Below are 57,671 nucleotides of genomic sequence, written 5' to 3' on the forward strand. Positions count from 1 at the left end.
ACTGGGAATAATATAGGGGTTGGTAATGTATACATAATTTTTTGCCGTATTAATAATGGAAAAGTAAGTTTGCTCTAAAGCTGGAAAATCATCATCAGGTCCACCGGAAACAATTTGGACCAGTGCTTTGGACTTATCATTCGAGGTCAATTCCTTGTTTTTAAGAGGTTTTATCAAATCTTCGCTTACTAAGTACCAGTCCATCAAAAAAACTTGATCTAGATGATGGGCAGCAGGGCCTTCAATTTTCAAATGCATATCATGCCAATTTCCCAATCCAGGTTCACCCTTTAAATATTTATCCGATATGTTTATACCTCCGGTAAAAGCTATCTCTCCATCTACAACTATGATTTTTCTGTGATTTCGGTAGTTTAGGGAAGAAAAAAAACGGCCAAATTTAAAAGGTAGGAAGGAATATACTTCTACCCCAATACTTTTTAAACTGTTTAAATAATCACTGCTTAAGGTAAAACTTCCTATACCATCGTATATCATCCGTATCTTAACACCTTCCTGCAATTTGAGTTTAAACAGTCGAAAAAGTTTATCGGCCAGTTCGCCATCCTCAAAAATATAATATTGTATATGTATTACCTTTTTGGCTTTTTCCAAGGCTCCAAAAATGGTATCAAAGGTAGTTTTACCGTCCTTTAATAATTTCAGGTCATTATTGCCTACTGGCGGAAAGAAAGAGTTGTTGTAAAACAAGGTCATTAATTTCCTGTATTTACCCTCAAAGGAACTCACCGCTTGTATTCCCGGTTTAGGGAACTTTTTGAACACGTCCTTTTTTAATTGAACCAGTTTATTTTTTCTCCTGTTCCTACCCAATAAAAAATATAGAACTATACCTCCAACGGGTATTGCAAAAATGGCCAACAACCACGCCAAGCTTTTGGAGGGTCTGGCGCCGTGTAATATAATAGCCAATACAATGGACAAAGTAATCAGGATATAAATTCCTACAATGATTGAGGTCCACATATGTATTATTAGAAATTCTATATAGTTAATCAGAAAGATAAATACTAAAAAGGAGTAGTCGTATGATAAAAATCATCCATTTACGAATTATTAAAAATAGCATAAAAAGTATAACCCATTGCAGATGATCCCCGAATATCTAACAGAAAAAAGCCCCTGATTAAAAATCAGAGGCTATTACATTTTTGGAAAAAAGACTACCAGGTTTCAATTTCCTGCCTGAGTTCCTCTTTTCTTTTTCCTGTTTTTTCCTGAAGTCTACCCAACATTTCGTCAAATTTACCTTCAGCAAATGTGGTATCATCATCGGTGACGTTCCCGTATTTTTGTTTGAACTCACCCTTTACTTGATTCCATTTTCCTTTTAACTGTTCATTATTCATCATTTAAATATTTTATAAGTTTAACTACTTGAAGTTATCCTAAATCAATGAACATTTGTGACGTAAATGGTTTGTTTATTGATTCATTCCCTGAACTCTTTTTATTTTATCCATTAATCCTTTCTATTTAAATAAAATATAACCCTGGTATTCTTATTTTCGATAATATTTATTCAGGAAAAGTGCTAAATAAATACTAATATTTGGAATTGAATTAACACTATAACCTATTGTAATATAAATATTTAGCTATTGCATCAAGAATCCAAGTGATAGCGGCAGGACCGTCTTCTCTTTCCCATTAACTTAAAAAAGAAGTTAGAGTCAAGGACTCAGGATTTACAGTCCATAACTTAAAAAGTTAAGTATAATTATAAAAAGCACATTATGAAAATTAAAACAATATTAGCTACCCTATTATTGGTAGTATCGGCGAACGTATTTGCCCAAAATGAAAAGGACAAAGAAGTAATGGCCGACGCAGAAAAAGCAAAAATGGAACTAAAGGAAATGGATGGTATGAATCGATTTTTCGATAATTCTACGGGTTACGTTATTTTTCCAAATGTTGGAAAAGGTGGTTTAATCGTAGGCGGTGCATCCGGTAATGGTGTTCTATATGAAAATGGAATGGCAAAAGGAATGGCCAGCCTAAAAAAAGTAGATGTCGGACTTCAAGCAGGAGGACAGGCATTGACTGAAATCATATTTTTCGAGACAGAAGAATCTTTGAAGGATTTTAAGGACGGGAACTATGAACTATCGGCTAATGCTACCGCAATAGCACTGGATAAAGGAATAGCAGCAAATGCCAATTATAAAGATGGCGTTGCGGTATTTACCAAGCCTAAAAAAGGCTTGATGGCGGACCTTTCCATAGGTGGCCAAAAGTTCGAGTATGACGAAATGCAAAAAAAGTAATTCTATACTACTTATAAATAATTTAAAGAGTCGAGGTAAACCTCGGCTCTTTTATTGTTTAAATCATTACATATATTTCTTAAGTGAACAGATAATAAAACTTCTTCGGGAAGTATTGGTTGAGGACTAGTAACCAAATTCCTATTTAAAAGTAATTGAGTACATACCCGAAAATCCAATACAAAATCAAGAAAACAAATATGGTCCCAATGCATCCACATTTTCCACCACCTATTTTCCTCGCGCCATACCAGGCTCCAATAATCTGAATAAGTTTTTTCATCGTGTAAAAATAAGGGGTAAGATAATTAAAATGGAACTACTAAAGTTAGTATGGTTAGCAAATAATATCACATGTTGCTGTAAGCGTGTTTATCCTCTATGTTCAATAAACTATTTACCTGTGCCCAAAGTGTTAACTTAGACGACCCCGGAGACCTGACTATATCCGCAGCGTGAAATATCTCGTGAAATAGCATTCTTTTGTGCCTTACCTGATCGGTAAGGTCCTTGAAATTATTGTGTATCATTGAAAATTTCGAAAATAACGGGAAATTGTTCTCTTCTAAATTCAACAACACAATGTCTTTATGCCGGCTATCCTTGCTTATCTTACCGAAAAGGTTTCTTACCTTTTTTTCATTCCCTTCCAATAATTGGATGAAATTTTTATCATGATAGACCAAACAACCTGTAATTTTATTTTGGGCATTAAATCGACTGGACTTTTGCATTAAAGCTTGAATGGCATCGTGGTCCAAACTTTCCCTAACCTTAGAGCGATAGATAAGTGAAAACATAGGAAATACATATTTCCTATTAAAATTATGGGTTTGTAGTTTTTAGTTTTAACCCAAAAAAGAAAAATTTTAATAGCAATAGACGAGCACCCCATACATCATCGATTACTAATAGAAAAATAAACAAGCCTAAGCGTTTAAAACAAAAATTTTGTTAAAAGAGTTAATTTTTTTAACTAATCTAAAATACCTTTGCGATAATAACCATAAACTGTAATGCAAAAAGAAAGTTTAGATACTCACAACTCTTCCAATGGGAAAACTAACAATACGTTGGTAACCACCATTAAATTTTCCATAGTTGTGGCTGCAATTGGTATCGTTTTCTGTATTATTCTTTTGGCAAAGAATGGACTTTAACGTAAACTAATCTTTAATTAACTTCCTTTCCTCTCTTTGTAAACTTTACATCTTTTTCTCCCCAGATATTTTGAATTCCACATCTATAAAGGTTCCTGAACCCTTTTAGGAGAATGAACTGACCTTGGGTTGGTTTGTAGCCAGAAACATAGAAATCTTATAGTGCAAGGATAGTTTCATGTTGAACCTTTCCCATTAATCTCACTCTTGGGGTATTTCCGGTAAATCTATTACCTGCTCCGGCCCGTAAAATTTTAAAGCAACGCCAAATACGATAACGGACAAAATCATACCAATCATGAATACGGTATAGGTCCATCTCAACAACCTATATTTTCTTTCCAGAACAACTCCCAAATAATATAGATCTTTGGTCAATGAAGAATAAATATAATCTTGGTCCTTAATTACTTCCTTTATGGCCCATTGATACTTTTCCAACTTCATTTTATGGAAGTTTCCAAAAAACAATAAATTCACTTTTTTTGTTTTTACATCCTCATCTGTAAACTCTCCACTCGTAACATTAGGCTTGGTTGCCAAAATGGACATGATCATGGAAACAATACTGAACAATATAAAAATGAACGTAGGGTAAATAAGGTAGTCGTTTGATGGATTATCCAGTTTAGGTACCAAATTGGCCAAAGAGAGTGAAATTATAATCGCATTCACGGATAAAAGTATATTTGCCTTGGTATCTGCTATATCGCTGAGTTTTATATGGTTTCTCAATGTTACCCTATATAATGTTTGTACTCCCCTATCCGGTATTTGACCCTTATATTTTGCCTTGAGACTTTCTTTTTTTATAAGCTTTTTGTTTTTTTTCTTGGCCTTTACCAATCTTCTTATATTCTTGTCCTTTGCCTTTTGCCACTCTTCCTTGGCATGGTCTGTATAAAACCTATGTTTTACTCTTAAGAGATAAATATTTTCTTCCCGCCAATCATCAACGGTACAATCCTTTAATCCTAAAAGTTTGAGTTCCTCACGTAAAAGCTCAGAAGTTTGTATGAAGCTTTTTTTGGCAAAATGAGATGAATCGGCATCTCTCATTATTTCCTCAAGTGGATTCTTGGGATCATAATTCATAGTCGTGGCCAATATTAGGTTGCAAACGTCTTCGATGAAATCTTCGCTACAGTTTTCCTTCGCCAAAAACTCCTGTGCCATTTTACAACTATGCTCTTCATGGTTGTCATGGGATCTTAGGTACCCTACATCATGAAACCAAGCGGCAACCATCAATTTTTCTTGGTCCTTTTCCGCTACTTCCTCTCCTTCTATAAGTTCCGCCGCACTATTGACTACGCGTTGAGTGTGTCTTAAATTATGATATAAATATTTTTTATCGATTTCCTTACCCAACTTTTGGGTCACGAAAACTTCCGCTTTTGATAAAATAGAATCCATATGAAGTATTAGTTATATTATTTTAAAAAGGTGCCAAAAATCCTACTTGGACCATATTTCCTTCTTTGGAATTGAAATATCCAATGTTAAAAGTTAGCGCTTTTAAACTACTTATCCATAAACCGCCCCCTTGGGAGGTATGCCAAACATTGGAGCTTTCATTGGAACTCCAAACCCTACCATAATCGAAACCTCCATACATACCAATAATGACCGGTGATACGGCGGTTACGTAGCGTTTAATTCTCCATTTCAAATCCGTGCTTTGATAGAACGATGATCTGCCCGTAAAACGTTCGTCCCTAAAACCCCTAAGTCCGTTATCCCCCCCTATAGAAGGCGTATGATAAAAGAATATGTCGTTGGATTTAGAAACCGTGTTATACGCTGCCGTACTACCCAAAACCAGGGCGCCAGATGATATTAACTTGTGATTGAAACCGAGCTTTAAAGAGGCATAGGCAAAATTGTTTTCCTGAAGATTTAGGTTGGCCTTATACCCTAATCGCAAACCGATATATATTGACTTCGAAGGAAAATCATCAGCATCGTCATTATCGTAGTACCCTGAAATCTCTGCTCCACCATAATTCTGGTTTTCAAATAGTTCCGGTCTCAAATTACTTTGATTAAATAAACGTTGGTCACTTTCGTTTAACTTGAAAGATTCGAACAACCCTCTAATTTTTAAGGTATAATAGGAAATCCCCGCACTTGCCTTTAACTGTTTTAATCGGGCACGATAGTAATCCCTTCCTAGGGCATTCTCATTGTTCACCGTTTCATTGCCCGTTCCAAAATAGTTTCTAGCGTATCTGTCGCTCGTGTAATAACCATCTAGAATAAAATTCCATTTAGGGAAAATATTTCCGAATGCTCCGGAATACTGTACTTCAGTCGCTGCGAAATTAAAATAATAATTGGCCTTAAGCGTGTGTCTTTGCCTGAAGTCGTTGCCATTTAAACCATTTTTGGTATAGGTGTTTGAAGCTCCAAGGAAGAATCCATCATCGGTTCTAAAACCTGTCGTTGGGACCAAAATATTGGTATTGGGTTTAAAGTAACGCCAATGATAGTTATTGGTCGTGTAGATATCACTCAATTGGGTTTTGGGTTCTTTATCCTTAAAATGAATCTCCTCGTGCTCCCAATCATATATTAGTACCCGCTTTTTATTTTCTATGTCGTAAATATCCTCACCATAACCACCAATAATCTTCAGTTTTATTCCAGGATTCTCAGTACCAGCAACCTGAAAAATATCATCATCACCCAATCCATACAACCACACTTGCTCGGTTTCACTTTCTTTAAAGATTCTTTGGAAGAAGATTTCGTTTTTTTCATCGGTCAATAATCTTTTGACCCTCACCGATAGTTCTCCATTTGGTAGTTTCTGTACTTCAAAAAGGTCGTCTTTCTCCGTTCCCGTAATGGCTACCACTTTATTCAAATATTCACCGTATTCCCCAGCCTTTTCTGGCAAAGTCTTCAAACGTTCTTCCAAACTGGACTTAAGAAATTCTGCGGTTTCATCCCTTACCTCGACAGGTAATCGCATAAAAGCATTTTCTATTACTTCGGGCGTCATATGCTCTTGGATATATTTTGCCTCTTCAACCCAAACTTCCGTACCATATTTGGTAAGTAATGCCCTGTCCAGTTTATTACCTCCCATATTTTGCCATTTGGCGTTGTCTATATCTCCATCAAAGGTTTGCCATCTTTTTGTCGTTGGCACAAAGAGTTTTACCAATTTCATCGCGTTTCCGTCAAACCGGGGAAAAACATTATCGCGATCCCTTGGCACGGGCATAAATTCCTTTTCACCATCCGGGGTTTCATATTCTATCCACCGCCATTGATCTTGATGCCTATCCCAGTCGCCAATGAGCATATCAAAAATTCGGGCTCGGATGAAATTCTTCTGGTCGATTGCAAAGGATTCGTCCCGCTTTATTCTTTCGAGCATATCCGTTGTGCTCTCAAAATCCTTGACCGTACCCGATACCTTGTCAATTGTTCTCCTATATCCCTTATAATTAAATTGCTCATCGGATGGGCGTCTTTGTATAAAATAAAGTTCATCGCCAAAATTTTCATTGTATTGTTCTAGCTGAGGCTGCCTGGGAACATAAAACAACTCGGTATCCGAATGGTTGATACCTACCGATTCCGCAAGTGGGTTTACTACCAATTGCATATAAGGGTGGGCGGTCGTAAAAAAATCAGATATAACCTCTTCTGCCCAAGTGTCCCTATAATCATCGGAACTATACGAAATTCCAGGTAGTTTAAACTTCAAAAATTTCAAGGCACTCTTTCTCAGGGAACGCATGGCGTATTGTTTACCATCCTTATCTGCCAATCGCAAGGAGAAAGATTGATGACCTCCACCCTCCTTCACTACATGTAGTCCCCCATATAGGGTATCTAAATTCACTACCGGAGCATTAACTGGCTTACCAAAATAAGATCGATACCTTTCCCCCCATAAAAACTTATAAAATCCACTTTTTTCATAATCTTCCGGATTGTCCAGAATTGGCGTGGTAACGGTTTTTCCAATATTCTTATCAATATCTGTAAACTGTTTTTCCTCTTCCATGGGTTTAAGCAAATCAAAGGTTTTGGAATTATCCAAATCATCCTCCGAAATGAAGGTTACCTGAGAGCTTCCATCATCATAAAAGTCCAATCTAGCAAAACCCCGTTCCCCATAAGCGTAGTCACCTTCATATGCCATGGAGCCCCCGATGGCCGTAATTTGGTTCTTCTCAATCTTTGTTGGACTTTTACTACCGAGGGAGCCACTAATAATTTGATGAATACCCCCTCCGGACAATAACTGTAGATTTTCCTCATGTCCTGAAACCAAAGTAATGCGGTCATTCGCCTGGGCCAAGGCACTTACCGCTATTCTTAAATAATTGTATCTTCTGGAATTAAGATGATCAGGATCGAAGGCCCCAAGATCCATTACCGCGTTACGCAATGTTCCCAAAACCGGTAAAGGAGTCATGTGCGATTTGAAAGATTCCGTTCCGGCGTATATGCCATTGCTCATTACCGGATGATGCATGGCTATAACAATGTTCTTTCCTTGGCCATCATTAATGTAGCCCTCCAATTCCTCCATGAAGCGCCTTCTGGTTACTATATTATCGCACTTTTTGTTGATATCCACCAATCTGGACCAATTTGATATAAACCATTTGGAATCTATCAATATTAAGTCTAAGTCGTCGTTAATTACCTTATATTCTATAGGGCAACCATTTTCCGGAAAGACTTCAATCCCCTCCAGATCTATTTCCTTAAGGTAATCTTCCACTTTTTCCATTTTGTCCAGCTCATAACTTTTCCACTCGCTATTGCCCGGAAGAAATATCGTGTTACCCTTAAAATCTTCAACCAATCCAATTTGCTCGGAAATTAACAGACTATCCTTCTCCCACGCATTGGAAGTGGCGGACACATTGTCTCCTGTAAAAATTACCGTGCTATTTTCTCCGCTTGTACCAATCTCAGACTTAAATTTCTCTAAAAGCTTTTTGTTTGAAGCTTCGGAAACATTACCATATCCTCCAGCGAGGTAAAAGGTGTGCATAATTTCCTTATTGTCATCGACACTGGATGCAGGAATCCTTTGATGTTCCTTAAATGTGGCACAGGAATGACTGAATAAAAAAACAACAATAACCATAAAAGGTATTGTCAATTTATTTAGAATTCTTTTTATAGAATGGGGATTTGTCATGTATATGATTTGGTTGAAAAGAAATTGCCGATTATTATTACTCAAAAGCTACTCCGCTGACAATAACCCCAATAATCATGAGGATTAGAAAACCTATTATGATAGCTGCCCCTATTTTGGTTTTTTTGTCTTTTTGAAAAATGTATTTCTGTTTATCCTTTTCAGGGTTTTTTACAAATTCTGTATTTTCTTCTCCTTGTTTCATGGTTTTAATTTTTTAAATAAACTGTTTTTTTGTTGACAAATTCCAATATACCTTCCCTGGACAGTTCCCTCCCATAACCAGAGGCCTTGGTTCCCCCAAAAGGAAGTCTTGGGTCAGATTTTACCATATCATTGACAAAAAATGCTCCATCGGAAATTTGAGGTATCAGTTCCAAGGCAGCCTCCATATCCTCAGTGAATAACATGGCACCGAGCCCATAACTGGATTGGTTGGCCAGACTAATAGCATGCGTTCTATCGTGCGCTTTAATAATCGCTGCCACAGGGCCAAAGGTCTCTTCATCAAATGCCGGCATTCCAGGTACAACATCGGTAAGTATTGTGGGTTCAAAATATGCCCCGTCCTTAGAATTACCTAATACTAATTTTGCACCTTTTTCCAAGGATTTATCTACTTGCGATTTTAGGGTTTCCGCTAAATCTTCGCGAGCAAGAACACCAATATAGGTGTCGGAATCCTTTGGGTTTCCAACTTTAAGATTTTTGGTAGCGGCAATAAATTTACTTATGAAGTCCTCATAAATTTCAGAACACACAATAAACCTTTTTGCTGCGATACAACTTTGTCCCGTGTTTTGCATACGTGCCTGCAACATAGTTTCTAGGTACTCATCCAAATCCGCATCCTCGAATACGATGCATGGGTTGTTCCCCCCAAGTTCCAAAACCGTTTTTTTAAGATTTTTACCGGCCGTTTCGGCAATACCCCTACCGGCTTTTTCACTGCCGGTCAATGTAACAGCCTTAATGGTTTTATGGGCAATTAAATTTTCGATTTCCTCATGGCCGGCCAATATGGATTGGAAACAACCTTTGGGATAACCAGCATCTAAAAAAAGCTGTTCCAAGGCTTTAGCGCATCCAGGAACGTTTTGTGCATGTTTAAGAATCCCCGTGTTTCCAGCCGTCAAGGTTGGTGCTGCAAAACGTATCACTTGCCAGAAAGGGTAATTCCATGGCATAACCGCCAAAATACAACCCAAGGGGTCATAACTTATAAAACTTTCCTCGGCATCCGTTTCTATTATTTCATCGGCAAGCAAATCTTCGGCATTGTAGCCATAAAAATCACAGGCCCAAGCACATTTTTCAATTTCGGCAATACTCTGAGAAATAGGTTTTCCCATTTCGGACGTTATCAGGTTTGCGTATTCCTCTTTTCTCTCCAACAATAACTCGGAAACACAATCCAATAAATTGCACCGCTCAGTAATGGGCAAATTGGCCCAATCCTTTTGAACCGATTGTGTTATTTTGAGTTTTTCCGTGATAGTAGAATCGGTATCTTTGGTATATTCCTTTAACTTTTCACCCGTGTATGGATTTTTTGACCAAATACTTGACATATTCTTTTATTTTCTAACAAGTAAAGATAATTTCAAGTACCAAATTTCATTAGTGCTTTCCCCCAAATTGTTAACCCTTTTGCGTTTTATGCATTGCCGTTAATAATTAATGTATTTGAGCTAAGCCAACCCGTTATTTAAGTGCAATTTTGTAAGGTAGAATGATGAAAGACATCATATTTTAACTAAAAATCAATCATTATGAGTAATAATACTGGAAATACACTCCTAGCAATCATCGCAGGTTCTGCTATCGGTGCTGCTTTGGGCATACTTTATGCACCGGAAAAGGGAGAAGTCACAAGAAAAAGAATTGCCGATAAAGCTAACGAAACTAAAGATCATTTAGCTGAAAATGCAATGATCTTAAAGGATAGGGTAGCGAATAGCATTGCCACGGAGAAACAATCACTAGACCATAGGGTAGAATCCTTAGTGTCTGACGTTAGCTATAAAACGGAAGACGTTATTACAACTTTGGAATCTAAACTGGCAGAATTAAAAGCCAAAAACAAGAAACTTCAAAAAACTTCGTAAATGGGGGTTTTCGAATCGCTTAATAATACATCGAATAAAGCTGTAGATATAAGCGAGCAGTTTTATAGAAAAACTCAAGAGTATTATAGACTCAAGGTTTTCCACCAATTGGCATCTACTACCGGAATGTTCAGTAAATTGTTCATTCTTGGTAGCCTAGCCTTTCTAGGTTTACTCTTCTTAACTATTGGCGGCACACTTTATCTTGCCGAAGTATTGAATAGTTTGATTTACGCCTTTTTATTGGTAGGAGGTATTTTTTTTCTTATTGTCCTTATTTTATGGAGATTAAGAAAAAACATAGATAATGCTATTGTAAAAAAAATGTCGCAGAAATTCTTTAATTAATAATGTTCTTGTTAGATGTATAATAATTTTGAAGAAATAGAATATGACCTACAACGATTGGATCTTGAGCGAAAAATTGCACTGGAAGAATTAAAAGGTCTAAAGCAAGAGGTTAAAGAAGATTTAAGCCCTTACAATTGGCTTTCTACTACAATCTCAATTGTTAAGAAATACGGGATACTATATCTAATAAAGAAAATACTCCGATAAAATAGGATTAAGAACCGACCTCTAGAGATAAAGGTCTTTTTACATTATTTTGGAATTCACTCGGACTTATTCCAAATTTATTTTTGAAAATTTTTGAAAAATAACTACGGCTACTAAAGCCGATAGAATAAACAACTTGTGAAATATTCATGTCCGATTTGCTTAAATAGTCCCGGGCAGCTTCAAGCCTTACATGCCTAATATATTCCGTGACTGTTCTTGCGTATAACAGTTTAAATCCCTCTTGAAGTTTTGCTTGAGAAAGGCCGGAAGCCCTGGATAGTTGTTCCAAAGTATAATCTTTAGAGACATTCTGTGCAATCTTGTTTGCCATATCCCTGATTATTTTCAATTCCCGACGTAATAAGGAAGTAGTTGGCAAAGAACTTTTGCTTTCCTTCTCGTGCTGTGCAATGTGCATGGCCAGAATCTCATAAACCAATCCTTCGATTTGCATAATTCTAATCATTCCATTGTTATGCCGGACTTTTCTTAAAGCTGATATTTTATTGGCCAACTTAAGATTATAGGAACCAAAATAGGAGAAGCGCTTTTCATGATCTGTATCCATGAAAACCTTATATAATTTTTTATTGAGTTCCTCAACACCGTTCAATCGCTTTTTTAAGAATTTCCTTCTTGTAATTTGAATTACATTGATAGCCAGTTTTACCCCTTTGGAAAAATATCCCAAACTTGCTGTTTCATCGGTATTGGCAATAATTACCGATTGAAACTGTTCAATGGTTTTTATATCACTTTCAGGTTGATTTTTAAAACGATGAGCGCATTGACCTTCCAAACAGTAATAAAAACGGATAGGATTAAATTCAGAATAATTACTCTCAAAAACTACGTCCTTATGGAAGGTAATATTGTACTCCAACAAGGTTACGCCCCAATCGTAAGAAATAAATTGAATTTTTCCCGTAGCATTTTCGTTATTCACTATTAAGGTGTATTCCCCCCACCTTTCAGTTAAGTCCCCGCCTATTTGAGTTTGTATTTGTCTTACGTTATCTCTTGTTGAGCTTCCTGTAGTTTTAATCTCAATCATATCATGAATTCTTTATTATAAAAGCCCAACCAAAAAAATTGATTTTGAATAACATGCAAGTTATGATTTTTATTAAAAATTTTATTCTTTTCTTATGGAGATACCTTCTATAAACGGTGTAACGACTAGCTGAGCATAAAAAAAGCTCCCCAATGGGAGCTTATACCCTTTAATTATAGTTTAACGATAATCATAACTGGTCTCTGGTATCCTTTGACCATGCATCCAACATCCAACTAACTTTTTCAAGACTAGCAATATATCCGCCCATCATATCAATGGTACCCTCATCATCGGCCTCCTCTGCTTTTTTGACTACCTTACTCATTTGTTTTAGAATAAGTTCATGGTTTGTTAGTATATGCTCGACCATTTTCCTGTCACTGGTCAAAGATGATGTTTCTTCAACTTTCGATAACTTAAAATATTCGGTAAACATACTCTCCGGATGATGCCTTAAGGTTAGGATTCTTTCCGCGATTTCATCGATTTTAATTCGTGCATCGGTGTAGAGTTCCTCGAATTTCTCGTGTAGATCAAAGAAATTTTTACCCAAGACGTTCCAATGAAATCCCCTTAGATTTTGGTAATAAATATTGTAGTTCGCCAAAAGAACGTTCAGCTCTTTCACTACCGGTTCAACTTTTTCTGTTTCGATGTCTAAATAGCTCATATTTGTATTTTTTTGATTAATAGTTTAGTATTCAAAACAAAATTAACCACAACATGCTGTTGCATTTGGCTCATTAGAATCAACCCTTGACGCAATTCAACTTTTTGGAATTTATGAACTCAAAGAAAATGGTTATTTCTTTACTAAGGGCTTTAAATTAATGTAGTGGTAATGGATTTTACCTACGTGGTCATATTCATTATGATTCTTTTTTAGCACCCCCCAATCAAATTCAGTATCCAAATCGTGTTCTTCGTAATACTTGGTAAGACCTTCGCTTAAAAGGATGTATTCATCCATTCTTATTTTGTTCTTTAGAAGGCGGTGAGCAATAATCAAATCCTCTCCAAAGAGTTTTATGCGATTTCCTACCTTGGTCGCAGCCACCTCCTCACCAAAATGAAGTATAATTTTCAGACCCAACACTTCTGGAATTACCGGTGCGTCCTTGTCTTCCTTAAATTGTTCTCTTAATACTACGAGCTGCTCGTAAAATTCCAAGTAGAAACTTTCACACTGTTCTATTAATTTTTTTAAGGGGGGCATTTTACCTGTTTTGAAGAACAAAACGGCGTCTCCTTCGATTTCAGAAACCTTGAGACCAATTTTGTTGGAATAGATTATTTTGTTGAGAAGGGTAGGGATCACCTTAGAGCTTAGGTCAAAATCTGTTCCGCTCATAAATTCCGTAAAACCACTTATATCAGGAATACATAATAAAGTAGGGGTTGCTTTCATTTATTGTGTTGAATTTGGGATTTTGTTCTACAAAAACCCATGTTAACTCGGATTTTCGTAATCAGTTTAATTATGCTAACATAATTCTTTGATTGGAGATTTAGTAGCTCAAAAACAAAAATAATTATTCCTTACCCATTCCACATAAACAATGTAACACTCAGATTTTGTTACCGTTAAGAATCCTTGGGATACAGCAAAAGGAAACAAGTCTTCTCCGTTATTTTTGTAATGAATCGAATTTAAGAACCTAAAAAAAGAGTAATAATGAAGAAATTAATATTGATTATAGGAGTGGGAGCTCTTATTACAAGTTGTAATATAAAGAAAGAGGAAAAAGGTGAAATGCCAGAGGTAGATGTAGATGTCATGGCAGATGCAGGAGAATTACCCGAATATGATGTGAATTGGGCGGATGTAGACGTGGGTACCACCACTAAAACCGTCAACGTACCCAAAGTAGTCGTAGTAATGGAAGAGGAAGAAGTTGAAGTTCCTTTTATAGATTTTGACATGCCAGAAGGTGATAGCACCGAGATAGAAGAACGAACCATTATGGCAGAAGCCGAAGTTACAGGTACCGAGCATAATTTGGATATTAGAAAAATTTATGCATCTGGAAACAAATTGTTTGTCGTTTCGGAATTAACCAGTACGGACACTTCAATTGATGATAAAACTATGAGAGTTTCTGACCAAGTAGTTTTGAATGCACCAGAATTGGATGTAAAATATTATATCGTTGGAGAAAGACCTGATAACATGTTCAATAGTAAATATGAATATGTAAGTGACATGAGTGAGATTGACAATGAAATGAAGGATTACAAGGTCATTTACGAGAAATAAGATTTTTGGTTGATTGGTTGAAAGATGATTCTCGTATGGTAAAACATACGTGAGTCATTTTTTTTCATCTATAATGAACTATTCTACTATAACCCTTTTAACATAAGAATTATGAACGAAAAATTTTCAGAAGCCTGGTCAAAAATGATAGAAAAGCTAGAAGATTGGTTTGATGCCCTCATTCTCAATTTGCCAAATATTATCATAGCCATAGTCGTTTTTGGTTTCACCGTAATTATTTCTAGATACATAAGTAAAGGCGTAGCCAGATTATTGGAAAAAACAAAATTACAGGCTTCCATGCGGAGTCTTTTATCCAAAATAGCGTCTATTGCTATCGTATTATTGGGATTGTTTTTAGTATTGGGAATCCTAAACCTCAGCAAAGCCCTAAATACAGTTCTAGCTGGGGCTGGTGTTGTAGGGTTGGCCGTAGGTTTGGCGTTACAGGGAGCTTTGGCAAACACGTATTCCGGTATCGTATTGTCTTACATTAAACATATAAAGTTTGGAGATTGGATTGAAAGTAATGGTTTTGAGGGAGAGGTTATAGATCTTGATTTAAGATCGGTAACCTTAAAACAACCGGACAACAATCTTGTATTTCTTCCCAATAAATTGGTCGTGGAGAACCCGATTAAAAACTATTCTACCACCGCACAATCTAGGGTTATACTGGGGTGTGGTGTAGGTTACGAATCCGATTTAACTTTTGTAAGGGATTTGGTCAAGAAAACAATTTTAAAAAATTTTGAATCCATTGAACAAAAGGACGATATCATCTTTCTCTATGAAGAGTTTGGTGATAGTTCCATTAATTTTGAAACCAGGTTCTGGATAAAATCAACATCTGCCCTCGAAGTGGCAAAAGCCAAGACAGAGGCTATGATTTCCGTGAAAAAAGCATTTGATGAAAATGGTATCAATATTCCGTTCCCCATACGTACATTGGATTTTCCACAGCAGCTAAAAATAGTTTCAGAAGAGGAAACGAAAAAGAACGATTAGCGAACGAGGTTAAAACAGTACGTTACTACTACTCCTGTTTTTCAACTTCGCTCTCGCTTTTTAGAACATGGTCTCCATCTTCTTGTTCAATATATAGGGCCTTGTTGCCCTCCTCCCCATTTCTGGTTACCTCAGTACCCTTTATTTTCTTGGTAATCTTATGATCATAAGTATCCATGACCTTTCCTTTAGCGGTACCACTACCCCATTGCCAACTTACAACTGTTCCCTTTGTAATCATGTTCTAAAATATAATCTGTTTCGAATTCGAACTTGTGCTTCCCATTGCCATTTATTTTGGAGAACAAGACAATGGGAAGAAGGCCTTTGAGTAAACCCACAAATTCAAACCAATTTGGAATATTAACTATGGTTGTGAAATTGCAAATTTTTTGGACTTAATACCATTTTTAGACTTCAATTTTTTAACCCGGAAAGTTGAAAAAATGACCGTATCGGAATGAGCAAAAACTAGGATTAAAAAAGCCAATAGAAAGATGAACCAACGACTAGCTTTGTGAAAAATATTGAACATGCTTTCCATAGTTGAATTTATCGGCGGAGTTTCAATCCTAATGGCTTCTGGTTTCATTCTCATATTTATAAAAGAAACTGTATTACACCAAACCAATGATTCCAGTTCAAAGCTTGAACTGAAAAGTTCACAGAACAAGGAATCCTTTATCCAGATTGATATGGATTTAATTACGGACGGAAGCGTTCAGAAAGATTCTGAACGAATAAAGGAAAAGAGAAAAAAACTTGAGGCGTTTAGACTTAGGAATAAGTTTTATCAAATTAAGTAAAGGATGTCAAAGGACCTACATCCAAGAAAAAGGTCCATCACTTAATACAATTAATTATGAGTACATACACAGAAACCGTCGGAGATAAACTAAATGACATTTTAGAAAAAACCTACGACGCGGAAAAAGGGTTTAAAAAAGCCGCCAACAATACGGAAAACGTTGGCCTAAAGACATATTTTGAGAATAAGGCCAAGCAACGCTATGATTTTGGCCATGAGCTAAAGAGCGAAATAACGGCCTTTGGACAAAAAGTGGAAAAGGGAGATAGTTTAACGGGAAAAGCGCATAGGGCCTGGATGGATGTTAAAGCTATGTTTACCTCAGACGATGCAGAATCCATGTTAGAGGAGGCTATACGAGGTGAGAAAGCAGCCGTAGAGGAATATGACGAAGTTCTTAAAGAAACTTCGCTTCCCTCGAGCACCTCATCTATTTTGAAAAGTCAAAAAGTGGCTATAGAAAATGGTCTTACCAATATAAAAACATTGGAAGACCTGTCCTAAAACAACCAAAGATTGTTTTGAAAAAGAAAAAAAAGAAGGCTAAGCGGCCTTCTTTTCTTTTTCCAATTGAATGCGATTTGCATTTTTCTTATACGTCTTTGGACTACAATTATATTTCTTTTTGAATATTTTACAAAAATAGCTTCGACTTGTAAATCCAATCGAATAAACGACTTGTGAAATATTTAAATCGGTAGTCCTAATCAATTCTTCAGCTTTCCTAAGCCTGACCAACCTAATATATTCCCCCAAAGTGGCGTCGTGCATAAACTTGAAACCAAGTTGTAATTTTGAGGGAGACAATCCAGATTTTTCGGAAATATTGTTTATACTGTGCTCGGCCTCCGGATAATTGTTAATATAGTCCGTTACCTCGCTGATCATTTCCAATTCTTTCTTCAAGAGCGTTGTGGCAGGTTTTAAACCTTTTTCCAAGTCTTTTTTAAACTGCTCTATCTGTTTTGCCAATATCATATGACAAACCCCATTAAAATAACTCAAGGAGGCTATAGAGTTGGCATACTTTGCCTCGTCCAATTTTTTAATCAGTTCTCCAATCTCCAAATTAAACTTGCCCACATGCAGGTGACCCATTATTTCCTTATCATAGGATTTTAATAAAGAAACCAGTGTTTCACTATCCGAGGCCTCAATATCCTTTTGGTATTCCTTGATATCTACTCTAAGACAATTAAATACCACGTGCTCCTCCCTATTAAAAATGAGTTTGGTTGTATGCTCGTTATCATTAAAGACAACTGCAGTTTGCAATTCCTCTAACTTTGTAACAATTTCGTGTCCGCTGAATTTATGGAAACAATTGCCCTTAAGGCAATAAAACAAATATACTGTTTCGTCATTTTTTTTGTCCATAAGTAGCTCAAAGTCCTTTTTAAGGGACAGATCAAATTCCATTGCAGTGAGCCCCTTTTCCAGGTTTACTACATTTATTTGTCCTGAGCCAATAGATGGATCTACAACCAACACCGGAACTCCCTTGTCATTTGTGACTTCACCTTTGAACTTCTCATTTAAGAGATATAGCTCTTGTAAAGCATTTCTTCTTCTTTTTTTCATATCGGTATTATTTAACGGTTTTGTAGGATTTTACCCTAAAGTAAAGATAAAGCGACTTATAATGAAGCCTTGCCGAAATAAGATAAATATTTAACGAAATACGGCAAAAACCCCCATATTTGGCCGAATTAAACAACTTACTGCTAATGGGTTACATTTTTTGGTGTTTCCATCAAAACCAGTACTGTAATTTAACTTACTTGCAAGTGTAAAATAGTGAAGGAAGATGTATTTTAAATTATCGAATACGGCGGCGAAGGAGACATTGGAGAAGATGACGAAGACCTATTTTAAATATCCAAATCTTTATAGACCCCAAAATATTATCCACGGATTAACCGAGGCAACATTGCCAATTGTTACTATGGAAGAACCAGATCAACTTTCGTTGGCCATCTGGGGGCTACTTCCGGAGAGCCATACTGATGACTGGAGTGTGTTTCAAAATAATTTCAATACCCTTAATTTTCACGAAGAATCCATGGACTCCAAACTTTGGTATGCGGAAACCATGAAAGAGCGGAGGTGTTTAATTCCGATTACCGGTTACTTTACTACTCTTGTTGAAAATGGGGAATTTTATTTTTTTAAAATTGAACTAAAGAGTGGGGAGCCTTTTTACCTTGCGGGCGTTTATAATATTTTAGAGGATGGGTTCATCACCTGCTCTATTTTAATAGGGCGAACCGATGATTTTATAAAACAAGTTCAGAATACTGTAGATACGATGCCAATTACAATATCCAACGAAGAACGGGATGAATGGCTCAGTCAGGAGACGAGCCCGATGAGAATCAAACAACTTTTAAAAAGACCCGTTAAACAAGATTTCAAAGCCACTTCGATTTCGAACGAGCTCTATAATTTTGACGATATAAATAATAACCTATTTGCCTCTTTTGAAGTACCTAGTAAAGAACTAGGTTAAAGGTTCTCATGACTTTAAATGCTTTCTATACTCGGTAGGCAAGACCCCGTAGGCCTCATTGAAAATTTTTGAAAAATAACTTCTACTCTTTATCCCGACCAGGTATACAATCTCGGAAATAGTTAAGTCCGTAGTTTTAATATAGTCCCTGGAAACTTCCAGTTTTAATTGCCTTACATACTCATTCACGGTTTTAGAATATAAAACCTTAAAACCCAACTGCAATTTTTTAGGACTCAGTCCTGATTTTCTAGATAATACTTGCACTGATATAGGTCCAGAAATATTATCGATAATGTAATCGGCAAGGTGATGTATCTTTTTAATATCCTCTTTAGAGATGGATTCTTGAACTTTCCCTTCACTTTCAGAGTTGTGATGTTCCAAAAGTTGAAGGGAAAGAATTAGATAGATTCTGCCCTCAATGGAAAGCGTCCTCATAATACCACTATCATGAACATTATTCAACTCTTTGACCTCGTCCGCTATTTTCAAGCTATAGCTACCCCCGTGGGAATAGGGCATATTATTTTTATCATCGTTGAATACCGAAAGCAACAATTCATTTAAGTGGGATACATTGTTATTCTTCTTCTTTAAATACTCTTTTTTGAATATTCTTATACTGTTTACCTTTAATTCCTCTTTTGCAGGGAAGATGAAATTTTTTTCTTGAAAGCGTTCTGGTGAAATTATTATATTTTGATATTGCTCCAATTGAAACTTATTGCCCAAGTGGCCCTCCTTATAAGTAATAGCGCCCTTGGATATAAAAATGAACTCTACCGGGGAAATACCTTTTGACTTAATGGTAATTTTTGTATCATCATAGAATGTTATTTGACTGTCCATTAAAGATACCCCCCAGTCAAAGCCTATATTCCTAATAACCCCTTTACCTAAGTCATTATCGAAAGAAAGTGTTCGTTCACCCCAACGTTCTTCCAGAGTGCCTTCTAAGCGCTCCTTGAGTTGATTGAGGATGTCCTCATCCTTTACACTTTTAATAACGATTTCTTTCATAGCTATTCTTTATAAAACAACTATCGCAAAGAAATTATAATTTGATCGTATCCATTAACATTTATGAAACGATCGTTAACACAAATGCGCCGTTTTGCAAATAAAAAATTTGTTAAAGAGATGGGTAATATACTTCTATACAACCCATACAATCAACTATTTAAGCGGATTTAGTAGGAGTACTATCCTTAGAAGCGTTTAGCCTTTTTAGGTATTGAGAGGGAGTCATGGAATAGCGTTCCTTAAAGAGTTTTGAAAAATAACTTCTTGAGTTAATTCCAATCTTATACGTAATCTCGGTAATGTTTAAATCGGTTTTCTCCAAAAGTCCCTTGGCCAGTTGCATGCGCTCATTTTGAATGTAATTGTTTACGGACATACCGTATAAATGCTGAAAACCATTTTGAAGTGTATTTTGATTAAGACCCACCCTTTTGGCCAAAGCGATGATATTATCTACTTGATCAAGTTCAGCTCCTATAATCTCAGCGGCTTCCTCCAGCTTCTTTACCGTAGCCTGCCTTAATATTTTTCTATTGTCGGGATCAGAGGAATCATCTACGTATTGTCTCAAGTGATGCGCTAATATTTCATAACATTTCCCTTCTATAAATACACTTTTGGGGAAGCCAGTATGCTCGCACTCCTTAATGGCCTCCATACATTGTGCAATATCCAGACTATAATTCGCTTTGTAAAAGAATAGGTTCACACCATTAACATCTCTGAATAACGCTTCTAGTTCAGAGTCCATATCAGGTAAAAAATCACCTATCTTTTCCTCGAATAGTTTACGGTTTATTTCAAGATTAAAGAAGCAAATAGGTTCATTGGCGGGTAAGACAACCATGTTACGGTGTTTGCTATTGCTGGACAACATAGCACTTTCTAGATGTCTAATATCATGAGAATCCTCTTTCCCATTAAATCTGTGAACGAAGGCAGATTCTCTGTTATAAAGAATTTCCAAGGGCTGTACCAAGGACTGGTTCAATTCAAAATGTACCTCTTTTTTTAAACGCACGTCCAAGTCCATGATTCCCACACCATGTGAGAATGAAATGGCCCTTATTGTTCCCGTTCCGGCATCTTCTGGAATGTCAATACATATCTCATTATTTTCCTCTTCATAGTCCACACCCAACCTCTTGGCAATATCTTTGACCACATCGACCACATTCAGGTCCTTAAGTTCTACTTTCTCGCTCTTCTCACCCATGTTTTAAAGCCATAAGCCTACAAGATAATACAATTTCATATAGGGTTAAACAGTATGACCCAATTGGGTTAAAGAATATCACAAAACCCTTTATTTGCCAATTTTACCATTCAAAAAAACGTGATATTCGAATGAGTCAATGATTCCCCTTATACAACAAAGAGGTTTCAGTGTTTTATCTCATCTTTACCAAAGTAGAAAGAGGGATAGCCCCTTGAGTATAATTAATCTTAAACACACAATTATGTTACGTTGGACGATAACTTTTATCATATTAGCCATTATAGCCGGAGTTTTAGGTTTTGGTGGTATTGCAGCTGGAGCTGCAGGAATAGCTAAGGTGCTATTTTTCATTTTTATTGTACTTTTCCTAATCTCATTAATTAGAGGAAAAAAAGTAATATAAAAACAACAGCCTACTAATAAATTATTAATCTTAAATTGAAAATAATGAGAAAGTCGATACTAATGTTCCTTTTTTGTCTAATGACAGTAGGAGTTGCATTGAGCTGTAGAGAAGAAAAATCTACAGGGGAAAAAATTGAAGATGGTGTAGAGGAAGTTGGAGATGAAGTTGAAGAGGGCGCTGAAGAAGTTGAAGATGCTGTTGAAGATGCTGCCGATGATCATTAAAATAGTGTAAACACTAACTTTGAAGAGGGCTTTATAGCCCTCTTTTTTATGTCATTCACCTATTTCTTTTTACCGCTACCTGTAATTAAATCAATTAGCCCATCTTCCAAACCAACCCATAAGTAGTTAAAAAATGATTTGTTCTGGTTTCTCTCAACCTCGATATTTCCATAACGAAAGCCGTCCTTATCTGCCTTGGAACCATCGTTAATGAACAAATTTCCTAGGAACGAGATTATCTTTTTCACATGGTCGCGTTCTTTATTCAGTAGTTGTATTTTAAAATCCTCATAGTTCATTTTAATATCTCCTTGGGCTACAAAATCCCCTCCGCTCATCGTAAAGTACATTTGGTCAATAGTTCCCTGTGCCCTTAGCCTTGCGTTGGGTACCAAAAAATCATTTAAACTGGAAGTTTTTAAGTTGCTAAGCTCTCCGGATACTATAAACTCCTCTTTAGGATCAAATACATTGAACTTCCAATCCAACTTAAACATTCCGCTTCCCATGAATTTAGAGTCAATTTTAATAGCTACCACTTCCTCACTATTTTGCATATTTGAAAAGTTTAAGACATGAACTCCCAAATCCTCAAAGGTTAGTATGCCCGGTCTGGCATTGTTGGGAGCATTTTCCTCATAAGCTAAATAGCCTTCTTCAATTGCAATGGTCTTAATCTGAAGTTTAACGGGTAATTCTCGGATAAGTTCCGCGTATAATGGTCTTTTTATTTGATTATCCAAAAGGGTTTTATCCCGATATAAATCAAACATGGGCTTTTGTACGGTGATGGAATCAAAATTTAGATAAAGTACTTCATTAACCACATCTAAATCGTGCCTTTGTATTAGAATAGAGGGCACTTCCAATTTTAGGTGATCCCGCTCATACCGAATCTTTTCACTTAATTCCTTTCTTGAATATTTTGTGTTGAACCTAAAATCTAAAATTTCTATAGTCTGGTTATCCATACTATATTCGCCAATAAAGAACTCTTCAAATTCACCCGCAGGTCCACTTATATTGGAAAAAGTCAAATCATAATCTTGAAATTTGAAGGGTATATATTCTTTAATTTGAATTGAATCCGTGCCTACATCCTTCATAGAAAAATCGATGGTCTCAATTTTTAAAAGATTCTGTTCCCCTGATGAATCCAATATTTCCACTTTGCCCTTCTTAAATACTATTTCGTTTACTGAAATTGGTTTTAAGAGATTAATGGGTTTGTTTGCTTTCGAAATATTGGTGGTATCCTTTGAGCAGGTTCTAAAGTTTAATGAAGGTTCATCCAATTCAATTTTGCGGGCATGGATTTCATCTTTTGAAAAGAATCGCCAATAACTAAATCCTTTGACAAGGATTTCATCGGAATGTATTCTTATTTCACAAGATGATGTTTGGCGTCCGGTACTATTTACATCTGCGTTCCTAAACTCCAAATCGCCTTTAATAAGACTAATGTTTACTTGATCATAGGAATATTGAATATGGTTGGGCACCTTACGTTCCAAGAAATCGACAATGGCTTTTTTCATTTGCCATTCCGCTAAAAAATACAATCCTGAAAAGAGAATGATAATACCTAGTGCCCATTTAATAATACGTTTAAAGTTCATAAGCTACTAAGCAGAAGAAGTCAAATTAAATATCAACCCATTTAAATATACGTATTATTACGATTTCTTCAAGCCTGCACTATCGGGTTCCATGAATTTTTTAAAACTAGCTGCGCTTTCAAGCTCTATATAGTCTTCTCCGTCAAGGGCAATTGGATATTTTAACAGGTGTGGTTCTTTCTCTAAAATTTTAAGCCAATCGTTTTCCTCTAGCTCCTGCTTATTTTCCCCATAAGTTTCTAAAAAATCAGGGTGATCTTGTGCCACTAAATCTCTTATTTCTTTATCTAGCCCATCTGCCAATTCTGCCCACTGGGTTCCGGTTACATTGGTTTTGGAAACATCGACAGCTAAGTTTTTTTTCTTGGAAGATTGTATGTAGGCATGTATTTGTTTGCCTATAGAATTTTCCGAACTGTAGTATAAAGTAATCTGTCTTTTATCCATTGCAATGACTCCCATTTTGTTTGATTTTTTAAAATTAGTACTCCTCCTGCCCCTAACTTAGCTCATATCCAATTAAAAGTATTCGTAACGCTACTAAAGTAGGTATTCACCATTAAAATACATTATATTGTTCTTCACTTAAAGATACTAAATGAAGACCATATTATGGATAGCCTATTTGACCGTTACTCTTTGGAGTATTGTCAACATTATCTTTTATGGAAAGCGATCCACCAAGATGATAAGCTGGTCTTTAGCCATAATAATCCTACCCTTTTTAGGTCCTATTCTCTATTACCTCTTTGGTATCAACCGTCGAAAATTCAAACTTTTTAGGTTAAAACAAACCGAAAAAAGAAAACTATATTCAGAAACCTACAAAGAGCTCAAGGGAGGAGAAAAAAGCGTGCACGAGTTCGAAGACTACAAGCACAATAAAATAGCTACCCTTATTAGAGAGAATAGTTATTTTGCTCCTTACGAGAACAATAAAATAGAACTCCTTAATGATGGGGAGGAAGCCTTTGGAGCTATTTTTGATGCCATTGAAAAGGCGGAAAAATTTATCCATCTACAATATTATATTCTGGAGAAAGGAGACCTTTTGGACCGATTTTACGAACTATTTGAAAAAAAGATCAAAGAAGGTGTGGAAATTCGAATGTTGTATGACGCCCTGGGAAGCCATTCTATTCGTGGAAAAGTGGTTAAACGATTCAAGGAATTAGGTGTTCATGTATTTTCCTCTATGCCCATTGAATTTGGAAATCTCTTGTTCACCCTTAACTATCGAAATCACAGGAAGATAGTTGTCATTGATGGTAAAGTGGGTTTTACTGGAGGCTTTAACGTTTCGGATAAATATATAAAATCCATTTCGGAGCTAGGGCTTTGGCAAGATCTTCATGTAAAGCTGCAAGGGCCCGTGGTCAATAGTCTACAACGTGTTTTTATTAAGGATTATCATTTCTCCAGTGATGAGGACCTCCTTTTAGAGGATAAATATTTTCCGAAAATCGATGCTTTTGGGGATAGTATAGCACAGGTGGTTTCAAGCGGACCTGATTCCAAATATCCGGCCATTATGCAACAATATTTGGCAATGATCAGTGCTGCAAAAAAAAGTATTTGTATTGCCAATCCCTATTTTATTCCAGGATTACCGGTTCTGGAAGCCCTTCAAATCGCTGCTTTAAGTGGAATTGAGGTTAATCTTCTGACCCCAAAAAATTCCGATTCCCTTTTGGCCAAGTACAGTATGTTTTCTGGATTCGAGGGTCTATTGAATGTGGGAGCCAATATATACCTGAGGCCCGATTTTTCGCATAGCAAGGTTATTGTCATCGATGGAGAAATTGCTTCGGTTGGTTCGGGTAATTTTGATTACCGAAGCTTTGAACATAACTTTGAGACCAATGTGCTCATTTATGATAAGGAGATAGCTAAAAAAGTAGAAGAATTATTTTTTGGCCACTGTAATAATAATATTCAATTAGAGTTAGTTGCATTTAAAAAGAGATCTATTTTCTTTAAGTTTATGGAAGGTCTTGCTAAATTCTTTAGCCCATTATTATAAAACTTGATATTTTGCTTTTATTTTCATTTCTAATTCTAAACCTCTTTATGAAAACTACAGAACCACACATAATTCCTGAAGCAATAAAACAGGAGGCATTGGTGGCACTATCACACTATCCTGAGCTTGAGAATACTCCAATTGAATTTAAGTTTAAAAAGCACATAAAAAAATCTACTATGCAGGCTCAACCTGCTTTTTGGAGTGTTTTTAAAAACAAGAGAAAACGGAAGTATAAGATACTGATCAGTGAAAATATTAAAATAGCGGATACCCTATATCAGACCAAGAATATGCCTTCCGAAATCATGATAGGATGGTTAGGACACGAGTTGGGCCACATTATGGATTTTGAGGAACGAAGTGGTTTAAACCTAATAGGTTTTGGCATTAAATACCTTACTTCTAAAAATTATATTAGGGATGCCGAACGTCGGGCGGATTCGTTTGCAGTTCATCATGGAATGGAGAAGTATATCCTGGCCACCAAGGAATTTATTTTGGAAAAAGCGGGGCTTTCGGAAAAGTATATCAATAGAATAAAAAGGCTCTATTTGAGCCCGGAAGAAATCATGTTATTGGTTGATGAACGTGATGCCTTACTAGACTAAGCTTTCGCCACCTAACTTTGTTTATCTACAAAATCTTCCCATTCCTGAAATTTTTCCTCTCCCATAACCCTTTCCATTTTAACCTGCCCACCTTTCTTCTTATTCTGATCATTCCAATCATAGAAAACATCGGGTTTCACAATAAATACTTTTACTCCTTTTAGCGCCTTTGAACGGGCCACTTTATAATTTTTATTGGCACCCTTTAAAGATGTGTCCAACGTTTTGGCAGCTTCCTTTGGGTCTACATCAGCATGGGAACCCAAGTACCAAGTATGATAAAAACCATCCTCGTATTTTTTGGCGCATAACGTATATTCGGGTACCTCGATATCTAGTTTGTTTTCCAGTTCTTGAAGTGCGTCATCTAACTTGTTTACGGATAATTGGGAACCAACAGTGTTCAGAAAAAATTTGGTTCTTCCTGTAATCTTTATTTCAGCGCGTTCTACATCGGTAAACTCTATGGTATCACCAATAAGGTAACGCCAAGTGCCACTTACCGTACTTATGATAAGCACATAGTTTTGACCTTTTTCAACTTCTGCGAGTGTTAAGGATGGAGCATCCTGGTCCAAGGATCCATCCTCCAAAATATAATCAGGATCAAAGGGTACAAACTCAAAATAAATACCGTTGTCGGTCACCAGCTTCATGGCATCCGTTTCAGGCCTGTTTTGAAAAGCAATGAAACCTTCGGAAGCTAAATAGGTATCAATTACCGTTATGGGTCTTCCCATTAAGGCATTAAAACTCTTTTCGTAGGGGCCAAAAGCTACACCTCCGGAAGTATACACTTCAAGGTTTGGCCAAATTTCATGTATATGGTTTAAGTTGTGTGATTTTATAACTTCTTTTAACATCAACTCTATCCAAGAAGGGATACCGCTTAATCCGCCAATGTCCCAATTGGGAGCTTCTTCGACAATTTTTTCAACCCGTTCGTCCCAATCATCTATTTCAGCAATTTCTTCGCCTGGCTTATAGTATCCCCTAAACCAAGATGGAATATTACTGGCGCTTATTCCACTAATTTCACCCTCTAAGTGATCTTCCTTTTCGATCAGATCCGTAGAACTACCGAGCATTAAAATTCCTTTCTCAAAAAAATCGGACGGAAAATCAAAGTTGCTCAATGCCAAGACCTGTTTAATTCCTGCCCACCGGATGGCCTTGATCATTTCCTCGGTTACTGGAATGCGCTTGCTGGTCTTTCCAGTGGTACCTGAACTTAAAGCAAAGTAGTCCGGGTTGCCAGGCCAAGTAACATTTTCCTCACCCTCATGAAGTTTGTACCACCACGCATCGTTGATACTTTCATAATCAAAATAGGGAACTTGTTCCGAGAAACTTTTCCCAATATTATCGGACGCCAAAATCCCTTGAAAATCATACTTTTCCCCAAATTGAGTTTTTGAAGCTTGCTCCAGTAATGAGGATAATACTTTCTGTTGTTCTTCTATTGGGTTTTCATCCCCTGCAATGGTATCGGTAACATCTATAAGTCCTTTAATAACACTTCCTATAATGGGCATTTCGTATGATTTTGGTTGAAAGTTAAAATTACCAATACGCCTATATATAATTTCCTCAAAAAGACTTTTGTTTAACTGCTTTGAAAATAGGGTCTTTGTTACACCACGTAGAGATTACCAAGGAACATAAAACACTATTTTCGGATTATCCACACAGAATCAAATTACCTCTAAACTAGACAATTTAGCTGCCGCACAATACTTTTAATTTTTCAGGTCTTATTTTCGCATGTACTACTTTTTTATGGCCCATAAACTCTCCATCTACCTGAAAAGGAATGGAGTCTTCGCATTTAATGCTGGCCTCTGTTGTTTTTATGGTGGTTACAAATTCTTTACTTTGGGATATATCCCCGTAAAATGTTTTGATAATTTCAGCAATATCGAAATTCTTAAAAAGCAATATCTCAAACTGTTCATCATCCATAAAACCTGTCGGGTTTATGTTGGCACCCGTACCAAATTTTTTGGCATTCGCAATGGCGACCAAAATCACTTTTTCCCTGAGATTTTCCCCATTGGCTTCAACATGTACAAAAAATGGAAATTTACTTTGGGCCAAGGTCGGAATAGTCTGCAATAGATAACCCAACTTACCTCGAACATCGGATTCCTCATAATTTTCTATAAGTGCAGCGTTAACTCCCATATCGGCGATATGCAAACAGGTTTGACCATTCACTTCAAGAATATCCATTACCATAAATGCTTCTCCAAAGGCAATTTTTAACTGCCCTTCCAAATCATCGGGGATATCCAAGTTAGTTGCTAGACCGTTTGCCGAACCACAAGGGAGTACACCTACCAAAATATCTTTGTCCTTTATTGCATCTACCACTTCCCTTACCGTACCATCACCACCTGCTATAAGTATTCTTGAAAAATTGGATTGCTCTATTATTTTCGCTATTCTTTTTCCATCCTGCTCTCCGGTGGTTTTATAAATTTCCAATGCTACCATTAATGCTTCCGCCCTTTGCTTTACGGCCTCTATTATTTCCTCTTTATCGTTCCCGCCTGCTATTGGATTAATGACAAACAATATATTCTTTCTCATAGGGACAAATGGTTTATCCAAAATTAAGTATTTTCCGAAAGTACAGGTGTAAAGGTCGATCAAATGAAATTAGATTTACAATTATATAGGGGGTATGCAAATGATACCGAATTGGTGGTATATGGGCATATCTTCGAATCTTGGGGTCCAGGCAATTACAAAATAGACCGTAACGGCCTTTACCATACCTTTTCTATCTGGAAAATGTTCAGCATCAACCCCTTGAAAAACGTTAAGGTCACCATTGAATTTAAATCCGTAACGGCAAGCTCAGTAACGAATGCGAATGGATTTTTCAAATTTAGATTGCCTTATTCTTTTGAACTGCCTCCAGGGTGGCATCCATATACCATAACATGCCAACCCAAGAACCACCGGTATGGTATTATAGAAACCTCGGAACTGCGAAAGCCCTACAAGACGGGAATCAGTGTAATATCCGATATTGATGATACATTTTTAGTTTCGCACAGCAGCACGATCTGGAAAAAACTATATGTGCTTTTGACACGAAATGTGCACCAGCGAAAAACCTTTGTAGATGTGGTAGCCCATTACAAGGCGTTGGAAAGGAACCAGGTCCATGATGGAAGTCCCAATTCATTCTTCTTTGTTTCCAGTAGCGAGTGGAACCTATACTATTTTATAATCCAATTTTCGATATTGCAAAAATTGCCCAAAGCGGTTCTCAAGCTTAAGGATATTAAGACGGGGATTTTGGATTTTCTCAAAACCGGCGGCGGTAACCATGACCATAAATTCCACAAAATAGAAAGCATCATTTCGTTTTACCCAAACAACCGGTATATCCTATTGGGCGATGATTCACAAAAAGATGCGGATATCTATGAACGCATTAGTGCTACTTATCCCAAAAATATAAAAGCCGTTTATTTGAGACAGGTTTCCAAACATCAAAAATCAGCTATTCAAGCAAAGCTCGATCATATCGAAAATAATAACATTCCCACATGCTATTTCAAATCAAGTGCAACAGCCATTGCCCATTCCATAAAAATTGGAATTATTCAAGATTCCTAATCCCTGAAGCTTTAACGGGTCCAAAGCAACCTCCATTTTAAGGTACTCCTGCCCTTTATTTGGAAAGCTAATGTCTATAGCTCTGAAATTTCCAAGTTTCAAGAGTTTCGGGTTAATCACCCAACTGCAAATACAATAAAAAACCAAGTAAGTGGTATATAATCAGATAATTACATTAATTTAAGTTTCAAATATCGTAAATAGGTTTTGTAAATACATTTTGGAAACTAATTCGATCAAGAACTTTGCCTATTACGCCTATGTGCGTTTACAAAAGAAAAATTGACCAAACCGTAAATAACCACTATGAAATCCTTACTTCAAACTTTTCTATTGCTTGCCTTATTCCTATTAATTGGTTGCCAGGAAAATTCTAAAACCTCTAAAATTATAGCTGGGGTATCTAAAGAAAGCAATGCGCTTGGGAAAACAGTTTACACGACTACTTGCAACTCATGCCATGCAAATAACGCATCGGTAAAGTCAAAAGCGCCCAGTGTGGGCCAACTCTCTCGAATGAGTCCAAAATCAATATTTTCTTCCTTGACTAGTGGTAAAATGAAGGCACAGGCCGCTGGTTTATCAGATCTTGAAAAAAGAGCTGTCGCTGAATTTCTTACCCAACGTTCTTTAAAAGAAACCGAGTTTCCAAAAGAAGCATTTACCACCTTTGTTTTACCGGAAAATCCAACATACTTTTCTGGTCATGGCGGTAATTTAGAAGGTACGGGCTATGTAAAAGATTCTAAAATTAATGCGGAAAATGTCAATACCCTAGAAGTAGAATGGGTCTTTGGTTTTGATCAAGCTACCCAAGTTAGAAGTAAACCTGCGGTAGTTGGTGATTGGTTGATTATGGGTAGAGAGTTTGGCAATGTGTATTGTTTGAATCGAAAAACGGGTAAAATTGGTTGGCAGTTCCAGGCGGATGCAGCAATTAGAGGAGCAGTTGCAGTGGTTGGAAACCCATTGAACGTTTATTTTGCAGATTATACTACCAATGTATATTCCCTAGATGTAAAAACAGGTAAACTGTTATGGAAACAAAGGTCTGGTAAGCATCCGCAGTCTGCAGTTACAGGTTCGGTTGCCGTAATTGAAAATTCAATGATTGTACCTCTAACTTCCTTTGAAGTTCTTTCTGCCCAAGATCCAGAATTTGATTGCTGCACCTCTTCTGGCGAGGTAGTTTCCTTAGACACCAATTCTGGAGACATTAAATGGAGACACCGGGTAATTGAGGAGGAAGCGAAGGAAAGTGGTAAAAAAAGTAATGGGAAATCTTTTTTTGGACCATCGGGTGCCATTGTATGGGGAAGCCCAACTATTGATATTGAACGCGGTCTGGTCTATTTTGGTACAGGTGAAAACTATACCGACCCTCCCACAGAAACAAGTGACGCTATACAGGCACTGAATTTTGAAACTGGTGAACTGGTTTGGTCTTATCAAGCTACGGAAAAGGACACTTGGAATTTGGCATGCCCTGATAACCCAAATTGCCCGGAAAATGAAGGTCCAGATTTGGATTTTGGAATGGCCCCTATACTCGTCAAAGGAGCCCTAGACGGAAAGGATATTTTGGTTGTAGGGCAAAAATCGGGAGTGGTTCATGCACTAAATCCAGAAAACGGAACTATAATTTGGCAAACTAGAATTGGAAAAGGGGGTGCTTTAGGTGGTATACACTGGGGAATGGCAACGGACGGAAAGGAACTTTATGCCCCTAATGCAGATAATGTGTTGGCGTTAGACTCAAGCAATCCGTCCATAAAGGCTAGCCCAGGACTTTATGCATTGAATGTAGGCACGGGAAAGGTAAACTGGAGCCAACCAACCCCTGTCGCTGAAGAAGGAAAAATACAAGCAAATTCAGCTGCACCTCTTGCGCTTAAGGATGTAGTTTTTGCGGGCACCCTTGATGGTCACATACGGGCCTATCACGGTAAAACAGGAGCAATACTTTGGGATGATGACACTGTTAAACCTTATGAAACCGTAAATGGAGTCTTGGGAAAAGGGGGTTCCTTGGACGGACCTTCCCCAGTAGTTCACGATGATATGTTATATGTGAATTCTGGTTATGGGTCTTTTGGGGAAATCCCTGGCAATGTTCTCATTGCCTATAAATTGAATAGCACGAAATAGAAACCAGTACTTAATACGAGGAAATAGCAGCAATTTATACCATTTTGGACCGTTCTAAGAGCACTTAGCGTATTTATAAGTGTAGTAAGGCCAGGGCTTCCTCCGTTCTGTTCTCGCCGAGCCATCGCTGTGCCAGTTTGTGGATACTGACCTCATCAACGGTACTTTCCAGCAATTCCTTGACCTCGGGCAACTCCGCTACCCTATCCATGGATTCCTGTGTCGGCAATACCTCTAAATTCCCCAAACGTCCCAAATTATTACCTGTAAGCACCTTGCTATTCTGAACCTTTTTGGGCAACATATCCACTCCTATTCCTTTCTTACGAATGGGTTTTGGGATTTCAAAAAGTGCATCACCATTTGCCCTACAATACCAATTTCCGCCCATACGGGCCACTAAATCCAACTTAGGGGTATCTAGTTTGCCTTCAGTATCTAAAAAGGTTTCATTTACATGAATCTTTACCACTTTGGCCAAAACCAAGTTTCCAGCGCCACCTTCATCTCCTAAGGAAATTACTTGTTCTACGGTACATTCAAAAGCAACAGGTGCCTCTCCTACTCGGGGTGGTTTTACAGTATCACTAGAAACCTGGGTAAAGCCAGCTTTTTCGAATTCATTGACACCATGTTCATATTCCGTGCTGGAGAGTGACATCTGTTCCACCATATCATAATTTACGATATTGATAACGGTTTCCTTTATCTCTAACACGTTATCCAAGGTATGCTTGGTGGTATTGTCCCTACCCCTCCTGGATGGTGAGAAAACCATGATCGGCGGATTAACACTAAATAGGTTGAAATAGCTGAACGGGCTCAAATTTACGTTTCCGTTCTTATCTATCGTACTGGCAAAACAGATGGGTCTTGGCGCTACGGCGGATAACAAATAGCCATGAAGTTCTTGCTGTGAAATAGTAGTTGGATCGATTGTCTTCATGTTCGTTTGCTTTTTCATTCGTTACTTACATTTCTTTCTAAAGCCTTTTTTTCAATTATGTACTGGGTAATAGCGTTCCTCTAACTTCACCAAATCCAACGCGTATCCTCCCTTTTTCTGCATGTCCACGCATGATTACGGTATCATGGTCCTCAATAAACCTACGTTCACTACCGTCCCCCATTTGAACCGACTTCTTTCCGCCCCAAGATAGCTCCAACATGGAGCCATACGAGGATTCATCCTTTCCGGATATTGTTCCAGAAGCCATTACATCGCCTACATTTACATTACATCCGTTCACCGTATGATGCGCCAGTTGCTGTAACATATTCCAATACATATATTTGAAATTGGAAATACTGACCACTTTTTCGGCTGCATTTTTAGGTTGAATACCCACTTCCAACTGAATATCGTAGTTGTGATTTCCTTCATATGCTAAATAGGGCAACACCTCCGGATCTTGCTCCGGGCCAGGTACCTTAAAAGGCTCCAAGGCCTCCATAGTTACAATCCATGGTGACATGGAAGAAGCAAAACTTTTTCCTAAAAAGGGACCTAAAGGTACATATTCCCATTTCTGGATGTCTCGGGCTGACCAGTCGTTGAATAAGACCATTCCAAAAATATGATCTGCTGCATTTTTCGTAGTAATCCGTTCGCCTAGTTTCGTACTTTTTCCCACGATAAACCCTATTTCCAATTCAAAATCCAAACGTCCAGAAGCTTGAAAAAATGGTTCCTCAGCACCTTTGGGTAGTATTTGACCCATGGGCCTGTGCACAGGGGTGCCGCTTACTACAATCGAAGAGGCTCTCCCATGATACCCTACGGGAAGGTGCTTCCAATTGGGAAGAAGCGCATTTTCTGGGTCTCGGAACATTTTACCTACATTCGTAGCATGTTCTAGGCTACTGTAAAAGTCCGTATAGTCCCCAATTTTTACCGGAAGATGCATCGTGGCATCCTTTTGATACACAAAGGCCTCGGGTAAATCTTTCAACCTAGAGTTTTCATTCAACAATAGCTGTTGAATATCCAAACGTACTTTACTGGTAATGCCCTTGCCCAATCCAATGAAATCATTCAGAAAGGGTTTCAAAAAATAGTGTTTATCTACTTCCAGTAAATCGGCTTCTGCCAAAACAGCCAAATCAATGATTTGCAAGCCAATAGCTATACCGGCCCTTGGTTGGTTTCCATCCTCGGAGAAAATACCGAAAGGTAAATTATAAATCGAAAAATCGGAATCGTTGGGGACCTCGACCCAAGTAGACAATAGCTTCATTCTCAATGCTGTTTTATGAATTCAACCAAGATTTATAGTAGTCCCCATCATCCAATTTCATAGCGTTTTCGGTCACCATCAAAGGTTTAAAAGTATCTATCATTACGGCAAGTTCCTCAGAACCTTGCTGCCCAATACTCCGCTCTACAGCTCCAGGATGTGGGCCATGTGGAATACCGGCAGGATGCAATGATATATTGCCCGGTGCTACCCCGTTTCGGCTCATAAAGTCGCCATCCACATAATACAAGACCTCATCGGAATCTATATTGGAATGGTTATAGGGAGCTGGAATCGATTTTGGATGATAATCATACAATCGAGGTACAAAGGAACAAATAACAAATGCCGAAGTCTCAAAGGTTTGATGTACCGGTGGTGGTTGATGTATTCTCCCGGTTATGGGTTCAAAATTATGAATGGAAAATCCGTAGGGATAATTGTAACCGTCCCATCCTACTACATCGAACGGATTTCCTTCGTAAACCATTTCATGGAGCACCCCTTGCTTTTTTACCTTCATCAAGTGTTCGTCCATATCGGTATATGTTTCCAAATCCTGAGGTAACTTATAATCCCTTTCACAATACGGTGAATGCTCCAATAACTGCCCAAACCAATTTCGATATCTTTTTGGGGTGTAGATGGGGGTAAATGACTCCGCATAAAAAATACGGTTCTCGGTAGAATCAAAATCAATCTGATAGATAACCCCTCGAGGTATAATTAAGTAATCCCCGTACTCAAAAGGAATCTTCCCAAAAATGGTACGTAGTACACCGGACCCTTTATGGATAAATAACATCTCATCGGCATCAGCATTCTTATAAAAGTATTCGGTCATGGATAGCTTGGGTGCGGCCACACCGATATGCACATCGTTATTCACCAACAAGGGCTCCCTTGCCTCCAAAAAATCATCCTTGGGTTCCGTTTTGAAACTCACTAGTTTTAACGATCGTATGTGCTTTTCCATGGCAATTTTTGGAGAAACATCGGTACTCTTTATAATATCCTTTACCATAGTGGGTCGGTTATGGTGGTATAGTAAAGAGGACATGCCATCAAAACCTATCGTACCGAACAACTGCTCAGAATATAGTTCCCCATCCGGCCTACGAAACTGCGTATGTCGTTTAGGAGGAATGTTTCCTTGTTTGTGATATATGGGCATAAATAGCTATTTTAATTGGTATACTACTTTCTTTTAAAGTTACTCATTTTGTAGTATTACAAAGTACCTCTGAGTTCCTGCTCACGTTCTATGGCCTCAAACAATGCCTTGAAATTTCCCTTTCCAAAAGAAGTGGCACCTTTTCTTTGAATGATTTCAAAAAACATCGTGGGTCTTGCTTGAACGGTCTTGGTAAATATCTGCAACAAGTATCCTTCATCGTCACGATCCACCAAAATCCCTAGCTTACTTAGCGAGTCTATATCCTCGTCAATTTTACCTACCCGTTCCGTAAGAACATCGTAATAGGTAGTGGGAACGGTTAAAAACTCTACTCCCCTACTTTTAAGGTCGGAAACCGTTTTTACAATATCATCGGTAGCCACGGCAATGTGCTGCACACCTTCTCCTTCGTAGAATTCCAAGTATTCATCCACTTGAGATTTCTTTTTGCCCGGAGCCGGCTCATTAATTGGGAACTTAATACGACCATTGCCATTACTCATTACCTTACTCATCAGGGCCGTGAACTCGGTTGAAATATCCTTATCATCAAAAGACAGAATTTGCTTAAAGCCCATGACCTCTTCGTAGAACTTCACCCAATAATTCATTTTACCCTCTTCCACATTCCCTACCATGTGATCCACAAATTTTAATCCTACGGGCTCTGGCTGATAATCGGACTCCCATTTTCTATATCCTGGTAGAAATACACCATTATAATCCTTACGTTCTACAAAAATATGAACCACTTCTCCATAAGTATGTATACCTGAACGTACTACAGTGCCATCCTTATCTTTTTCGACCTGGGGTGTCATAAAACTCTTGGCACCACGTTTCACGGCTTCCTCATAGGCATGGGTGGCATCATCTACCCAAAGTGCCGTTACTTTAACACCATCTCCATGTTTATCTATGTGTTTTCCTACATCAGTTCCACTTTTAAGTGGCGAAGTAAGCACCAATCTTATTTTATCCTGTTGAATTACGTAGGATTCGAGTTCCCTACTCCCCGTTTCCAGTCCTTTATAGGCCAAGGATTTAAAACCAAATGCCGTTTTGTAATAATGTGCGGCTTGTTTGGAATTGCTTACATACAACTCCAGGTAATCGGTACCGTTGATAGGCATGAAGTCTGTCGATTTTTCCAGTTTCTTTTCTGTTGCTATTGTAGTTGACATATTTTTGATTTTTATATTGTTGTTATTGCAACATAATTGCTAAAAAATTTTAAGTAGTTACTGTTTTTAATTTGATGATGGTTTCTAAAGCTTCTAATAATGCCTTATTGGCCTCTCGCGTACCAAAGGAAATCCGAATTTTTCCAGGAGCACCAAAATTTCCTACGGCCCTGACCATGATTCCTTTTTGCTCCAACAAATGCACCAATTCCATATCGGGTATTGGGGGTTGAATCATGACAAAATTTCCTTGTGTTGGCCAGTACTTAATATGGAGAGCACTTAATCCCCTAAGCACAAACTCACGCTCCTTACGAACCAAATCCACCGTGCTTTGAACAAATTCCACATCCTCTAAGGCCGCTATAGCTCCTTCCAAGGCCAAAGAAGACAGAAGAAAAGGTTTACATATTTTTCTCATATAATTACTGATGTGCAAGGGGGCATAACAATATCCCACTCTTAGTCCGGCCAAACCATAGGTTTTGGAAAAACTATTAACGGCAATTACATTTTTATTTTGTTTTACAAAGGGAAGCCCTGTTGAATAATCGGACGCTTCCACAAAATGACGATATACCTCGTCCAGGACTACGATAACATGGCCCGGAACTTTATTCAAAAAAGCATTCAAATCATCTTCTGGAATGTAATTTCCCGAAGGATTATTGGGTGATGCCAGAAAGATTAGCTTAGTATGTGGTTTTACTGCATTTAATATACCATCCAAATCATAATCATAATCGGACGTCATAGGGACATTAGTAGCGGTTGCCCCCATCCATCTTGTAAAAGCGGTATAGGGCAAAAAGCAGGGTTGGCTCACAATCACCTCATCGTCCTTTTTGAGAAAGGCTTTGGAAATCATATCAATTATTTCCGAACCACTATTGGCCGTTATAAAATGGTCTTCTGTAAGTTCTTGCTTAAAATCCTTGACCAAGGCCTGTCGCAAACGAATGTCCGTGTTATCCGGATATTGACTTAAATCATCCAATGTTGCCTTTAATACCTTCCTTACCTTGGGGGAATATCCTAAAGGATTTTCATTAGAGGACAATTTATGTACGTTCATACCCTCGGGCATTACAATTTTCTTGCTACCGCCCTTATAGGTGCTATCCTCTAAAATATATGTTTTAAAATGTATCGGCATGACAAAGAATCAGTTATCCATTCGGGGCTTAAAATTACAAAAAATATTTCATATTGTTGCATTAACAACAATTTTAACGATTTTTATGTATTTTTGTCCACATAAGCTTCTATTATGGACAGAACAGAGGGATTTGGCGTTTACATTGATCGCACCTTAAAGAAGGTGCAAAGTACTTTTTTACAGGTATTTATGGACAATGATATTGACCTGACCATAGAGCAATGGGTCATCCTTCAAAGAGTGCACTTAGAAGGAAAAGACGCCTCACAGGCCGATATTGCCAAATCGAACTTTAGAAATAGGGCCACCACCTCTCGCGTTATCAGTGGACTTTGCAAAAAGGGCTTGCTTAGAAAATCCAGGTTCAGAGATGACCAAAAACGCTATAAGTTAATAATGACCGAAGAAGGTAAGCAACTTATTGAGCGCGTAATGCCACTTATCCAAGACTTAAGGAAAGTTAGCACCATCAATATCTCCGAAAATGATTTTGAAATATTTTATCAGGTTTTAGACCAATTATATGACAATTTTGATAAATACGAAGGCTACCAATCCACCATGGACTAATTACTTTTTCTATTAGACTATCTTTTATTGATTTTGATTTTACCACTATGGAATTTTTACTAAATTTGCACCCACATTTAAAAAACCCATCGTTTTAAATGTTATTGGGTCGCGTAGCTCAGCTGGATAGAGCATCTGCCTTCTAAGCAGACGGTCAAAGGTTCGAATCCTTTCGCGATCACGAATAAATAGTTCAATAAGAAAAAACGCCGAGCTTGCTTGAGCGTTTTTTTGTTTGGTCTATTTTCAGCACGGAGTGCTTTAAGGATATTCAATCCTTTCGCGATCACTTCAAATAAAAAGTCCATTATTCGTATAATGGACTTTTTATTTCGGAAAACCGGACATTATAGTTTTAATGGTATTAAAAACAAAAGAATTAATCTGATTTTGAATTATTCTCACTATAAATATCCTTCAAAATAGCAACTACCTTACCTTCTTCATAAGTCACCAAATCATAGCGAATCTTTAATTTGGTGCCTATGGGTGAGTGAAAATAAATAATCCAAGCATCAGCTTCCCTAGTACCAATACATCCATTAGAATAGGCCCTGCCTAAAGTTTCAGGATTGGTAGTAGGATGTATCATTTGTCCATTTCGTATTCCGTTGATTTCTGTTTCGACCCACGGAATTTGTGGCATGATAGTCGTTTTTCCATCATCTCGTTTTGTAACATAAAACTGTTTTCCATCTACCGGATTGTAGAATTCGGGATGCCTAACATGGTTAATTATATTTCCTCTACCTATTTTGGTACGTAAGTCTGTAATACGGTCCCCAAATTTCAAATACCGTTCCCTGTTTTGCCCTACACGAACAGGAAACGTATACAGCAATAGAGAATCTTGAAATATCCTTAATTTGAATTCAGGAACATTAACATCGATTTCCGTATCTGCAAAATCCTTGAGTATTTGAACAGCAGTAATGGAATCGGGAATCTGAAGTATACTTCCTTTAGTTAGAACTGTCAATTGTCGTTGGTCATAAACAAAAGAATCACGGGCAATCATTCTATAGTAATCCGTATTAGCCAAAGTATCCATAATCCATGGATTATTCCTTACTAAAATATGTTCTGACAATGCATAGGGCACTAAAGAATCATAACCAATTACCAAGGAATCAATATAATTGAAGTACTCCTTGATGGCTACATTCCTATTTATTAGCACCTTTGTTGGCAGTTTGAATTCCTTTTCAAGAGTATTTGAACTAATCTTTTTTGCTTGCACTTTTTCTTGAGTATAAGAGTTTTTTGCATTGCAAGAAGACAAAATTAAAAGCAGGTACCAAACACCAACGTAAACGAATCTAACCATATCAGCCTTTTAAATTTTTCAGTAGAACTATCACTTTTGCCTTAAATTCTTTGGTGAATAAAAGTAGTTCTTAGGTTAAGATAAAGATATGACCTCTATCATGTTCGTTTTGGTCGGGTCTCACCAAACCACCATTTAGTTTCCATGGGTTTTTTAACGAGTCCAAATCTTTTGACAGCATATTCCTTAAGGTGCTGCGTCATTTCCTCCACGGAATCTGTCAAAAACAAGAGATTCATGTCCTCCTGCGAAATACTTTCATTTTTGGCCATAGTCTGAATATGGTCGTAGAGTTCTTTATGAAATGCCTTTCCAAAAATCACCACTGGGAAATGGTGGATTATTTTGGTTTGAATTAATGTCAAGGCTTCAAAGAGTTCATCCAAAGTGCCAATCCCCCCTGGCATGACCACAAATGCATACGAATATTTCAACAACAAAAACTTACGTACAAAAAAATACGGAATATTTATCCATTTGTGCAGATACGGGTTGGGTTCTTGCTCAATTGGTAATATGATATTACAACCAATGGAATAGCCATTATTTAAATAGGCACCCTTGTTAGCTGCCTCCATGATTCCCGGACCTCCACCAGTCATGACTGCAAAACCCATTTCGGATAGTGCCTTTCCCACATCTACCGCTTGTTTGTAATAAACATTATCCTCTTTGAACCTTGCTGATCCAAATACTGTAACGCAAGGCCCAATAAAGTGTAATTTACGAAAGGCCCTGACGAAGTGATATTGCACCTTAAGGGTAAACCATAGTTCTTTGAATCGACTACGCGGACCATCTAAAAAAGAGCGTTCCTCACTTAGGTAGAAAGAGTTCGGGTTATTTTTTGGCACCTGTTCCATTGCTTATTTTTTGTACAATAAAAGTAAGACATGTCCAAAGGGTAGAAGATGACAATTCTCATTGCAGCCATGATATTGGTCATTTTTAAAGTAGCCTTTTCGATTTATATTTGAGAATGAGCTACGTCATAAAACCAGTATTTGCTAAATCAAAAATGGTTAACAGAATAAAACAGTTCTTCATTCAAATAGGGGAGTTGTCTTATTTTTCATCTCGGTTTTTCAAGGAGACCTTTAATCTTCCTTTTGAATTCAAGGAACTGCTACGTCAATGTTACCAAATGGGGAATCGTTCCTTAGTGTTGGTTGTAATGACCAACTTCATTATCGGTTTGGTGCTAACATTACAATCACGACCTACCATGATTCAATTCGGTGCCGTATCAATGATGCCCAATATGGTGGGAATTTCTATAGTAAGAGAAATAGGGCCGGTAATTACAGCCCTGATCTGTGCAGGTCGCATCGCTTCAGGTATTGGGGCCGAGTTAGGGTCTATGCGGGTTACGGAGCAAATTGATGCTATGGAAGTATCTGGAACCAATCCATTCAAATATTTGGTCGTGACACGAATTTGGGCTACAACGCTAATGATTCCGCTACTGGTCATTTTTGGGGATTTAATTGCACTATATGGGTCGGCCTTGGTGGAGAATTTGAAAGGACAAGTATCTTTTCAACTATATTTTAATACCGTTTTTGATGCATTGAGTTTCGGTGATTTGGTCCCGGCAACTGTAAAATCCTTTTTTTTCGGTTTCGTTATTGGCTTAGTTGGTTGCTATAAAGGATATTACAGTAAAAAAGGTACGGCCGGTGTTGGCATAGCAGCCAATTCGGCAGTGGTCATGGCCTCCCTCCTGTTATTTGTTGTGGATTTTATTGCCGTTTTTGTTTCCGATATTTTTTATGAAATCTAAATTTAAAAAAATGCCTCTATTAGCGTCTAAAGATTTAAAGCAAACAAAAAATGATCACAGTCGGAAGGTGGTCATCCATATTAGAGATCTACGTAAAAGTTTTGGAAGCAACCATGTTTTGAACGGTTTTAATATGGTGCTACACCAAGGAGAAAATCTTGTAGTCATGGGTAGATCAGGCTCGGGCAAGTCCGTGATGATAAAATGTCTTGTTGGGTTGATGACTCCAGATAGTGGTTATATAGAGGTTATGGGCAAGGAAATAGCCACCTTAAATCGTCTAACCTTGGACGAACTACGTTTGGATATAGGATTTCTTTTTCAGGGAAGCGCATTGTATGATTCCATGACGGTGCGTGAGAATCTGGAATTTCCATTGCGCAGGCACAAAAAAAAACTAGGTGTTGTACAAGATACGGCTCCGCTTGTTCCAGAGGCCTTGGAAAACGTAGGTCTGGGCCATACGATGGATTTAATGCCGTCGGAGCTTTCTGGAGGGATGAAAAGACGTGTGGCCTTAGCACGAACGCTCATTCTGAAACCAAAAATTATTCTATACGATGAACCCACCAGTGGACTGGATCCGATAACAGCAAAGGAAATTATTGAGTTAATGCGAAGCATTCAAAAAAAATATGGGACTTCCTCATTGATTATAACCCATGATGTGGACTGTGCCCGTGTGATATCGGAACGAATGATTCTTTTGGTAGACGGTATAAACTACGCAGGCGGTACATTTTCTGAATTATCGTCATCATCAGACCCAAAAGTAGAAGCGTTTTTTAAAAAATAGTACTATGACAAAAACTAAACTGGAAAATTTAAGACTAGGCATATTTGTCGTAATAGGAACGGTTTTATTGCTTTTTGCAGCTTTTCTTATTGGCAATAGACAGAATATGTTCAAAAAAACCTTTGAGATAAGCGCTATTTTTAAAAATGCAACAGGACTTCAAAATGGTAATAATGTTCGTTTTTCCGGGATAAACGTGGGCACTGTAAACGGTATTGAAATGGTAAACGATACCACGATACGGGTAAAAATGACCATCGAGAATAGCATGCGAAATCATATTAAAAAAAATGCAATTGCTAGCATTGGGTCCAATGGATTAGTGGGTAGTATGCTAATCAATATAGCACCTGGTGAGGGAAGTAGTGAACTTATTGTACCGGGAGACGAGCTGCAATCCCTTAGTAAAATAGGCACTCAGGATATGATAAGCACCTTAAATATTACCAATGAAAATGCAGCTTTGTTGACGGCCGACCTTTTAACAGTCTCAAAAGCACTTACCGAAGGCAAAGGTACATTAGGGAGATTGCTCAATGACACCATTTTGGCAGACCACTTACAGCAAACACTAAAAAACCTTAAGCAAACTAGTGAAAGTTCAAATACCACTATGGGCGAGTTGAATCGCATAGTAAGAAACCTTGACTTGGAGGAAAGTGCCGCAGGCGTATTGCTAAATGACACGGTTTCGGGGGGAAGAATCAAAAATATTATTCAAAACCTTGAAAATTCTACCTTTCAAATAGAAAAAATAACACTGGACTTGAACACTATTGTAGGCGATATTAAAGGGGGTGACGGGGCAATTGGCTATTTATCCAAAGACACTATATTGGTAAATCAATTGGATAGAACTATGCGGAACATTGAACAGGGAACGGAGCGTTTTAATGAAAATATGGAAGCACTTAAACATAATTTTTTGACCCGCGGGTATTTCAGAAAGTTAGCAAAACAGAAGAAAAATGAAGAAAAACAGTAGGACCAAGTTGACTATATCAAGAACCATTTTTTGTGCTATATAAGTACAAAGTCACTAGTTAAGGCATAAAAAAAGTATTCTATAATACTTAATTCTAAAAGAAAATGTGTCCAAACCTTATTTTACTAAAAAATATATCTAATTAAATTCTTTTTCTCCCATATTCTATGATTAAAAAAGCGTTGTTTTATTTATTTCTAATCATGCTTGCTGTTGTTTTGTTTTTAAACACAAACTTTAAAACAATCGCCGCAGGAATTGCAATTTTGCTTTTAGGCATGATTATGTTGGAAGATGGGTTTAAGGTATTTGCGAAAGGCCCTCTACAAAAAATTTTAAAAAAGACGACAGACAAACTTTACAAGAGCATTTCAGCTGGTGCAGCCGTCACTGCATTGATTCAATCAAGTTCATTGGTATCCGCAGTAACCATATCTTTTGTTAGTGCAGGGTTGATAACTCTCAGTGGTGGTATGGGCATAATTTTTGGCGCCAATATTGGAACAACTGCCACGGCTTGGCTTATTGCAAGTTTTGGTCTAAAAATCAACATTGCGATTTTGGCTATGCCTATGCTCATATTTGGGATTGTTTTTTCCTTACAGGAAAAAGCTCATTTAAAAGGACTTGGGAATATTCTAGCAGGATTGGGATTTTTCTTTTTGGGAATACATTACATGAAAGAAGGTTTTGATGTATTTAAAGAATATATTGATCTTACCCAGTATGCCATTCCCGGTTTCTTAGGGGTTGTTGTATATGTGGGTATAGGAATCATTGTTACCTCAATTCTTCAATCCAGCAGTGCAACTTTGGCGTTGATATTGACCGCCTTGGCTGCCGGACAAATACAATATGAGAATGCCTTGGCCTTGGCTATTGGCGCCAATATCGGAACAACCATAACAGCAATATTGGGCTCCATAAGTTCTAACGTTGCAGGGAAAAGATTAGCGGGAGCCCATTTAATTTTTAATTTCGTTACAGGAACTGTAGCCTTGGCAATCATTTTTCCTCTTGCCAATTTCGTGAATTACCTATCCATAATCACCGGGGTTTCTAGTGAGAACTTTACGCTAAAATTGGCAATATTCCATACCATATTCAACATCTTGGGCGTAATTATTATGATACCGCTTATAAAAAAGACCGAAAGACTTCTAATCAAATTTTTCAAAGAAAATAAACAAAAAGACATTGAACAACCTAAGTATCTAAATGAGAGCATACTGAAGTTTCCAAGCACGGTAGTATCGGCATTAACCTTGGAATCAAAATATATGTATGAAAACGCCATTTTCGAAATAATAGCACATGCCCTAAATATTCACCGGGAAGATATTAAATCCGACTTGGACCCGAGGCAAATTTTAAAAAAAACAAAAGAGGATTTTAAAACAGATGTTCGCAACCTATACTATAGTAAAGTAAAAACCATATATGGTGAAATACTACGATATGCGACCACTGCTCAAAGTACCTTGAAAATGGGAAAAGACCTAAACGATAGAATTTCAGAAATCAAGATTGCCAACCGTAAAATGGTAGAAATCATAAAAGTTGTTTTGGAACTGGGATTAAACGTATCGCTCTATCGTGACTCAGAAAATATTCATATGGTTAAGGAGTATAACAAGTTTCGAGAGAAAATAATAAGGGTATTGCGGGTGGTATATTTATTAAGGACCCAGGTGGATAAGGAAATTTACGATACAAAACTTTTAACTCTTAAAGAAAAAGCCAAAGACGGAAAATATCAATCCACCAAATCTATCAACGCACTCATAAGGGCTAATCTAATTTCCCCTCAGATGGCATCCTCTTTGGTAAATGATAAAGACAACTTAAACGAAATCATTAAAAATCTAATAGAAGTTGCAGAACTTCTCTATGGAGAAAAAGATTCCCTGTTGGAAACAGCCGAGCACAAAGTTGAGCATAAAATAACTATGGAAAATTAATGCTTTTTTAAGTATTGTTCTTGTCTTCTTTATAGTAAAAAATCAGAAAACAAATACCAGGAAACAGGATTTTTTACAGATGGTCTTCGTCCTTAAAAATAGGGTCTAGTCTATCCGCAATTTTCCTGATAAAAAGTGGCACATCCTTTATAATGGATTCCCCTGTGATGGCATCCACCCCTTTCATTTTATAGGAGCCTTCCCCAGATGTTGTAAGCACAACTATTCTGTCCTGGTAGTTATCCGTCCTTTCTATAAATATTTTTACTGTTACCGGAGGTTTCCAGTTCTCCCAAGTATGAACAATCAATAAAGCATCATAATCCTTTGGATTTATCCTTTGCAAATCTTTAATATCGATTACTTGGATGTAAATGGAATCCATGGAGTACCGATCAACAATTCCCTTGACCACCTTATCCTTAAAATCACTTCCCTGAGCGGCTATCAATAACTTTTTTTCCAAACCTGGAGTTTTAACCTCATAGGGTTCCACAAGATCCATGGAATATCGATTTTGATACCAAAGTAGAAACAAGAAAAAGACGCTCAATACGCCAAGAAATACATATAAAAATTTTTTAAAACCTTTCATTTTAGTACATTTTAACTTATTCTCGGTTCAATGAAACTCGCCTTCAAATGTTTCAATTAGCTGTAGAAATAGTTGGGTCAGTTTTACAATTTCCTATTTTTGTGAGTCTGTAAATGATGTCTAAGAAGTTCTTTTAAGCTTTCTAGGTAATTCCGTAGCGTATCCACGTCTATATCCGGATGTGTTGAGGATGAAATAGTTATTGGGCTTTCATCCAAAAATTGGTACAGCTCTGGATAGTTGGTCTCAATATTGCTTACCAGCTTTGTTATGTCGTTCAATATAGGTCGTAAATTATTCATAATTCCATGATTCAGTCGTCCATAATGCCTGCGAGTTTTTCACTATCGATGATGTATTCTGTTATCTTGAATACTTCCATTCTATTATTCCGAAACGATTTTACAAATTGGGCAATTTCCTCTTCCAAGTGTGCATGTTTCTTCTTCATAAAGTCATGATCCGCATAGTTCGGATTTTCAACCAAATATCCCAATCGCACCTCATGCTCTAGGATAGTTTCCAAGAGTGCCTTTACCTTCTCCTTAAGACCAAAGAGACTGTTTTTGAGTTTCTTCACAATATCAATATTTTCTGATTTTGTTATCCATAAAAAATACTTGTTTACCAGATGATGTAAAAAACTTAGGTCGTCCCGATAAAATTCCAAATCAGATTTCCAATAGTTGGTCAATACATAAAGTTCTTCCCATTTTGCATTTTTTGAGAATGAAGTCTGATTGTTTTTTTTCCTATCGCTCATTACATATCAGTTTTTGATTATCATCAAATATAGCCGTAGGATAGCGGAATAAAAATGATGAATGTCATAAGCTTCAAATACCTGTATGACATTCGTCATTTCAAGTAAAAATGCCTCTGTCTAATTTTAGAAAGTTGTATCTAAAATTTAGCGATGAAAACAATTCTGTATGCTACTGACTATTCTGAAGAGTCCATTGCCGCGTTCCATTGGGCTAACTTAATTAAAAAGAAATATGAGGCGAATTTAATTGTGGTCCACGTTTTTAACGACCCTGTTTCTTTGGCTAGTCCGGTTTCTATGACCTATCTTAAAAAAGAAAAAAGTAAATTTCTGAAACATGGGACGAAATTGAAAAATTTCTGCGAGAAACATCTTGGACATGAATTAGATAATTCAGATATAAAAATTATGGTTGACGAAAATAATTCTGTTTCAGATGGTATCTTAGAAAAGGCAATAAAGTTGGATGCCAATTTGATTGTGTTAGGAACGAAAGGATCTAGTAAGGGAATAGAGTTTCTTTTTGGGAGTACTACAAAGGCCCTGATAAGAAAATCATCTTGTCCAGTTTTGGCCGTTCCTTCAAAATCAAAAATTTCATCAATAGGAAGAATAGTATATACAACCGATTTTGAACAAGCCGATATTTTTGCCCTCAATAGGCTAATTGATATTGCCAAAAAATTCAATGCCGAAATAAGGGTAGTCCATATTACCACGAAAAATGAATATGCTGGTGAAGAGCAAATGAATTGGTTTCAAGAAATGTTATTAGAAAAAGTGGTGTCTCCCAAACTAGAATTCGAGCTCATTTTTTCTGACGAAATATTGGAAGAATTAAGTTCATATGTTGAAGATTCTGAAGCAGATCTATTGGTAATGTTAGAACGGAAAGAAGATAGTTTTTATCAAAAATATCTGCAGAAAGATATGGTAAAGAGAATGGTAAAAAATATTGAAGTTCCTTTACTCAGCTTTAATGTGAGAGGTCTCTAATACTTTTGACAAATCTTCCCTTACCACTATACTTTCCGTGGCATTCAGCTTATGACCCCATCTGTGCGCTTTCCAAAATCGTTGTTTTGAGTTACCAAAATGGATAGATAATAAAGGTAGTTGAAACGTTTTTTGATATAGGAATATGTATTTCAAAGACAGAATGGATGCTGGCGTGCAATCAACTAAAAGGTGAAAGCAATATAAGAATGAAGTAGTTTTGGCCATATCGCAATGTAACAATTGAACCTGCTTCTATTTCTAGAATAGCAAAATTTACCTATTGCCTTACTCGATATGAGGGACTTATATTCTTCTTAAGGATACATGTTTATTTTGATGTTTTTAGTTATATAATTTTAAATAAATATGTATTCCCAGTTTTTTTCTAGATGACCAATGTCATATGTCCTTCCCCTTGTAAAAACTAGTTTTGGAAAAAGAAAAGAATCTAGGCCATGAGAAGAAATTTAGAACCCGCTGAAAACATTGAAATTCTGTCCAGCAACTATATAGGAAACTTAGCATACATATTGGGAGCAAGTCCCTATATAGTGCCAATGACCTATTATTATGACAAAGTAAGCAATACCATTACAAGTTACTCTTCTGAAGGACACAAGATTGCCGCAATGCGCAAAAACAATACTATAGCTTTAATGGTAAACCAAATTAAATCAGTAGCGAATTGGCAGACTGTTCAAGTACATGGCACTTTTGAAGAATTAAAAGGTATTGATGCAAAACATATGCTTCATGAGTTTTCGGAAGGTGTAAAAGATATTTTGAGTCGCAACGAAGGGACAGACACCGAATACATTAGTGAGTTTTCGGCCAAGATTGAATCGGAAGGTTCGCCCATTGTATTTCGTATTAAAATCAATGAGATTACAGGTAAGAAAAGGGAATCTTAGAAAGGTCCTCCATAAGTTTATGTGTAAACATTTAGCAAATTACCTCCATTAAATCCAAAAATCCTCTTTGTAATGCTTATAAAAAAATTCAGTCATATTGGTATCACGGATATTTCATCTGTAGGAGGTAAAAATGCCTCTCTGGGAGAAATGTATAATCAATTGTTACCAAAAGGTGTAGGCATTCCCAATGGTTTTGCCAGTACGTCCACTGCTTTTTGGAATTTCTTAAAGGAAAATGATATACAGCAAGCTCTGGAAAATATCATATCAGGATTGGACAGGAAACAGTATATGAATTTAAACCTAATAGGTACACGGGCAAGGAACTTAATTCTTAAAAGCGAATTTTCTAAAGCATTTTCTAAAGCAATTATACTTGCCTACAAGGACCTTTGTGGTAATGGTGAATTGGCCGTGGCCGTGCGCAGTAGTGCAACGGCAGAGGACCTTCCCGATGCCAGTTTTGCAGGTCAACACGATACTTTTTTAAACGTAAAGGGAGAGTCGGAGCTTTTGGAGGCTGTAAAAAAATGCTTCTCCTCTCTCTATACCGATCGCGCCATCAAATACCGAGAGGATAAGGGATTCAATCACAAAGATGTTGCCCTTTCAGTAGGTGTACAGCTTATGGTACGTTCAGATAAAAGCTGTTCGGGTGTCGGTTTTACCATAGAACCGGAATCTGGCTTTGAAAACGTTGTTTTACTCTCAGGGGTCTGGGGCTTGGGTGAAAACATCGTACAAGGCACCGTAAACCCAGACGAGTTTTATGTCTTTAAACCCAACCTTAAGAAAGACATTTACCCCATTATTCAGAAAAAACTGGGCAACAAAAAACTGACCATGGTCTATGCCTCGGAAAATGAAAAGGAAACCACCTTCAACATCGATACTCCATTAAAGCAGCAAGAACAGTATGTATTAACCGATAATGAAATTATAACCTTGGCCAAGTGGGCCTTACTAATAGAGGAACATTACCAAAAACCCATGGATATTGAATGGGCCAAGGATGGAATCACAAAAGAATTGTTCATCACCCAGGCCCGTCCAGAAACGGTCCATCATACCAAGAATAAAAACATACACGTAGAGTATCAACTGTTGAAGGAGGGCAAAGTAATGGTAAAAGGAGATGCGGTAGGGTCCAAAATCAAAATTGGCAATCCTGTACTTTTGAACTCTCCCTTAGAAGCAGGACCTTTGACCAAAGAGTCCATTATTGTGACAGACACCATTACTCCAGATTGGGATCCTTTGCTGAAAAAGGTTGGCGGAATTATCACAAATAAAGGCGGCAGAACCAGTCATGCGGCCATAGTTGCCCGTGAATTGGGCGTTCCGGCAATTGTAGGATGTGGCAACGCTACCGAAAAAATAGTCAACGGCGAAATGATTACTATGTCCTGTGCCCAAGGAAAGATCGGGTATATCTATAAAGGGGAACTCCCTTTTGAGGAGCGCGAAATCGATTTTTCAGGCATCCATCTTCCAAAAACAGAAGCCAAAATGATTTTGGCCGATCCCGAAAACGCTTTTCAACTTTCATTTTATCCCAATAATGGAATCGGTTTATTACGGATGGAATTTATCATTACGCATTCCGTCCAGATACACCCTATGGCCTTGGTGAAATTTGATGAAATAAAAGACTCCAAAGTAAAAAATAAGATAGAGCAATTGACAAGCCAATACGCCAACAGGACCGACTATTTTGTTGATAAACTAGCGGAAGGAATAGCAGTTATAGCAGCGGCCTTTTATCCAAAAGAAGTCATTGTAAGGTTAAGTGATTTTAAGACGAACGAATATGCCAACCTAATTGGGGGATCGGATTTTGAACCCTTCGAGGAAAATCCTATGTTGGGTTTTAGGGGTGCATCACGGTACTACAGTGATTTATATAAAGATGGTTTTGCCCTGGAATGTGCCGCTATAAAAAAAGTACGGGGAAAAATGGGGCTACTGAATCTTAAAGTGATGGTTCCTTTTTGCAGAACTGTCGAAGAAGGTAAAAAAGTGCTTAAAGTGATGGAAGATAATGGACTTAAACGTTCCGAAAATGGTCTGGAAGTCTATACCATGGTAGAGATTCCAAGCAATGTTATATTAGCCGAAGAATTTGCAAAAATCTTCGATGGGTTCTCTATTGGGTCTAATGACCTGACCCAATTGACATTGGGCATTGATAGGGATTCTGAAATTATGGGAAAACTGTTCGACGAAAATGATGTAGCCGCCAAACGCATGATATCTATGGCAATTAAATCTGCAAAAAAATCAAATATAAAAATTGGATTGTGCGGTCAAGCTCCAAGCGACTTTCCCGAGTTTGCAAAATTCCTGATTCAAGAAGGGATTGATAGTATTTCCTTTAATCCCGATGCTTTACTTCAGGGTATTGAAAATATAAATACTGCCGAACAACACAAAGCCACTTTCGGAATGGCTGAAAGTAGCAATTAACACCCAATAAAAGTATGGATGTAATTTTTTAGTTTATTTTAGATTCTTTCAACAAATATGATACTTTAGGTAAAGAATTTACCTACTAAATTTCAGCTTATGTTTTTGGTAACTAAATGGGATTGCATCCAAGAATCCCATAAATTTGTAAGCCAAAAACCTTTGTCCTGTGAGTAAAGCCATTTATATTGCCACCACCGAGCCCAATAGTGGAAAATCAATTGTTTCTTTAGGGTTAATGCAGATTTTACTGGGGAAAGCGGCAAAAGTTGGTTATTTCAGGCCAATAATAGACGATTTTGAAAAAGGGGACATGGACGGCCACATCCATACCATGATTACCCACTTTGAGTTGGACCTAGAGTTTAAGGATGCCTATGCCTATACCAGAAGTGAGGTTATAAAACAAAAGAATCTGGATAAGGACGATGAAATTCTTGGCCATATTATACACAAATACAAGGCTATAGAAGACCGTTTCGATTTTATCCTTGTCGAAGGAACTGATTTTTCAGGGGAAGGTGCCATAATCGAATGGGACATCAATGTACTCGTAGCAAAAAATCTGGGTATTCCTACTGTTATCATTGCTAGTGGAACTGGAAAGAGCTTGGACGAACTTGTAGGTAATCTTTTTATGGCCTATGACTCTTTTAAGGAAAAGGGTGTGGAAGTGTTATTGACCGTGGCCAATAAAGTCGAGCCCGAAAATGTGAATAATGTAATTGCTGGACTACAAAAGAAACTTCCCAAAAAAGTGCTGGTTGGTGCCATTCCATTGAATCCAATATTAGGAAACCCAACAGTGAAAGAAATTTGCCAAGAACTGGAAGCAAAGGTACTTTTTGGAAAAGAATTTTTGAACAATCAAGCAGGTGGTTTTAGTGTTGGGGCCATGCAATTAAGGAATTATCTCACCCATCTAAAAAAGGATAGTTTAGTAATTACCCCAGGAGATCGGGCAGATATTATCTTAGGTGCATTACAGGCAAATATTTCCGCTAATTATCCAAATATTTCCGGAATAGTACTAACAGGGGGATTATTACCGGAGAAATCTATTGTTAAATTGATCAAAGGGCTCTCGGATATTGTTCCCATACTATCTGTTAAGGAAGGTACTTTTTCTGTCACAAACAGGATTGGAACCATACGCCCCAGAATCTACGCGGAAAACACCGAAAAAATCAATACATCCATACAAGAGTTTGAAAAGCATGTTTCTACTACCCAGCTTGCAGAACGGTTGATAACATTTAAGGCTGATGGTATTACCCCTAGAATGTTCCAGTACAATCTCTTAAAAAGGGCGAAATCGGCAAAAAAACATATTGTGCTTCCCGAAGGTTCTGATGAGCGCATTCTCCTTGCCACAAAGAAATTGATCGATGCAGACGCTGTGACCCTTACTTTATTAGGAAACCCGGTACAGATTAAAAATAAAATCTCAGAGTTGGACATGGGTCTGGATTCTACATCGATAAACATTATAAATCCTTCGGAATCACCTAATTTCCTAGAGTATGCCACTACCCTTTTTGAGTTAAGAAAACATAAGAACGTAAATCTGGCTATGGCAAAAGACCTGATGGAAGATGTTTCTTATTTTGGTACGATGATGGTATATAAAGGACATGCGGATGGAATGGTATCCGGTGCGGTACATACCACGCAACACACTATAAGGCCAGCGCTACAATTCATTAAAACCAGGCCGGGTGTTTCTATTGTTTCTTCTGTATTCTTTATGTGCTTGCCCAACAGAGTTACCATTTTCGGGGACTGTGCCATCAACCCCAACCCAACCGCGGAGCAACTTTCGGAAATTGCTATTTCATCTGCTTCTACAAGTATCGCTTTTGGTATTGAACCCAAAATAGCCATGCTATCCTATTCTTCCGGGGCATCAGGCATTGGTGAAGACGTGGACCGTGTGCGAAAAGCGACTGAAATCATCAAGAAAAAAAGACCAGAACTTAAAGTTGAAGGCCCCATACAATATGATGCCGCCGTTGACAGTAAAGTGGGTCTTGCCAAACTACCGGATTCACAAGTAGCAGGCCAGGCAAGTGTGTTTATATTTCCCGATCTAAATACAGGAAACAATACGTATAAAGCCGTACAACGCGAAACGGGAGCATTAGCTATAGGCCCAATGTTGCAAGGACTTAACAAACCTGTAAATGATTTAAGTCGAGGGTGTACCGTAGAAGACATTTTTAACACGGTTATCATTACGGCCATACAAGCTCAAGGTATTTAAAAATCCTTATGGAAAATATGAAAGTACTTGTTCTCAATTCCGGAAGTTCCTCTATAAAATTCAAACTTTTGCAAATGCCTTTGGAAAAGGTAATCTGTTACGGAATGGTGGAGCGTATAGGTGATGAAGATGCTCTTATGTGCTATAAAAAAGATACAATCAATATTCAAAAAACCATTTCAATAAAGAAACATAGTGATGGTTTAAACCTAATTGCCCGTTATTTGGTTCATCCAGAAAAAGGAGCAATTAAAAATCCGCAAGAAATTTATGCAGTTGGTCACAGGGTAGTACATGGTGGCGATTCCTTCGCGGAAACGACTTTAATTACCGATGCTGTAAAAAAACAAATTAAAAACTATTCTGTACTGGCCCTTTTGCACAATCCCCCAAATCTGGAAGGTATTGAAATTTCAGAAAAATTATTTCCGAAAGCCAAACAGGTGGCTATATTCGACACGGCCTTTCATCAAACCATGCCGATAAAAGCTAGAAAGTATGCCATTCCCAATAAATTTTATACCGAAGACGACATTCAGGTATATGGGTTCCATGGTACCAGCCATAAATACGTTTCCGAAAAAGCCATAGAATATCTTGGCATGGATACATCAAAGATAATATCCATCCACTTAGGAAATGGCTGTAGCATAACGGCTTTAGTTAACGGCCAAAGTGTGGACCACAGTTTGGGGTTTGCCCCTTCTAATGGCCTGATCATGGGCTCACGTAGTGGCGATATAGACCATGCAATCATTTTTCATATGGTACATAGTTTAGGATATTCCCTGGAAGAGGTAAAAGAAGTATTGAACAAAGAAAGTGGTATGTTAGGCCTAACAGGATTTAATGATTTGCGCGACATTCAATCAAAAGCCGAAAAGGGTAACAAAGATTGCCAATTAGCGCTTGATATGAACGCATATCGAATTAAAAAATATATTGGAGCGTATACCGCTGCAATGAACGGACTTGATGCTCTTATTTTTACTGCTGGAATTGGGGAGAACTCCTGCTTAATTCGAAGACTTGCCTGTTTGGATATGGATTACCTAGGTATTGAATTGGATTTAGTCAAAAATGAAAAAAAGTCAAGTTTGTTACGTGAAATAAATACCGATTGTTCCAAAGTCAAGATTTTGGTCATTCCTACCAATGAGGAATTGGAGATTGCAAAGCAAGTATATAAATTACTTTCATAGTCATTTATTGTTTCATATAGCAGTCCTATTGCTCCTTCGCCTATTCGTATTATTTTCTTCATGATATCTTCGGATATTATCGGCGCTATAATTTTGAACTCGTTCGTAACGTGAACGCATTAAATTTACATTCCTATATTTTGGTGGCAACTCATTTCTACGTACCCAAACACCCCCCTCCAAATAAATATAAGTTCTTGCATACAAGTCATAATACATGGTAAACTCAGGAAAATAAACGTATCTAACCACTTCTAGCCTTTTAGGATAGAACCATGGTGGTGGCGGATTATTCCCCTTTGAAGTTATAACAACTGGACCACAGCTGGCAAATTGCGAAAAAAACAATTGTTATCAGTAGCGACTTACTTAATTTTCTTTGTTTCATAAACTCTATTTTAGGAATTATTAATAGAATAGAAATAGCCCCTGAAACAAAAGTCAACAATATTAAAAGTCAAATTACAAAAGCCTCGGAGCGCTTGGTAAATCTGGAAGCTAAAGCCATACAGGTGCAGGTAGATGGAGATACGGTACAGCTAAAGGGAAGGGTTCATTCATTTAATGAAAGGGAACTTGCAGAAAAAACCGCTTATAAAGCACTTGGCCTGCGGCATGTTCAAAATGATATTGTAGTACAGTACTATCCTGAATTTGTTTAGTGGAAAAAAATAAAAAAAACGACTAAACTGACCTAGGTCATTTTGTACAAAAAAATAGCAATATACTTTAGCATTGTATTAAAAGAGAAAAAGTTCATCGGAAAATATAATATACTTAGTATTCGATTCGAAAACTAAGCTGTTAGATAAGAAGAGGTTACAAAAATCTATTTTAAACCATTTGTATCTCGAACGGATGTAGCAATGTATACCAGTAGGATTAATGTAAGTGGAAATTGGGTTGAAGAACATCTTCTAGGAAACCGAGGCACTTCGGTACCTCGGTTTCTTTTAATATATGTTATTGGCCTTTAGCTCCGATAGGAAAACAGGCCATAGTGTAACGGGAGATTCATTTAGTACCAAAATCAACTTTTAAGTCATTTTAGAAAAAAAGCGATTTACGAGCTAGATAGAAAGCATAAACAATTTCAAACGTTTCACGGAAACAGGAGATTTAGTTCTCCTGTTTTTTTATGTGGTATTGGCAATAAAATCGTCAAAATTATCTTCTAAAACTGATTCCAAAAAACATTCATTATTCTAGTTGAAAAGGTTTTCATACAAAAACCTTTATGTAATGCCCTAACTTTTAAGTGAATCCCCAAAACTCAACAATTTCAAAGAGGCCAAATCAAGAATGTTTACAACAAATAAACATTAATTAATACCACATAAAGCATCAAACTGACGAAGTATGACCAAAGTCATTTCATGTACATTTTTTCCGACCTATTTTTAGATAGAAAAGTTAATCAACATAATAATTTAAATACCAATAAGTATGACAAACGATAGCGGAAATGTTTTACTGGCACTATTAACAGGGGCCGCCATAGGTGCGGGAATAGGAATTCTTTATGCTCCCGATAAAGGCGTTGAGACACGCCATAAAATTAAAAGGAAAGTTGACGATACCACTCACGATCTTGCCGAGCGTATCTCTCACGCAAAAGATGAACTTACAAAATCGGCAAACGAAAAAAAAGATGCTTTCGATAGAAAATTGGATGAAGCCATCTCAACCATGAGCTACAAGGCGGATGATATTATAGAAAATCTAGAACGTAAACTTGAAGAGCTTAAAAAGAAGAATGCCCAATTACAAAAATAGCTAACATGGCTTTTGAAGAATTCAAAGAAGACCTCATGGGTGCGGAAGCCGATATGAGGTCCTATGTGGAGACCAGCGACGAGTATCTGAGACTCAGAATATTTAAGGTTCTTATGCTTTTTGTTACGTCAATCGCTCAATCATTGCTCATCGGTATTGGTTCCGTTTTTGCTTTACTCTTTTTATCGTTCGCCGCCTGCTTGGCAATTTCAGAATCCTTGGACAGTTATTATAGCGGTTTTATCCTAGTTGGCATTTTTTATGTACTTGTAGGCATTTTGTTCTATGTTTTCAGAAAGAAACTGAACGCTCCCATCCTAAAGAAATTTTCAAAATATTATTTCGAACAATCATGAAAAAGGAGTACAGTTCATTTAAAGAAGTAGATACACGATTAAAGATACTAAAGCTACAGCGGGAAATTGATCAGGAAAGCCTCAAACTTCATTATTACCATGCCAAGACAGATTTGGCTCCATTGAATTTAATAAAAAGTGTAGGTACGAATATTGGAACGAACAATACCTGGAAAAATTTGCTTTTGGCCTATTTCGCAAAAAAGGTAGTTGGCTTGATTCGTAAAAGGCGTCAATCATAAATTCAATTTTATTTTTCATCCGGAATCCGCAACATTTTCTAGTTCTTTTTTATTCAAAATAACAATTCTTCTACTGCGATCTGTGGTAATTAAACCTTCATCCTTAAAATCAGAAAGGGTGCGAATGGCTGTTTCTGTAGCCGTACCTATCATGCCAGCAAAATCTTCACGGGGAATAGACTTCCCATCTTCCGGTTTGTCTTTAATCAATCCCTTCTCATATAGCTCCAAGAGAGCCTTTGCGGCACGTTTTCGCACCGAGGCAAAAGCCATATCTACCAATTGTGTCTGAACATTAATTAGATTATTTGAAATGATATTGATGAATTTTTGGGAGACCATGGGGTTACCATATAAAAGTTTTAGAAAATCTTTTTTTGGTATCGCACCAATTTCGGCATCCTCCAAAACAACTGCATTCTCTACATAGGTCCCTGCCGCATGCAGTAGGGACAATTGTCCTATAAAGTCACCAGGGCCATAAATCCCAGTAACCAGTTCTTTACCAGACTCAGTACCCTTGTAAGTTTTTATAGCTCCGCTTAAGATAAAATAGAGCGATTGTGCATTATCTCCCTCCCAAAAAATTATTTCCTTTTTTTCAAATTGCTTTGCGGTACGGTTTTTAGAAAGTCCTTCTAAATCAACATATTCTGAAGCTTCCACCAAAAATGATTGGATACCCTCTAGTTTTTTTGAAATTTCCTTTTCTAAATTGTCATGCTTTTTCAAACGACAAGAAATCGCATCCAATAATTCTTCCTCTTCGAAAGGTTTGGTCAAATAATCATCGGCACCAAGGTTCATCCCCATCCGCCTATCCGACCTATCTGTTTTTGCCGTTAGGAAAATAAATGGAGTACTTGCCGTTCCAATATTATTGGCCAAAGACTGCAACACCTCGTATCCATCTATTTGTGGCATCATAATATCGCATAGTACCAAGTCCGGCAAAAATTCCATGGCCTTTTCCAATCCAATTTTACCGTTCTCTGCAGTTATTACGTTATAATTGGCCAAAGCCATTATCTCTGCCGTATTTTCCCTTACAGTTTCATTGTCTTCTATT

At 37.4% G+C, this 57,671-nt stretch carries 57 protein-coding genes and 1 tRNA gene (2 of these 58 cut by a window edge); 29 read left to right on the plus strand and 29 right to left on the minus strand.

Annotation, left to right across the window (positions count from 1 at the left end):
• Nucleotides 1–987, minus strand: the 5' portion of a protein-coding gene (gene cls / locus PP182_RS09995; RefSeq protein WP_272651102.1) for a cardiolipin synthase. It extends 420 nt beyond the left edge of the window; only the first 987 of its 1,407 coding nucleotides appear in the window; it begins with the start codon at nt 985–987; the stop codon falls past the left edge of the window.
• Between the two features lie 197 nt (nt 988–1,184).
• Complete coding sequence (locus PP182_RS10000; protein ID WP_272651285.1) at nt 1,185–1,370, minus strand: CsbD family protein; 186 nt, start codon at nt 1,368–1,370, stop codon at nt 1,185–1,187.
• 387 nt (nt 1,371–1,757) lie between these two features.
• Between PP182_RS10000 and PP182_RS10005 the strand changes: the two genes are divergently transcribed.
• A complete protein-coding gene (locus tag PP182_RS10005; RefSeq protein ID WP_272651103.1) occupies nt 1,758–2,291 on the plus strand; it encodes a lipid-binding SYLF domain-containing protein in 534 nt (177 codons plus the stop codon).
• Nucleotides 2,292–2,641: 350 nt separating this feature from the next.
• On the opposite strand, the gene PP182_RS10010 is transcribed toward PP182_RS10005, so the two are convergent.
• The 5 genes from PP182_RS10010 to PP182_RS10030 all read right to left on the minus strand — a co-directional run bounded on the left by PP182_RS10010 (nt 2,642) and on the right by PP182_RS10030 (nt 10,198).
• Nucleotides 2,642–3,091, minus strand: a complete 450-nt coding sequence (locus tag PP182_RS10010; RefSeq protein ID WP_272651104.1) for a BLUF domain-containing protein — start codon at nt 3,089–3,091, stop codon at nt 2,642–2,644.
• Between the two features lie 561 nt (nt 3,092–3,652).
• Nucleotides 3,653–4,867: a Pycsar system effector family protein gene (locus PP182_RS10015; protein WP_272651105.1), complete on the minus strand. Its 1,215-nt coding sequence runs from the start codon at nt 4,865–4,867 to the stop codon at nt 3,653–3,655.
• Nucleotides 4,868–4,889: 22 nt separating this feature from the next.
• Nucleotides 4,890–8,627 (minus strand): ShlB/FhaC/HecB family hemolysin secretion/activation protein, encoded by a 3,738-nt coding sequence (locus tag PP182_RS10020; protein WP_272651106.1) that lies wholly within the window; start codon nt 8,625–8,627, stop codon nt 4,890–4,892.
• Nucleotides 8,628–8,664: 37 nt separating this feature from the next.
• Nucleotides 8,665–8,832: a hypothetical protein gene (locus PP182_RS10025; RefSeq protein ID WP_272651107.1), complete on the minus strand. Its 168-nt coding sequence runs from the start codon at nt 8,830–8,832 to the stop codon at nt 8,665–8,667.
• A 4-nt stretch (nt 8,833–8,836) separates the two neighbouring features.
• Nucleotides 8,837–10,198, minus strand: a complete 1,362-nt coding sequence (locus PP182_RS10030; protein WP_272651108.1) for an NAD-dependent succinate-semialdehyde dehydrogenase — start codon at nt 10,196–10,198, stop codon at nt 8,837–8,839.
• 201 nt (nt 10,199–10,399) lie between these two features.
• Here PP182_RS10030 and PP182_RS10035 point away from each other — a divergent pair, with 201 nt between their 5' ends.
• Both PP182_RS10035 and PP182_RS10040 read left to right on the plus strand, forming a co-directional pair.
• Nucleotides 10,400–10,735 (plus strand): YtxH domain-containing protein, encoded by a 336-nt coding sequence (locus PP182_RS10035; protein ID WP_272651109.1) that lies wholly within the window; start codon nt 10,400–10,402, stop codon nt 10,733–10,735.
• A complete protein-coding gene (locus PP182_RS10040) occupies nt 10,736–11,083 on the plus strand; it encodes a hypothetical protein (RefSeq protein WP_272651110.1) in 348 nt (115 codons plus the stop codon).
• Nucleotides 11,084–11,300: 217 nt separating this feature from the next.
• On the opposite strand, the gene PP182_RS10050 is transcribed toward PP182_RS10040, so the two are convergent.
• From PP182_RS10050 to PP182_RS10060, 3 genes are all read right to left on the minus strand, one after another.
• A complete protein-coding gene (locus PP182_RS10050; protein WP_272651112.1) occupies nt 11,301–12,350 on the minus strand; it encodes a helix-turn-helix transcriptional regulator in 1,050 nt (349 codons plus the stop codon).
• Between the two features lie 190 nt (nt 12,351–12,540).
• Nucleotides 12,541–13,023 (minus strand): Dps family protein, encoded by a 483-nt coding sequence (locus PP182_RS10055; RefSeq protein ID WP_272651113.1) that lies wholly within the window; start codon nt 13,021–13,023, stop codon nt 12,541–12,543.
• Between the two features lie 132 nt (nt 13,024–13,155).
• Nucleotides 13,156–13,761: a DUF2652 domain-containing protein gene (locus tag PP182_RS10060; protein ID WP_272651114.1), complete on the minus strand. Its 606-nt coding sequence runs from the start codon at nt 13,759–13,761 to the stop codon at nt 13,156–13,158.
• A 267-nt stretch (nt 13,762–14,028) separates the two neighbouring features.
• On the opposite strand from PP182_RS10060, the gene PP182_RS10065 reads away from it, so the two are divergent.
• Together PP182_RS10065 and PP182_RS10070 are read left to right on the plus strand one after the other, a co-directional pair.
• Nucleotides 14,029–14,610, plus strand: a complete 582-nt coding sequence (locus PP182_RS10065; RefSeq protein WP_272651115.1) for a hypothetical protein — start codon at nt 14,029–14,031, stop codon at nt 14,608–14,610.
• A gap of 111 nt (nt 14,611–14,721) precedes the next feature.
• Nucleotides 14,722–15,618 carry a mechanosensitive ion channel family protein gene (locus PP182_RS10070; RefSeq protein ID WP_272651116.1) on the plus strand — a complete coding sequence of 299 codons (897 nt, stop codon included), beginning with the start codon at nt 14,722–14,724 and terminating at the stop codon, nt 15,616–15,618.
• Nucleotides 15,619–15,646: 28 nt separating this feature from the next.
• On the opposite strand, the gene PP182_RS10075 is transcribed toward PP182_RS10070, so the two are convergent.
• Nucleotides 15,647–15,859 carry a DUF2945 domain-containing protein gene (locus PP182_RS10075; RefSeq protein WP_272651117.1) on the minus strand — a complete coding sequence of 71 codons (213 nt, stop codon included), beginning with the start codon at nt 15,857–15,859 and terminating at the stop codon, nt 15,647–15,649.
• A gap of 292 nt (nt 15,860–16,151) precedes the next feature.
• Between PP182_RS10075 and PP182_RS10080 the strand changes: the two genes are divergently transcribed.
• Together PP182_RS10080 and PP182_RS10085 are read left to right on the plus strand one after the other, a co-directional pair.
• Entirely contained in the window at nt 16,152–16,424 is a 273-nt protein-coding gene (locus PP182_RS10080) for a hypothetical protein (RefSeq protein WP_272651118.1), read from the plus strand.
• 56 nt (nt 16,425–16,480) lie between these two features.
• Nucleotides 16,481–16,930 (plus strand): ferritin-like domain-containing protein, encoded by a 450-nt coding sequence (locus tag PP182_RS10085; RefSeq protein ID WP_272651119.1) that lies wholly within the window; start codon nt 16,481–16,483, stop codon nt 16,928–16,930.
• A gap of 39 nt (nt 16,931–16,969) precedes the next feature.
• On the opposite strand, the gene PP182_RS10090 is transcribed toward PP182_RS10085, so the two are convergent.
• A complete protein-coding gene (locus PP182_RS10090) occupies nt 16,970–18,007 on the minus strand; it encodes a helix-turn-helix transcriptional regulator (RefSeq protein ID WP_272651120.1) in 1,038 nt (345 codons plus the stop codon).
• 226 nt (nt 18,008–18,233) lie between these two features.
• Here PP182_RS10090 and PP182_RS10095 point away from each other — a divergent pair, with 226 nt between their 5' ends.
• A complete protein-coding gene (locus PP182_RS10095; protein WP_272651121.1) occupies nt 18,234–18,935 on the plus strand; it encodes an SOS response-associated peptidase family protein in 702 nt (233 codons plus the stop codon).
• Between the two features lie 6 nt (nt 18,936–18,941).
• Here the strand turns inward: PP182_RS10095 and PP182_RS10100 are convergent, their stop codons facing one another.
• Both PP182_RS10100 and PP182_RS10105 read right to left on the minus strand, forming a co-directional pair.
• Nucleotides 18,942–19,958, minus strand: a complete 1,017-nt coding sequence (locus PP182_RS10100) for a helix-turn-helix domain-containing protein (RefSeq protein WP_272651122.1) — start codon at nt 19,956–19,958, stop codon at nt 18,942–18,944.
• A gap of 160 nt (nt 19,959–20,118) precedes the next feature.
• A complete protein-coding gene (locus PP182_RS10105) occupies nt 20,119–21,177 on the minus strand; it encodes a helix-turn-helix domain-containing protein (protein WP_272651123.1) in 1,059 nt (352 codons plus the stop codon).
• A gap of 244 nt (nt 21,178–21,421) precedes the next feature.
• On the opposite strand from PP182_RS10105, the gene PP182_RS10110 reads away from it, so the two are divergent.
• Together PP182_RS10110 and PP182_RS10115 are read left to right on the plus strand one after the other, a co-directional pair.
• Nucleotides 21,422–21,583 carry a DUF1328 domain-containing protein gene (locus PP182_RS10110; protein ID WP_272651124.1) on the plus strand — a complete coding sequence of 54 codons (162 nt, stop codon included), beginning with the start codon at nt 21,422–21,424 and terminating at the stop codon, nt 21,581–21,583.
• A 44-nt stretch (nt 21,584–21,627) separates the two neighbouring features.
• Nucleotides 21,628–21,810 (plus strand): hypothetical protein, encoded by a 183-nt coding sequence (locus PP182_RS10115; protein WP_272651125.1) that lies wholly within the window; start codon nt 21,628–21,630, stop codon nt 21,808–21,810.
• A gap of 59 nt (nt 21,811–21,869) precedes the next feature.
• Here PP182_RS10115 and PP182_RS10120 read toward each other — a convergent pair whose 3' ends face one another.
• Together PP182_RS10120 and PP182_RS10125 are read right to left on the minus strand one after the other, a co-directional pair.
• Entirely contained in the window at nt 21,870–23,429 is a 1,560-nt protein-coding gene (locus PP182_RS10120) for a hypothetical protein (protein WP_272651126.1), read from the minus strand.
• Between the two features lie 57 nt (nt 23,430–23,486).
• Entirely contained in the window at nt 23,487–23,891 is a 405-nt protein-coding gene (locus PP182_RS10125) for an arsenate reductase family protein (RefSeq protein ID WP_272651127.1), read from the minus strand.
• A 136-nt stretch (nt 23,892–24,027) separates the two neighbouring features.
• Here PP182_RS10125 and cls (PP182_RS10130) point away from each other — a divergent pair, with 136 nt between their 5' ends.
• Together cls (PP182_RS10130) and PP182_RS10135 are read left to right on the plus strand one after the other, a co-directional pair.
• Nucleotides 24,028–25,452 carry a cardiolipin synthase gene (gene cls / locus PP182_RS10130; RefSeq protein ID WP_272651128.1) on the plus strand — a complete coding sequence of 475 codons (1,425 nt, stop codon included), beginning with the start codon at nt 24,028–24,030 and terminating at the stop codon, nt 25,450–25,452.
• Between the two features lie 47 nt (nt 25,453–25,499).
• On the plus strand, nt 25,500–26,063 hold the full coding sequence (locus tag PP182_RS10135; RefSeq protein ID WP_272651129.1) for a hypothetical protein: 564 nt from the start codon (nt 25,500–25,502) through the stop codon (nt 26,061–26,063).
• Between the two features lie 11 nt (nt 26,064–26,074).
• On the opposite strand, the gene PP182_RS10140 is transcribed toward PP182_RS10135, so the two are convergent.
• Together PP182_RS10140 and PP182_RS10145 are read right to left on the minus strand one after the other, a co-directional pair.
• Complete coding sequence (locus PP182_RS10140; RefSeq protein WP_272651130.1) at nt 26,075–27,598, minus strand: GH3 family domain-containing protein; 1,524 nt, start codon at nt 27,596–27,598, stop codon at nt 26,075–26,077.
• Between the two features lie 184 nt (nt 27,599–27,782).
• Nucleotides 27,783–28,655, minus strand: a complete 873-nt coding sequence (locus PP182_RS10145; protein ID WP_272651131.1) for a diacylglycerol/lipid kinase family protein — start codon at nt 28,653–28,655, stop codon at nt 27,783–27,785.
• A 63-nt stretch (nt 28,656–28,718) separates the two neighbouring features.
• Between PP182_RS10145 and PP182_RS10150 the strand changes: the two genes are divergently transcribed.
• Together PP182_RS10150 and PP182_RS10155 are read left to right on the plus strand one after the other, a co-directional pair.
• A complete protein-coding gene (locus tag PP182_RS10150; RefSeq protein WP_272651132.1) occupies nt 28,719–29,696 on the plus strand; it encodes an App1 family protein in 978 nt (325 codons plus the stop codon).
• A 306-nt stretch (nt 29,697–30,002) separates the two neighbouring features.
• Nucleotides 30,003–31,844, plus strand: a complete 1,842-nt coding sequence (locus tag PP182_RS10155) for an outer membrane protein assembly factor BamB family protein (protein WP_272651133.1) — start codon at nt 30,003–30,005, stop codon at nt 31,842–31,844.
• Between the two features lie 73 nt (nt 31,845–31,917).
• On the opposite strand, the gene PP182_RS10160 is transcribed toward PP182_RS10155, so the two are convergent.
• The 5 genes from PP182_RS10160 to hisC are packed head-to-tail and all read right to left on the minus strand — an operon-like array spanning nt 31,918 to nt 37,598.
• Complete coding sequence (locus PP182_RS10160; protein ID WP_272651134.1) at nt 31,918–32,790, minus strand: flavin reductase family protein; 873 nt, start codon at nt 32,788–32,790, stop codon at nt 31,918–31,920.
• 55 nt (nt 32,791–32,845) lie between these two features.
• On the minus strand, nt 32,846–34,072 hold the full coding sequence (fahA, locus tag PP182_RS10165; RefSeq protein ID WP_419197728.1) for a fumarylacetoacetase: 1,227 nt from the start codon (nt 34,070–34,072) through the stop codon (nt 32,846–32,848).
• A 22-nt stretch (nt 34,073–34,094) separates the two neighbouring features.
• The gene (locus PP182_RS10170; protein ID WP_272651136.1) at nt 34,095–35,255 is read right to left on the minus strand and encodes a homogentisate 1,2-dioxygenase; all 1,161 of its coding nucleotides are present in this window, start codon (nt 35,253–35,255) and stop codon (nt 34,095–34,097) included.
• A gap of 56 nt (nt 35,256–35,311) precedes the next feature.
• Entirely contained in the window at nt 35,312–36,442 is a 1,131-nt protein-coding gene (gene hppD, locus PP182_RS10175) for a 4-hydroxyphenylpyruvate dioxygenase (RefSeq protein WP_272651137.1), read from the minus strand.
• A gap of 49 nt (nt 36,443–36,491) precedes the next feature.
• Complete coding sequence (hisC, locus tag PP182_RS10180) at nt 36,492–37,598, minus strand: histidinol-phosphate transaminase (RefSeq protein WP_272651138.1); 1,107 nt, start codon at nt 37,596–37,598, stop codon at nt 36,492–36,494.
• Between the two features lie 114 nt (nt 37,599–37,712).
• On the opposite strand from hisC, the gene PP182_RS10185 reads away from it, so the two are divergent.
• On the plus strand, nt 37,713–38,171 hold the full coding sequence (locus PP182_RS10185) for a MarR family winged helix-turn-helix transcriptional regulator (protein WP_272651139.1): 459 nt from the start codon (nt 37,713–37,715) through the stop codon (nt 38,169–38,171).
• Between the two features lie 107 nt (nt 38,172–38,278).
• Nucleotides 38,279–38,352 (plus strand) — tRNA-Arg (locus tag PP182_RS10190).
• Between the two features lie 198 nt (nt 38,353–38,550).
• Here the strand turns inward: PP182_RS10190 and PP182_RS10195 are convergent.
• Both PP182_RS10195 and PP182_RS10200 read right to left on the minus strand, forming a co-directional pair.
• The gene (locus tag PP182_RS10195) at nt 38,551–39,498 is read right to left on the minus strand and encodes a L,D-transpeptidase (RefSeq protein WP_272651140.1); all 948 of its coding nucleotides are present in this window, start codon (nt 39,496–39,498) and stop codon (nt 38,551–38,553) included.
• Nucleotides 39,499–39,596: 98 nt separating this feature from the next.
• Nucleotides 39,597–40,361 carry a TIGR00730 family Rossman fold protein gene (locus PP182_RS10200; protein ID WP_272651141.1) on the minus strand — a complete coding sequence of 255 codons (765 nt, stop codon included), beginning with the start codon at nt 40,359–40,361 and terminating at the stop codon, nt 39,597–39,599.
• A 155-nt stretch (nt 40,362–40,516) separates the two neighbouring features.
• Here PP182_RS10200 and PP182_RS10205 point away from each other — a divergent pair, with 155 nt between their 5' ends.
• The 4 genes from PP182_RS10205 to PP182_RS10220 all read left to right on the plus strand — a co-directional run bounded on the left by PP182_RS10205 (nt 40,517) and on the right by PP182_RS10220 (nt 45,023).
• Nucleotides 40,517–41,281 carry an MlaE family ABC transporter permease gene (locus PP182_RS10205; protein ID WP_272651142.1) on the plus strand — a complete coding sequence of 255 codons (765 nt, stop codon included), beginning with the start codon at nt 40,517–40,519 and terminating at the stop codon, nt 41,279–41,281.
• 10 nt (nt 41,282–41,291) lie between these two features.
• Nucleotides 41,292–42,077 (plus strand): ABC transporter ATP-binding protein, encoded by a 786-nt coding sequence (locus PP182_RS10210; RefSeq protein ID WP_272651143.1) that lies wholly within the window; start codon nt 41,292–41,294, stop codon nt 42,075–42,077.
• 4 nt (nt 42,078–42,081) lie between these two features.
• Entirely contained in the window at nt 42,082–43,062 is a 981-nt protein-coding gene (locus PP182_RS10215; protein WP_272651144.1) for an MlaD family protein, read from the plus strand.
• 203 nt (nt 43,063–43,265) lie between these two features.
• Nucleotides 43,266–45,023, plus strand: a complete 1,758-nt coding sequence (locus PP182_RS10220; RefSeq protein WP_272651145.1) for a Na/Pi cotransporter family protein — start codon at nt 43,266–43,268, stop codon at nt 45,021–45,023.
• A gap of 73 nt (nt 45,024–45,096) precedes the next feature.
• On the opposite strand, the gene PP182_RS10225 is transcribed toward PP182_RS10220, so the two are convergent.
• The 3 genes from PP182_RS10225 to PP182_RS10235 all read right to left on the minus strand — a co-directional run bounded on the left by PP182_RS10225 (nt 45,097) and on the right by PP182_RS10235 (nt 46,381).
• Complete coding sequence (locus PP182_RS10225; protein WP_272651146.1) at nt 45,097–45,618, minus strand: hypothetical protein; 522 nt, start codon at nt 45,616–45,618, stop codon at nt 45,097–45,099.
• 83 nt (nt 45,619–45,701) lie between these two features.
• Nucleotides 45,702–45,920: a hypothetical protein gene (locus PP182_RS10230; protein WP_272651147.1), complete on the minus strand. Its 219-nt coding sequence runs from the start codon at nt 45,918–45,920 to the stop codon at nt 45,702–45,704.
• Nucleotides 45,921–45,931: 11 nt separating this feature from the next.
• Complete coding sequence (locus tag PP182_RS10235) at nt 45,932–46,381, minus strand: hypothetical protein (protein ID WP_272651148.1); 450 nt, start codon at nt 46,379–46,381, stop codon at nt 45,932–45,934.
• A gap of 153 nt (nt 46,382–46,534) precedes the next feature.
• Between PP182_RS10235 and PP182_RS10240 the strand changes: the two genes are divergently transcribed.
• The 9 genes from PP182_RS10240 (at nt 46,535) to PP182_RS10280 (ending at nt 56,602) form a co-directional block, all read left to right on the plus strand.
• Nucleotides 46,535–47,380 (plus strand): universal stress protein, encoded by an 846-nt coding sequence (locus PP182_RS10240; protein ID WP_272651149.1) that lies wholly within the window; start codon nt 46,535–46,537, stop codon nt 47,378–47,380.
• Between the two features lie 458 nt (nt 47,381–47,838).
• The gene (locus PP182_RS10245) at nt 47,839–48,294 is read left to right on the plus strand and encodes a pyridoxamine 5'-phosphate oxidase family protein (protein ID WP_272651150.1); all 456 of its coding nucleotides are present in this window, start codon (nt 47,839–47,841) and stop codon (nt 48,292–48,294) included.
• Nucleotides 48,295–48,366: 72 nt separating this feature from the next.
• Entirely contained in the window at nt 48,367–50,763 is a 2,397-nt protein-coding gene (gene ppsA, locus PP182_RS10250) for a phosphoenolpyruvate synthase (RefSeq protein WP_272651151.1), read from the plus strand.
• A 169-nt stretch (nt 50,764–50,932) separates the two neighbouring features.
• Nucleotides 50,933–53,026: a phosphate acetyltransferase gene (gene pta / locus PP182_RS10255; RefSeq protein ID WP_272651152.1), complete on the plus strand. Its 2,094-nt coding sequence runs from the start codon at nt 50,933–50,935 to the stop codon at nt 53,024–53,026.
• A 17-nt stretch (nt 53,027–53,043) separates the two neighbouring features.
• On the plus strand, nt 53,044–54,228 hold the full coding sequence (locus PP182_RS10260; protein WP_272651153.1) for an acetate/propionate family kinase: 1,185 nt from the start codon (nt 53,044–53,046) through the stop codon (nt 54,226–54,228).
• A gap of 449 nt (nt 54,229–54,677) precedes the next feature.
• Nucleotides 54,678–54,890, plus strand: coding sequence for a BON domain-containing protein (locus PP182_RS10265; protein ID WP_272651286.1), 213 nt, complete (start codon nt 54,678–54,680; stop codon nt 54,888–54,890).
• Between the two features lie 784 nt (nt 54,891–55,674).
• A complete protein-coding gene (locus tag PP182_RS10270) occupies nt 55,675–56,004 on the plus strand; it encodes a YtxH domain-containing protein (RefSeq protein ID WP_272651154.1) in 330 nt (109 codons plus the stop codon).
• Nucleotides 56,005–56,009: 5 nt separating this feature from the next.
• A complete protein-coding gene (locus PP182_RS10275) occupies nt 56,010–56,360 on the plus strand; it encodes a hypothetical protein (RefSeq protein ID WP_272651155.1) in 351 nt (116 codons plus the stop codon).
• Nucleotides 56,357–56,602: a DUF6327 family protein gene (locus PP182_RS10280; RefSeq protein WP_272651156.1), complete on the plus strand. Its 246-nt coding sequence runs from the start codon at nt 56,357–56,359 to the stop codon at nt 56,600–56,602. Before PP182_RS10275 ends, PP182_RS10280 begins: the two co-directional genes overlap by 4 nt.
• A gap of 15 nt (nt 56,603–56,617) precedes the next feature.
• Here PP182_RS10280 and PP182_RS10285 read toward each other — a convergent pair whose 3' ends face one another.
• Nucleotides 56,618–57,671: the 3' portion of a response regulator gene (locus PP182_RS10285; RefSeq protein ID WP_272651157.1), read on the minus strand. 17 nt of this gene lie beyond the right edge of the window; the window shows 1,054 of its 1,071 coding nt (coding positions 18–1,071); the start codon falls outside the window, past its right edge; its stop codon occupies nt 56,618–56,620.

Source organism: Maribacter sp. PR1 (assembly GCF_028464145.1).
GTDB lineage: Bacteria > Bacteroidota > Bacteroidia > Flavobacteriales > Flavobacteriaceae > Maribacter.

What these genes read in the sequence shown, in the direction of transcription:
- PP182_RS10000 (WP_272651285.1), bottom strand. Translation starts at nt 1,370, where the DNA reads ATGAATAATGAACAGTTAAAAGGAAAATGGAATCAAGTAAAGGGTGAG.
- PP182_RS10005 (WP_272651103.1), top strand. Translation starts at nt 1,758, where the DNA reads ATGAAAATTAAAACAATATTAGCTACCCTATTATTGGTAGTATCGGCG.
- PP182_RS10010 (WP_272651104.1), bottom strand. Translation starts at nt 3,091, where the DNA reads ATGTTTTCACTTATCTATCGCTCTAAGGTTAGGGAAAGTTTGGACCAC.
- PP182_RS10015 (WP_272651105.1), bottom strand. Translation starts at nt 4,867, where the DNA reads ATGGATTCTATTTTATCAAAAGCGGAAGTTTTCGTGACCCAAAAGTTG.
- PP182_RS10020 (WP_272651106.1), bottom strand. Translation starts at nt 8,627, where the DNA reads ATGACAAATCCCCATTCTATAAAAAGAATTCTAAATAAATTGACAATA.
- PP182_RS10025 (WP_272651107.1), bottom strand. Translation starts at nt 8,832, where the DNA reads ATGAAACAAGGAGAAGAAAATACAGAATTTGTAAAAAACCCTGAAAAG.
- PP182_RS10030 (WP_272651108.1), bottom strand. Translation starts at nt 10,198, where the DNA reads ATGTCAAGTATTTGGTCAAAAAATCCATACACGGGTGAAAAGTTAAAG.
- PP182_RS10035 (WP_272651109.1), top strand. Translation starts at nt 10,400, where the DNA reads ATGAGTAATAATACTGGAAATACACTCCTAGCAATCATCGCAGGTTCT.
- PP182_RS10040 (WP_272651110.1), top strand. Translation starts at nt 10,736, where the DNA reads ATGGGGGTTTTCGAATCGCTTAATAATACATCGAATAAAGCTGTAGAT.
- PP182_RS10050 (WP_272651112.1), bottom strand. Translation starts at nt 12,350, where the DNA reads ATGATTGAGATTAAAACTACAGGAAGCTCAACAAGAGATAACGTAAGA.
- PP182_RS10055 (WP_272651113.1), bottom strand. Translation starts at nt 13,023, where the DNA reads ATGAGCTATTTAGACATCGAAACAGAAAAAGTTGAACCGGTAGTGAAA.
- PP182_RS10060 (WP_272651114.1), bottom strand. Translation starts at nt 13,761, where the DNA reads ATGAAAGCAACCCCTACTTTATTATGTATTCCTGATATAAGTGGTTTT.
- PP182_RS10065 (WP_272651115.1), top strand. Translation starts at nt 14,029, where the DNA reads ATGAAGAAATTAATATTGATTATAGGAGTGGGAGCTCTTATTACAAGT.
- PP182_RS10070 (WP_272651116.1), top strand. Translation starts at nt 14,722, where the DNA reads ATGAACGAAAAATTTTCAGAAGCCTGGTCAAAAATGATAGAAAAGCTA.
- PP182_RS10075 (WP_272651117.1), bottom strand. Translation starts at nt 15,859, where the DNA reads ATGATTACAAAGGGAACAGTTGTAAGTTGGCAATGGGGTAGTGGTACC.
- PP182_RS10080 (WP_272651118.1), top strand. Translation starts at nt 16,152, where the DNA reads ATGCTTTCCATAGTTGAATTTATCGGCGGAGTTTCAATCCTAATGGCT.
- PP182_RS10085 (WP_272651119.1), top strand. Translation starts at nt 16,481, where the DNA reads ATGAGTACATACACAGAAACCGTCGGAGATAAACTAAATGACATTTTA.
- PP182_RS10090 (WP_272651120.1), bottom strand. Translation starts at nt 18,007, where the DNA reads ATGAAAAAAAGAAGAAGAAATGCTTTACAAGAGCTATATCTCTTAAAT.
- PP182_RS10095 (WP_272651121.1), top strand. Translation starts at nt 18,234, where the DNA reads ATGTATTTTAAATTATCGAATACGGCGGCGAAGGAGACATTGGAGAAG.
- PP182_RS10100 (WP_272651122.1), bottom strand. Translation starts at nt 19,958, where the DNA reads ATGAAAGAAATCGTTATTAAAAGTGTAAAGGATGAGGACATCCTCAAT.
- PP182_RS10105 (WP_272651123.1), bottom strand. Translation starts at nt 21,177, where the DNA reads ATGGGTGAGAAGAGCGAGAAAGTAGAACTTAAGGACCTGAATGTGGTC.
- PP182_RS10110 (WP_272651124.1), top strand. Translation starts at nt 21,422, where the DNA reads ATGTTACGTTGGACGATAACTTTTATCATATTAGCCATTATAGCCGGA.
- PP182_RS10115 (WP_272651125.1), top strand. Translation starts at nt 21,628, where the DNA reads ATGAGAAAGTCGATACTAATGTTCCTTTTTTGTCTAATGACAGTAGGA.
- PP182_RS10120 (WP_272651126.1), bottom strand. Translation starts at nt 23,429, where the DNA reads ATGAACTTTAAACGTATTATTAAATGGGCACTAGGTATTATCATTCTC.
- PP182_RS10125 (WP_272651127.1), bottom strand. Translation starts at nt 23,891, where the DNA reads ATGGGAGTCATTGCAATGGATAAAAGACAGATTACTTTATACTACAGT.
- cls (WP_272651128.1), top strand. Translation starts at nt 24,028, where the DNA reads ATGAAGACCATATTATGGATAGCCTATTTGACCGTTACTCTTTGGAGT.
- PP182_RS10135 (WP_272651129.1), top strand. Translation starts at nt 25,500, where the DNA reads ATGAAAACTACAGAACCACACATAATTCCTGAAGCAATAAAACAGGAG.
- PP182_RS10140 (WP_272651130.1), bottom strand. Translation starts at nt 27,598, where the DNA reads ATGCCCATTATAGGAAGTGTTATTAAAGGACTTATAGATGTTACCGAT.
- PP182_RS10145 (WP_272651131.1), bottom strand. Translation starts at nt 28,655, where the DNA reads ATGAGAAAGAATATATTGTTTGTCATTAATCCAATAGCAGGCGGGAAC.
- PP182_RS10150 (WP_272651132.1), top strand. Translation starts at nt 28,719, where the DNA reads ATGAAATTAGATTTACAATTATATAGGGGGTATGCAAATGATACCGAA.
- PP182_RS10155 (WP_272651133.1), top strand. Translation starts at nt 30,003, where the DNA reads ATGAAATCCTTACTTCAAACTTTTCTATTGCTTGCCTTATTCCTATTA.
- PP182_RS10160 (WP_272651134.1), bottom strand. Translation starts at nt 32,790, where the DNA reads ATGAAGACAATCGATCCAACTACTATTTCACAGCAAGAACTTCATGGC.
- PP182_RS10170 (WP_272651136.1), bottom strand. Translation starts at nt 35,255, where the DNA reads ATGCCCATATATCACAAACAAGGAAACATTCCTCCTAAACGACATACG.
- hppD (WP_272651137.1), bottom strand. Translation starts at nt 36,442, where the DNA reads ATGTCAACTACAATAGCAACAGAAAAGAAACTGGAAAAATCGACAGAC.
- hisC (WP_272651138.1), bottom strand. Translation starts at nt 37,598, where the DNA reads ATGCCGATACATTTTAAAACATATATTTTAGAGGATAGCACCTATAAG.
- PP182_RS10185 (WP_272651139.1), top strand. Translation starts at nt 37,713, where the DNA reads ATGGACAGAACAGAGGGATTTGGCGTTTACATTGATCGCACCTTAAAG.
- PP182_RS10195 (WP_272651140.1), bottom strand. Translation starts at nt 39,498, where the DNA reads ATGGTTAGATTCGTTTACGTTGGTGTTTGGTACCTGCTTTTAATTTTG.
- PP182_RS10200 (WP_272651141.1), bottom strand. Translation starts at nt 40,361, where the DNA reads ATGGAACAGGTGCCAAAAAATAACCCGAACTCTTTCTACCTAAGTGAG.
- PP182_RS10205 (WP_272651142.1), top strand. Translation starts at nt 40,517, where the DNA reads ATGGTTAACAGAATAAAACAGTTCTTCATTCAAATAGGGGAGTTGTCT.
- PP182_RS10210 (WP_272651143.1), top strand. Translation starts at nt 41,292, where the DNA reads ATGCCTCTATTAGCGTCTAAAGATTTAAAGCAAACAAAAAATGATCAC.
- PP182_RS10215 (WP_272651144.1), top strand. Translation starts at nt 42,082, where the DNA reads ATGACAAAAACTAAACTGGAAAATTTAAGACTAGGCATATTTGTCGTA.
- PP182_RS10220 (WP_272651145.1), top strand. Translation starts at nt 43,266, where the DNA reads ATGCTTGCTGTTGTTTTGTTTTTAAACACAAACTTTAAAACAATCGCC.
- PP182_RS10225 (WP_272651146.1), bottom strand. Translation starts at nt 45,618, where the DNA reads ATGAAAGGTTTTAAAAAATTTTTATATGTATTTCTTGGCGTATTGAGC.
- PP182_RS10230 (WP_272651147.1), bottom strand. Translation starts at nt 45,920, where the DNA reads ATGAATAATTTACGACCTATATTGAACGACATAACAAAGCTGGTAAGC.
- PP182_RS10235 (WP_272651148.1), bottom strand. Translation starts at nt 46,381, where the DNA reads ATGAGCGATAGGAAAAAAAACAATCAGACTTCATTCTCAAAAAATGCA.
- PP182_RS10240 (WP_272651149.1), top strand. Translation starts at nt 46,535, where the DNA reads ATGAAAACAATTCTGTATGCTACTGACTATTCTGAAGAGTCCATTGCC.
- PP182_RS10245 (WP_272651150.1), top strand. Translation starts at nt 47,839, where the DNA reads ATGAGAAGAAATTTAGAACCCGCTGAAAACATTGAAATTCTGTCCAGC.
- ppsA (WP_272651151.1), top strand. Translation starts at nt 48,367, where the DNA reads ATGCTTATAAAAAAATTCAGTCATATTGGTATCACGGATATTTCATCT.
- PP182_RS10260 (WP_272651153.1), top strand. Translation starts at nt 53,044, where the DNA reads ATGAAAGTACTTGTTCTCAATTCCGGAAGTTCCTCTATAAAATTCAAA.
- PP182_RS10270 (WP_272651154.1), top strand. Translation starts at nt 55,675, where the DNA reads ATGACAAACGATAGCGGAAATGTTTTACTGGCACTATTAACAGGGGCC.
- PP182_RS10275 (WP_272651155.1), top strand. Translation starts at nt 56,010, where the DNA reads ATGGCTTTTGAAGAATTCAAAGAAGACCTCATGGGTGCGGAAGCCGAT.
- PP182_RS10280 (WP_272651156.1), top strand. Translation starts at nt 56,357, where the DNA reads ATGAAAAAGGAGTACAGTTCATTTAAAGAAGTAGATACACGATTAAAG.